The sequence below is a fragment of the Pseudomonas sp. JUb52 genome (assembly GCF_004341115.1).
In the GTDB taxonomy this organism is placed as follows: domain Bacteria; phylum Pseudomonadota; class Gammaproteobacteria; order Pseudomonadales; family Pseudomonadaceae; genus Chryseomonas; species Chryseomonas oryzihabitans.
This window is the reverse complement of record NZ_SLYS01000002.1, coordinates 225012-280808: the sequence shown is the minus strand read 5'-3', so window position 1 is coordinate 280808 and position 55797 is coordinate 225012. Positions and strand designations below refer to the sequence as shown.

The following is a 55797-nucleotide window of genomic DNA, read 5'->3' as shown; positions in this document are numbered from 1 at the left end:
TCCGCCGCGGCCGCTGCTGGGCCTGCCACGGGTGGTGTCCACCGCCGCCGACGCCCAGTGGCTGCTGGACGCGGTACCCAGCCCGGTCAACGGCCTGACCTTCTGTACCGGTTCCTATGGCGTGCGGGCCGACAACGACCTGGTGGCCATGGCCCGCCAATTCGCGCCGCGCATCCACTTCGTCCATCTGCGGGCGACCCGGCGCGAGGCGGATCCGCGCAGTTTCCACGAGGCCCATCACCTGGACGGCGACGTGGACATGGTCGGGGTGATCCGCGAACTGGTGCGCGAGGAGCGTCGCCGCGAACGCGAAGGCGGGGCGCGTCTGCCCATGCGCCCGGACCACGGTCACCAGCTGCTGGACGACCAGGGGCGGCGCACCAATCCGGGCTATTCGCTGATCGGCCGGCTCAAGGGCCTGGCGGAATTGCGCGGCGTGGAACAGGCCGTGCGGCGCCTGGAAGAGGCGCGCGGCTGATGCGGATCGGCAGCTATCAGAAATCCCCCGGGCGTGGTCCAGGCCAACCTCGAATGCTGACGTGGAGACCCCTATGGAATTGATCACCCGCAGCGGCGCCGCGGCCGCTGCCCGCGCCACCCTGCGGCTGCATCCGCAAGACGACGTGCTCATCGCCCGCCAGGCGCTGGTGCCCGGCCTGGAATTGCCGGAGGAGGGCGTGCAGGTCCGCGAACCGGTGCCCGCCGGTCACAAGGTCGCCGTACGCGCCCTGGCGGCAGGTGCGCCGGTACGCCGCTATGGCCAGATCATCGGCTTCGCCCGCGAGGCCATCGCCGCCGGCAGCCATGTGCACGTGCACAACCTGGCCATGGGCGACTTCACCCGCGAGCACGCCTTCGGCATCGAGGCCCGCGGCGCCCCGGCGCCCATCGAGCGCAGCTTTCTCGGCATCGTTCGCCCGGATGGCCGGGTGGCGACTCGCAACTACATCGGCATCCTCACCTCGGTGAATTGCTCGGCCACGGTGGCCCGGGCGGTGGCCGACCACTTCCGCCGTGATGTGCATCCCGCCGCGCTGGAGCCCTATCTCAACGTCGACGGCGTGGTCGCCCTGACCCATGGCGTCGGTTGCGGCATCGACACCCAGGGCGAGGGCATGGCAGTGTTGCGCCGCACCCTGGGCGGCTATGCCTCCCACCCCAACTTCGCTGCCGTGCTTTTCATCGGCCTGGGCTGCGAAGCCAACCAGATCCCCTCACTGCTGGCCGACCAGGGCCTCGCCGAGCATGCGGGACTGCAAACCCTCAATATCCAGGACAGCGGCGGCACCACCGCCACCGTGGCCCGCGGCATCGCCGCGGTGGAGGCGCTGCTGCCCGCAGCCAATGCGGTGCAGCGCGAACCGGTCAGTGCGCGGCATCTGATCCTGGGCCTGCAATGCGGTGGCTCGGACGGCTATTCCGGCATCAGCGCCAACCCGGCGCTGGGTCGGGCGGTGGACCTGCTGGTGGCCGCCGGGGGCACCGCCATCCTTTCGGAAACCCCGGAAATCTACGGCGCCGAACACCTGCTCACCCGGCGCGCCGCCAGCGCGGCGGTGGGCGAGCGCCTGGTGGAGCGCATCCGCTGGTGGGAAGACTACTGCGCCCGCTTCGGTGCCAGCCTGGACAACAACCCCTCGGCGGGCAACAAGGCCGGCGGCTTGACCACCATCCTGGAAAAATCCCTTGGCGCGGTGATCAAGGCCGGTTCCACCGATCTCATGGCGGTCTATGGCTACGCCGAGGCGGTGCGCAGCCGGGGCCTGGTGTTCATGGACACCCCCGGGTACGACCCGGTCTCGGCTACCGGCCAGGTGGCGGGGGGCGCCAATCTCATCGCCTTCACCACCGGCCGGGGTTCGGCCTATGGCTGCGCGCCGACGCCATCGCTCAAGATCGCCACCAACACGCGGCTGTGGGAGAGCCAGCGCGACGACATGGACGTGGATTGCGGCGGGCTGGTGGATGGCAGCGCTACCCTGGAAGAGCGCGGCGCCTTCATCTTCGAGCGGCTGCTGGCGCTGGCTTCGGGCGAGCGCAGCCGCAGCGAGCTGCATGGCTATGGGCAGAACGAATTCGTGCCCTGGCAACTGGGTGCCACGACCTGAGAAAAGCTCATTGGCGCGGGGTTCACGTCGATGTGACTCAGCTGTGGCCCATGGGCTGCACAGGTCAGTCAGGCAAGAGGCATGAAGGCGCCCCGGTCATGCTGGCCGGGGCGCCTGTCAGATCGTACGCCGCCAGGAGCCGTATCCCAGGTCAGGCGCAGGAGTGACTTCAGGCGGAGGCGTCGTCCGCGGGGGCGGCAACGGCATCGGCCGCTGCGGCCTCTGTGGGCGCGGCGGTTTCCGCCTTGGCCTTGGCCTGCTCACGGCGGGCCTGGGCGCGCTGGCGGCGTGCCTGCTGCTTGGCATAGACCGCCTGGGACGCGGTCACGGTGCCAGCCGGCTGGCCATCCAGATCCAGGCGCGGGGCGTTCTCGGTCATGGCCGCCCAGTAGCGGGTGCCGCGGCACCAGGTGGCGATCGACTGCTTGAGCTGATCACCGGTGATGCCCAGGCGTTCCAGGTGCTGCTCGGCGTCCTTCAGGATGCCTTCCTTGAGCGGCACCTTGGGTGCGGGATTGACCGGGAAGGCCAGGGGAAAGTGCTTTTGCAGACGGCGGATGCCTTCGACCACCGGATCCTGCTCGCGGGGCTTCTGCTCGCGGGGCTTGGCTTTCGGTGAAGGTCTCCGCGCCGGCCGCTCGTTGCTCTCGGTCTTTACCTGCGCTTTTTCGGCCCGCAGGCGGTCGCGTAGTTCAGCTAGTTGCTCAAAGCCCATCGTTCAGCTCACCGCTCCAAATAGAATTCACGTGCAAGGGTAACCCATGCCGGGCTTGGACCGCGCCGATCGCGGATTGGCACGCCCAAGGCTGGCGGCCCGTCATTCTAAAGGCTGGTTTGCCGCTCGTGCATCCTTGGAGGCGTCATTCCCGGCGGATGGTGTGTCCTGCTGGGCGTTTTCCAGGTCCTGTACGAGAGTCGCCGAGCGAAGGTGAGGCGAGTTGGAACGACCAAGGGAGTAACATCCCAAGCCCGCTCGAGGGGTGAACGCTCACCAAGCAAAAAGCAGAGGAAGCGCAGTGTACGTGCGGTAAAGGAGCATTTCGACCGGGCTGGCGATCCAGGGCTTTTTCAACGAAGCATCGCCAATGCGCAGGCACTCCTCGTACTGGACCTAGCCGCCTCCGGTCAGGCGCGACACCCATTGCGCCAGCCGCAGCTTGAACGGCGAATAGGGCGGCAGCAGCAGACGAACGGCCAGCAGCGGACCGGCGGCGAGCATGCTGCGCTCGTGGGAAAAGGTGCGAAAGCCGGCCTGGCCATGGGCGCTGCCGCTGCCGGAGTGATTGACGCCGCCAAAGGGCAGGTGCAGCTGGGTGTACTGCTGCATGCACAGATTGAGGCCGACGCTGCCGGAGCTGGTGCGGGCGACGACCCGCCGCTGCACCGCCCGATCGCGACTCCAGAGATAGAGCGCCAGCGGCTTGGGACCGGCGTCGATGCGCTGCAGCACCTCCTCCAGGTCGTCGTAGGCGATCACCGGCAGGAGCGGACCGAACAGCTCCTGGCTGTCCAGGGGGCTGTCGATGGCCGAGCAATCCAGCAGGGTCGGGGCGAGATAGCACCCGGCCGCGTCGTGCGCGCCGCCATGGATCAGCTGTGCACCGGCCGCCTGGGCCTGTTCCAGCAGCCCGATCAGCTGGCTGGCATGGCGTTGGTGAATGAGCCGGGCGTAGTCCGGGCTGGCCGCGGCATCGGTGCCGTAGCGCTGTACCAGCAGGACGCGACAGCGCGCCTTGAAGGCCGGCAGCAGGCGGCGGGCGACGAAGACATGGTCGGGCGCGACGCAGGACTGACCGGCATTGAGGAACTTACCCCAGAGCAGCAACTCGGCGGCGGCGTCCAGGTCGGCGCTGGCGTCGATGATCGCCGGCGACTTGCCACCCAGTTCCAGGGTCACCGAGGCCAGGTGCCGGGCGGCGGCCTGCATCACCAGGCGGCCCACGGCGGTGGAGCCGGTAAAGAAGAAGTGATCGAAGGGCAGCGCCAAGAGCGCCTGGGCGGTGCTGACGTCGCCTTCGCAAAAGGCCACAGTGTCCGGGGTGAAGGCCTCGGCCAGCAGTTCGCGCAGCACTGCGTTGACCGCCGGGGTGAACTCCGATGGCTTGAGCATCACGCTGTTGCCGGCCGCCAGCGCCGATACCAGGGGGCCGAGCAGGGTGGAGACCGGGTAGTTCCAAGGGCCGATGATCAGGCAGCGCCCGCGTGGCTGGCTGTGGATGTGCGCCGGGCAGCCGAGGGAGGTCAGGGTCGGGCGCACCCGCCGTGGCTTCATCCAGCGGCGCAGGTGGCGGCGCGCGTGCTGGATCTCTTCCAGCACCGGCATGATCTCCGACAGCTCCACCTCCACCTCGGGTTTGCCGAAGTCCTGGCGAAAGGCCGCATAGAGCGCCCCACGCCGCGCCACCAGGGCGCCATGCAGGCGCTGCAGCAGGCTCAGGCGCTCGGCGGCGCTGGAACCGCGCAGGGCCAGGGCGCGCGGTCCCTGGGCGGCGAACAGCCGCTGCAGGGTCTCGGGGTCGACCAGGGCGGGAGCGGGATCGGGGAGGGGCGCATTCATGGCAGCAGTCCGCAAGGGGGCAGGAAGGAGGCGACGCGGTGACGACGGCAGTATTCAGCCTGGGCGTTGCCAGCGCCAGCGTGGCAACGGCCGGGAGCCGGGGGCACTGAGGGCGAGCAGGGCCGCCAGCCCCAGGGCCAGCAGGGCGAGCAGGGCGCTGGTCAGGGCGGCGGGTCTGACCGCGGCGCCCTGCAACCAGAGCGACGCCAGCGCCGGGCCGGCGGCGCAGCCGAGCAATTGCAGGGAAGGCACCAGGGTGGCGACGCGGCCACTGGCGTCCAGCCGCAGCGCCAGACTGATCTGGAAGGGGGTGAGGGTCTGCCAGAGAAAGGTGAAGGTCAGGCACAGCAGCACGAAACTCAGGTGCGCCCCCGGCGCCAGGCCGTAGATCAGCGCGGCCAGGCTACCCAGCGCTAGGGTCGCCAGCGTCAGGGTGGTGGCGGCCGGCAGCCAGGCCACCAGGGCCGCGCCGGCCAGACCGCCGAGCAACTGGGCGGCGAAGCTGGCGGCGATCAGGGTCTGGGCCTCGCTGGCGTCCAGTCCGAGGGCTTCGCCATAGGGCTCCAGATAGGCCCAGAGCGCGCCAATCGCGGCCAGCTGGCAGCCGACGAAGGCCAGCAGCAGGGCCTGGGGCAGTTGCCAGCTATGGCGGACCGGCGCGCTGCCATGGACGTCCAGCGCCGCCAGCCGGCGTGGCAGGGCGGCGGTCAGCGGCAGGGCCAGGGCGGTGACGCCGGCCAGCAGCCGGAAGCCGCCGGCGCTGCCCAGGCGGGGTAGGATCCACAGCGCCAGCAGGGTGGCCAGCAGGCCCTGGCAAAAGGTCTGCAGCGCCATGAACAGGCCGGATAGCCGCTCGGCGGCGGGCTGACGCACGATCAGCGCCACCGCCGCCCAGAGCAGCAGGCCTTCGCCAAGGCCGGCGAGGGCGCGCAGGCCGAGCAGCGGCAGATCACCGCTGGCCTGGGCGCTGGCCAGATCGGCGGTGACCGCCAGCAGCGTCGCCGGCCACAGTACGGCCGGCAGCCCCAGCCGGGGACCCAACGCCTCGCCGGCGATGACCCCCAGACCCAGGGTGACGATCTCGCCCATGGCCACCAGGCCCAGGCCGTCGAGGCTGGCGCGACCGCTGGTGAACAGCTCGCCGAGCAGCAGCGGCTGCAGGCCGAGGATGAGCAGGGCCAGGGAGCCCAGCAGCAGCGCGGCTTGGACCTGGCGAGGCGGAGCGGGCGTGGTGACGGTCATGGGGTCTACCTTCGAAGAGTGGCTAGTAACCACGGCTTTCCGCCGGCAGCCGGCCCTGGCGGAAGGCCTCGGCGGCGGCGCGCTGGTCGCGCTGGAGCCGGCGGGTGGCGATCAGCACCACCCACCAGGGCAGGCAGGTGAGCGCCGCGCCGGTGGCCTGGGCCAGGGTGTAGGCCTTGGCGCATTTCTCGAACAGCTCGGCATTGAGCGCGGCGCGACTGGCGGTGGTCCCCAGGCACAGCGGCTGGCCGCCGAGCAGCTGGACGTTGCCCTGGTCCGTCAGGGCCTCCGCCAGGGCGTTGCCCCGGGTCACCGCAGGCGCCATCCGCCCCAGGTGCCGGGCCTGCTCGTCGAACAGTTGCGGCAGCTGGCCACCGAAGTCCGCCACATGCTGGCCATAGCGTCCGGCCCCCTGGATGATGGCGCCGACATCCGGTCGCGACCGGTAGACGAGCGCGTGATCCAGGGCGCCGCCGCTGCAGCGGGCCAGCTCGATCTCGAAGGGCGCGGCATTGCCCAGGGTGCCGTACCAGAGACTCGTTGCCCCCGGTATGCGCACCGACAGGGCCACGGCCGAGCGCTCGCCCTGGCGCGCCAGACGTTGCTGCAGATCCAGCCATTGCTGGCGCAGTTCGGCTTTCATGGGTGGCCTCATACCAGCTGGAAGACTCGGTCGAAACGCTCCAGGGCGTCGTCGATCACGGCGTCGGTGTCGGCCAGGCTGGTGTAGATGCGGCTGCCGGCCAGGGTGATGAGGCCATGGGCGGTATAGGCCGCGCCCATCTCTTCCATCATGTGCTTGCGCGCCTTGGCCTCGTTGCGCACTCGCAGCAGCTTGAGCGGATTGCCGGTGTCGAGCAGCAGCACGCCGGAGGTCTGCAGATGGACGATGGAGCCCAGGTTGTAGGCGACATAGGGCAGGTTGCGGCGCTGGATGATCTCCTCCAGCCCCTGGCGCAGTCGATCACCGGCGCGACCGGCCTGGCCGGCGGCGTCGAGCCGCTGGATCTCCTTGAGGGCGTAGTAGCCGGCCACGCAGCACAGCGGATTGGCCGACAGGGTGCCGCCGACGAAGGCGCGCTTCGATGAGGTGCCGATGCCGCCCACCAGCAGCTGCATGACCTCGGCCTTGCCACCCAGGGCCCCGGCCATGGGATAGCCGCCGGTCAGGCATTTGCCGAGCACGGTGAGGTCCGGCAGCACCTTAAAGTAGCCCTGAGCACCGCCCATGCCGGCGCGGAAACCGGTCACCACCTCGTCGAAGATCAGCAGGGCGCCGAAGTCGTCGCAGAGCTTGCGCACCTCGCGATTGAACTGCGGATGCACCGGGCGGGTACCGCTCTCCGGGCCGAAGGGCTCCACCAGCACCGCCGCGGTGCCGCCGCGCAGGCGATTGAGTTGCAGCCGCCGGCGCAGGGCATCGAGGTCGTTGGGCGGACTTTCCTGGGTGTGGGCGGTGGCGCCCCGGGGAATGCCGAGGGCCTCCATGCGCCCGGTGCCGGGCAGGCGCATGCCGTACACGAGTTGATCGCTCCAGCCGTGGTAGGCACCGCCGATCTTGATGAGCCAGCGGCGCCCGGTATAGGCCCGCGCCAGCCGCACCGCGGCCATGGCCGCCTCGGTGCCCGAGCCCAGCAGCCGTACTTGGTCGATGCCGGGCACGCTCTGGCACACCAGTTCGGCGAGCTTGACCTCGTATTCGTGCAGCAGGCCGGTGACCGGGCCGCACTCGGCGAGGATGCGCTGGACCTGCTCGCGCACCCCCGGATGATTGGAGCCGAGCAGGGTGGGGCCGCCGGCCTGGAGAAAGTCGATGTAGCGGTTGCCATCGACGTCGGTGAGGTGGGCGCCCTCCGCCTGGGCGACGGCCAGGGGAAAGGGATGATTGAACGCCAGGTTGTGCTGGATGCCCCCGGGAATGAAGCGCTTGGCTTCGTCCGCCAGTCGCCGCGAACCCTGGCAGCGCTCGTCGAAATAGCCCATGACCTTGGCCAGCGCCTCGCGGCGCAGCGGGCGCATGGGCTGTTTGACCAGGACGTCGAAACGGCGATAGAGCGTTTCGGTATCCGGCCAGGCGGAAATCGCCGGCGGCGTGGGCACCAGGGGCGGCGGGGTGGTAAGAGGCTGATTCATGGCGGACCTCAGGACGGGAGGGAGGCGGTGAGGGTAGTCAGCAGGCGCTGGCGCGCCAGGCTGTCGGCGGCGGAGACGCCGGGACGGTTGGCGATACGGCCGACCAGGTAGTGCTCGCAGAAGGCTTCCAGCTGCTCTAGCACCGCCAGGGTCTGGCGCGCGCTGGCGCCGTAGCAGAGCACCCCGTGGTTGCGCAGCAGGTAGGCCGGACTCTCGGCGCTCAGGGCGCGATCCAGGCGCTTGGCCAACCAGCCAGTGCCGGAGGGGGCATAGCCCACCAGCGGCAGGCGGCGGCCCAGTTCGGGCCAGCGCTCGGGATCGTCGACGGTCAGGGCCTCGCCCAGCAGGGTGCAGGCGCTGGCCAGCGGCTGATGGGTGTGCAGGCTGCAGCCCGCGGCCGGAAAGCGCCGCAGCACCCGGGCGTGCAACCCGGTTTCCACCGAGGGCGCGCGATCGCCTTCGAGCTGGTGCAGATCGGCCAGGCGCAGGATGCAGACGTCCTCGGGACCCATCTGGTAGTAGTCGAGGGCGGAAGGGGTCACCGCGATGCGTTCGGCGTCCAGGCGCAGGGCCAGATTGCCGCCGGTGGCGGCGAAGAAGCCGCGGCGTACCAGGTGCAGGCAGAGATCGACCACCTGTTCGCGCGCTTCGAGGGTATCGCTCATGGTCGGGCTCCCTGGTTGGGGTTGAGGCGGCGATAGAGCGGCGCCAGGCGCCGGCGGACTTCGAGAAAGGTGGCGTAGCTGTCGTCGTAGCGCGCCCGCGCCTGGGGGCAGGGCTGGTAGAGACGCGGCGGTCGCTGCAGCGCCGGCACGTCGCCGAAGGCCAGGGCGCCGATGCCGGCGGCGGCGATATAGGCCGAGCCCCGGGCATTGGCCTGGATGGGTGCGGCGGGCTGAGCGATCACCTGGCCGGTGACGTCGGCCATGATCTGGCACCAGAGATTGGACTGGGCGCCGCCGCCCACCGCCGTGATCCGCTCCGGTCGGCGGCCGAGGAAGCGGCCGAAGGGTTCCAGCATCCAGCGGGTGTTGAGCGCCACCCCTTCGAGAAAGGCGCGGATGATGTCTTCGCGGGTATGTTCCAGCGACAGGTTGATCAGGGCGGCGCGCAGGCTGGGATCGTCCACCGGGCTGCGCTCGCCATACAGCCAGGGGGTGTAGAGCAATCCGCGCGCGCCGGCCGGCACCCGGGCGGCGATACGGTCGAGCAAGGCATAGAGATCCGGATGCTGTTCGTCGCTGAGGAGTTCGTCCGGGTGGTAGAGCACCTTGTCGCGCAGGAAGGACAGGTTGGCGCCCGCCGCGGTCTGCAGCGCCATGGCCAGGTAGCGGCCCTTGACCGCACTGGGCACGGCGGCCATGTGGCGCAAGACATCGGACTTCTTGAAGGGCACATGGGCGCCCAGCCAGGAGGAGGTGCCGAGGTAGAGGTGCGGGGCGAAGTCTTCCACCGCCGAACCCACCGCCACCGCCGAGGTGTCCACCGAGCCGGCCACCACCGGGGTGCTGCGCGGCAGGCCGAGCTGGTCGGCCACCGCGCCGGTCAGGGTGCCGATCACCTCCGCCGAGTCCACCAGGTCGGGCAGCTTGTCGCGGTCGAAGCCCAGGGTACGGATCAGCCCTGCGTCGTATTTCACCTGGCGCGAATCCCGGTTGTCAGTGATCCAGGCGGTGCAGATGGAATCGGCGGTGGCGCAGCAGCGACCGGTCAGGCGCAGATTCATGAAGTCAAGGACATTGAGAAACTTCACCGTGCGCGCATAGCGCTCCGGCTGGTGGTCCTGCAGGTAGGCGATGTGCCCGGCGGAATCCTTGCCCGACAGTGAGGGCGCGCCGCCAGTGAGACGGATCCAGCGCCACAGCTTGAAGGGCGAGTACCCGGCCACCTTCAGCCGGCTGCCGCCGACCCGCCGCGCCACGGATTCGGCGCCGCGCATGTCCAGCCACAGCAGCGCCCGGCCCAGGGCCTGGCCCTGAGCATCCACGCATACCGTGCCCTCGGTCTGGGTCGAGCAGCACACCGCCACCACTCGCCGTCGCCGCGCCGGGTCTGCGGCCAGCAATTCGCCGGCGCCGCGCAGGAAGGCCTGCCACCAGTCTTCCGGTTCCTGTTCGGCGCTGTGACCTTCGACGTGCAAGGTGACGCCATGGAAGGTCCAGGCGACCACCTCGCCGCCGAGGGTGACCAGGGCGCTCTTGCAGCCGGAGGTGCCGAGGTCCACCACCAGCACCAGGCCGTCGAGAGCGGTGGCCTGGACCGGCGCGGGTGGCGTGGCGAAGACGTGAGGTTTCATGGGCGCCAGCTCAGAAGGGGCGGGCCACGGACAGCACCCAGCGGGCCTCGTCCGTCGCGCGCTGATGGTCGCCGTCTTCGGCGATGTAGAGTTCGCGCGCCCGGGTATGAGGGCTCAGGTAGTCCAGGCCGAAGTCGAAGCCCCAGTGGCGATGCACCAGGCCGACGCCGTAGTCGCTGAAGTTGGCCTCGGAGAAGTTGCGGATCTGCTGGTAGCCAGCGTGCAGCTTGAGGCTGGTGCGCGGCGTCAGCTCGTAGCGATAGTCCAGGTCGTAGAGCAGGCTGCCGCGGGAGTTGTGTTCGCCCTTGGCATAGCACTCCAGGCCCTTGGTGGGGTCGGGATTGAATTGCAGCTGGGCGCCGCAGACCCCGGCGGTGTTGGCGCCGCGGTAGTTTTCCGAGAGCACGTTGAGGATGCGCCCCTGCAGTGCCCCGTAGCCGATCTCCAGCACGGCGAACTGGCTGTTGTAGTCTGTGCTGCGAAAGCCATCGGGGGCGCCGGTCTCCGGATCGATGCGGCTGGGCGCCTTGAAATGGGCACCGGGAAAGAATTCCCCGGCCAGACCGACGCCGAAGTGCCAGGCCTCCGGATCGCCGAAGCGGTAGCCGCCGGCCAGCAGCACGTTGGCGCCATCGCCGTCGATGAATTGCTTCTTGCTCACGGTGCCGATTTCCGCCAGGCCGATCAGGCCGCTTTCGTGGGCGAATTCCACGGTGACCTTCGCCCCCGGCCGATTGAGCGAGTCCGAGATGCCGCGGTTGCGCACGTCCGAGAGCAGGCGCGGGGTGATGGTCAGGGCATAGCTGGCCAGGTCGTCGTCGGCCTGGACCGCGCCGCCGAGAACGCTCAGGCACAGCAGGGCCGCCGCCTGGGTGCGGTGAAGAGTCCGGTTCATGGGGTCGCTCCTTGCGGTGGCTTAGCTGCAGTGCGGGGTAGTGGGGAGGGCGCTCAGCGGGGTGAGCTGTTCGGTCTTGCCGAGCACCTCGGTGCCGACATAGGCGCGGATATTGAGGTCGTCCCCCTTGCGGCGGACGTAGCCCTTGTACTTCTTGCCATCGCGCGGATCGAAGACCCAGCCGTCGCGCCAGGTGCCGCCGTCGTCGCGAGTCATCTGGAAGACGCGCGTGCCGCAGGTGTCATGGGCATTGCCGGCGTCCTTGTCCCAGACGATGGTGCCGCACAGGGCCCTGGCGTTGTCGGCGCAGGGCGTGACCTTGACGGCGGCGCCCTGGTCGGCGGTCAGCCAGAGGCCCTGTACCGGTGCGGGATCGGCGGCCAGCGTCGGAGCAAGGGGGAGCGCCCAAAGGGCGACGGCGAGCGCGAGGGGTGTTTTCATGGCGGAGACTCCTGCTGTTTGTTGTGGTTGTGGCTGGAGGCAGTAAAGGGATCGCAGTTGCTGATATGATAGTCATCGCTACATGATAGTTATAACTATCATTTTACTGCCCATCAAGGTGTTTTTTCGTCTAGCCGAGAGCTTTTTCATGGTCGCCAAAGAGTCAGCTCCATCTTCCCGCGCCACGCCCAAGGCCCGCCCCAGCCAGCAGCGGGCAGCGGAAACCTACGAACGCATCCTGGCCGCGGCGGCGGAGGTGCTCTGTCAGGTCGGCATCGAGCGGCTGTCGACCAATCTGGTCTGCGACTGCGCGGGGCTGACCCCGCCGGCGCTCTACCGCTACTTCCCCAACAAGTACGCCCTGCTGGAGGAGCTGGGCCGGCGCCTGCTGGAAAAGCAGAATGCGCAGATAGACGGGCGGATCAATGCCGAGCTGCTGGCCGGTCCTTTGGAGCGGGTGGAAGACGTCTTGACCGGGCTTTTGCTGGATACCTACCGCGTCACCGCCGAGACCGCCGGTGGCATGTGGATCCTCAAGGCGCTGCGCGCGGTGCCCTCGCTGGAGCACGTGCGCCTGGATTCGCACCGCCGGGTGGCGGCGCAGCAGACGGCGTTGCTGGTGCTGCTGCTGCCCAACGTGCCACCGGCCGCCGTCGCCCAGGTCGCGCGGATCGTGGTCGAGCTGATCCACTCCACCGTAGAGCTGCTGTTCGACGAAGAACTGCCTGCGCAAAGCACCTGCCGCACCGTCGCCGCCATGCTCAGCGGGCACCTGGGGCGCCTGCGCGACGGCTGAGCCGTTCGCCAGCCGGGGCGAGCACCAGGTAAGGGACTCAGGTCAGAATCGGCACACATTCCGCCACTGCCGAGGTCTGTCATGGCTGACCTGGATATCGCCACCTTCATCACCGCCTGGCCCAGCCTGGGCCTGGAGCTCGCCCCGCCCTGGATGCTCACCGGTGCCTGCGAGGACCAGGTCAGGGTGCTGCTGGCGCGGCTCGGTCCCGGCTATCGCCGCCAGGGCGACAGCGCCATCCACGAGACCGCGGTGGTGGAAGCGGGTGCCGTGCTCAAGGGGCCGGTGATCATCGGCCCCGGGACCCTGGTGGCGGCGGGCGCCTATCTGCGTGGCGGTGTCCATCTGGGCGCCCACTGCGTGGTGGGCCCGGCCTGCGAGCTGAAAAGCAGCCTGCTGCTGGACGGCAGCAAGCTCGCCCACTTCAATTTCGTCGGGGATTCGCTGATCGGCAGCGGGGTGAATCTGGAGGCGGGTGCCATCGTCGCCAACTACCGCAACGAAAGCGACGGCGCGGTCATCCGCATCCGCCACGGAGAGCGGGTCATAGACACCGGGGTGGTCAAGTTCGGCGCCCTGATCGGCGACGGTTGCCGGCTGGGCGCCAATGCGGTCATCGCGCCTGGCGCCCTGCTGCCGCCGGGCACCCGGGTCGCGCGGCTGGGGCTGATCGACCAGGGCGTGCCGGACGCCACAGCGGGCGAGGCGCCATCTCAGCTGGCGAGATAGGTGGCGGTGGCTTCCAGCCGCGCATAGGCGAAGGCCAGCGCCGCCATCAGGGCGGCGTGTACCTGGGCCGCCGGCACCCGGACCCCGTTGAATTCCAGATCCAGGGTGGCGCAGGCGTCGTGGATCACGGTCACGGCGTAGCCCAGATCGGCCGCGGCGCGGACGCCGGCGTCGATGCACATATGACTCATGGCGCCCACCACCACCAACGACTCGATACCGCGCTCGTCCAGCAGTTGCTCGAGAGGGGTCTCGCGAAAGGCGTTGGGGTAGTGCTTCACCACCACCGGCTCGCCGGCCCGGGGCACGACGGCGGCCTGGATCTCGATGCCGTCGCTGCCGGGCACGAAGATCGGCGCCTCGGCGCTCAGCGATCGATGCTGCACATGGATCACCGGAATGCCCTGGTCTCGGGCGTGGGCGATGATCCGCGCGGCATTGGCGACTGCGGCCTCGATGCCACTGAGGGGCAGCTTGCCGCTGGGGAGGTATTCGTTCTGCAGATCGATGACGACGACGGCGTGCTTGCTCATGTCCAGCCTCTCGGAAGATGCTTCAGGTTTTGGGTCCGGCCATGATTGGCCAACCGCGCCTGCCGGCGAAGGGGCGTGACCGACAACTTCAGGGGCGCCAGCGACACATGCACGATCAACCGCCGATCGAACTCGGCCTGCTGCTCTATCCCGGCGTGCAACGGGCGACGGTGCACGGCCTCACCGATCTGTTCGAGATCGCCGGGCGTCTCACCGGGACCACGGAGGATGCCGAGCGCCCGCGGCTGCGCGTCAGCCACTGGCAGCTGGAGGAGGGCGAGACGCTGCCCAGGCGGGTCTACGACTCCTTGCCCGGGGCAGGCGGGGCGCCCCAGGTGCTGATCCTGCCGCCCAGCCTGGCGGAGCCGATTTCCCCGGCCGCCGCGACCCCCTATCGGGACTGGCTGCGCCACCAGCATGGCGAGGGCGTGCGCCTGGCCTCGATCTGCGCCGGCGCCTTCCTGCTGGCGGAAACCGGTCTGCTCGATGGCCGTACCGCCACCACCCACTGGCTGCATGTCGAGCGCTTCGCCGCCCGTTTCCCGGCCGTGAATCTGGACGCCGACCAGTTGCTCATCGATGGCGAAGACCTGGTCACCGCCGGTGGTCTCATGGCCTGGACCGATCTCGGTCTGCGCCTGGTCGATCGCTACCTGGGCGCCAAGCGCATGCTCGATACCGCGCGGACCCTGGTCATCGACCCGCCTGGCCGACAGCAGCGCTACTACAGCGCCTTTTCGCCGCGCCTGAGCCATGGTGACAGCGCCATCCTCGCCGTGCAGGAATGGCTGCAGGCGACCGGCGCCCAGGACATCGCCCTGGACACCCTGGCCCGCCGCGCCGGACTGGAACCGCGCACCTTTCTGCGCCGCTTTCGCCAGGCCACCGGCATGACCACCACCGCCTACGGCCAGCAACTGCGCGTCGGCCGCGCCCGGGAGTTGCTGCAGGCCAGCCGCCTGCCCCTCGAACGGGTCGCCTGGGAGGTCGGCTACAGCGATCCGGGTGCCTTCCGCAAGGTCTTCACCCGTGTCGTGGGGCTGAGTCCAGGGGACTACCGGCGACGATTCGGGGGTGCTGGATCCGGGCGGTGAAACCAGGGGGCATCACGCCACCGCGCCTGGCGTTCGCTGCAGGCGGCTCGTCTCGTTGGTTGAACCAAGCGCCCGGAAGTGCCCTCCACACCAGTAGAAACGCCAGCGAAGCGATCCCGCCGCCAAGGCCCTCGATCCCTTCGCTGCATGCTCGGCTCTTACCAGACCCCTGCAGGTATTCATGAACCAAGATCCAGACTTCAAGCTGCTGTTCGAAGCGCTTCCCCACCAGATCCTGGTGCTCACGCCCGGCCCCGACTTCATCATGGTGGCGGCCAACGAAGCGCGGCTGCGCGGCACCCAGACCCGGCGGGAAGACTGCATCGGCCGCTCGGTCTTCGACGTTTTCGGCAGCAATCCGGACGACCAGCTGGCGTTTGGGGCGGGGGTTCTGCGGGCATCGCTGGAGCGGGTCATGCGCAGCCGTGAGCCGGACCGCATGGCCATCACCCGGTACGACATTCCTCGTCCTGCCCGCGCGGGCGGGGGATTCGAAGAGCGCTACTGGAGTCCCCTGAACGTGCCGGTGCTGGATGAGCATGGCGAACTGCGCTACATCATCCATCAGACCGAAGACGTCACCGAGCAGGTGCTGGCGGAGCAGCGCTCCAGTTCCACCCTGCAGCACGCCGACGAACGCTTTCGTGCCGCCTTGCTGGCGTCGGAGGCGGGCATTTTCGACTGGTACCTCGATGACCGGCAGTTCTACTGCGATAACGTCCTGCAGCAGCTGTTCGGCTTGCCCGGCGTCCTGTCCGGTGCGCCCATCGAGGGCTTTCTCGAGCGGGTCCACGCCGCGGATCGCGCCGTGGTCCGGGCCGCGCTGAGCGAATGTCTGCAGGGCAAGGACTTCGCCGTGGAACTCCGGCTCAGCCGGGGCGCCGGAAACCAGTGGCTGCTGGGCAAGGGCCACGTCTTCAGGGATTCCGCCGGAAGGCCTTCCTACGTCACCGGCACCTGTGCGGACATCACCGCGCGCAAGCAGGCCGAGAAGGCCTTGTATGACCTCAACGAAACGCTCGAAGCCCGGGTCGCGGCGGAGGTGGCCGAGCGTTCCCGGGTGGAGGACACCCTGCACCAGGCGCAGAAGATGGAGGCGGTCGGCCAGCTCACCGGCGGCATCGCCCACGACTTCAACAACCTGCTGACCGGCGTCATCGGCAGCCTGGAGCTGATGCAGCGGCGCCGACGCAGTGGCGATGCGAGCGAGGACGAGCGCTACATCACCGCGGCGGTCACCTCGGCACAGCGAGCCGCGGCGCTCACGCAGCGGCTGCTGGCGTTTTCCCGCCGGCAGACCCTCGACCTCAAACCGCTCGAGGTCAATCCGCTGGTGGCGTCGCTGGAAGACCTGCTGCATCGCACCATCCGGGAAGACATCACCATCCACACGCACCTGGCCGCGGGTCTGTCGCTGGTGCGAATGGACGCCAACCAGCTGGAAAGCGCCATCATCAATCTGGCCATCAACGCCCGCGATGCCATGCCAGGCGGCGGGACCATTACCATTGCCACCGCCGCCGTGCAGCTCACCACGGAAGAGGGCGCTGCGCTGAACGTGGCGGAAGGCGACTACATCAGACTCACGGTGGCCGATACCGGGGTGGGGATGACGCCCGAGGTGCTGGCCAAGGTCTTCGAGCCTTTCTACACCACCAAGCCGATCGGTCAGGGGACGGGCCTCGGGCTCTCCATGGTGTATGGCTACATGCGCCAGGCCAGTGGCGCGGTACGCATTCTTTCCCGCCCGGGCGAGGGCACCCAGGTGCAGCTGTACATGCCGTGTCTGGGCGGCGAACTGGACATCCTGCCCATCGAAGAAAGCCGCAGCGCCCCCCTAGGCGTCGGCGAGGTGGTGCTGGTCGTCGAGGATGAAGCCGTGGTGCGGTCCCTGATCGTGGAAGTGCTGGGCGAACTCGGCTATCAGACCCTCGAAGCAGGGAATGCCCAGGAAGCCATGCCCTTCCTGGAAAACCCCCAGCGCATCGACCTGATGATTTCCGACGTCGGTCTGCCTGGCATGAACGGTCGCCAACTGGCGGACCTGGCCCAGGCCAATCGCCCGGAACTCAAGGTACTGCTGGCGACCGGCTACGCGGAAGGCTCGAACAGGGAGGGTTATCTCGCCGCCAATATGGAGATCATCACCAAGCCCTTCGCCATCGACGCCCTGGCCAACAAGATCAGTGGGATGCTGAATCCGGAGAATTGAGGGGATGATTTTTCTGCGGCAAGGCGGCAGTCCTGGCAGTTGATTGCCAGGGGGCCTCCACCCGCTAAAGTCCCGGCGGTATTGTTCTGGGACTGGGGCATCCGGATACGTTGTCCGCGCGTAATGCGCCTACACCAGTGGCTCCGCGATCCGCTCCAGCAATTCCGGTCCATCGTTTTTCACGCTGCCCACGGCCTTGCCGACCGGATACCAGTCGAAGGCCTCCACTGGCGTGCCTTCGACCTCGCCGATCTCGGCGGCGCGCTCCATGGACAGGTCGGGATCCAGCCATTCGCGGGCAACGGTCGGGGGCAGGACCAGGGGGCGGCGGTCATGGATATCGACCATGCCGGCATCGGAAGCGGCGGTGACGATGACGAAGCCATCATCCTCCTGGGGGGGCTGGTCGGCCGGGCGGAAGTGGCCAATGGCGGCGAAGAACAGCGGCTCGCCGGATTTCAGCCTGATGAAATAGGGCTGCTTGCGCTTCGGGTCCTCAGGATCCTTTTTCCATTCGTACCAGCCATCCGCGATCACCAGGGCGCGGCCCCGTTGCCAGAGGCCGCGAAACATCCGGCTGGTGGCCGCCGTTTCGACGCGGGCATTGATCACGGGCGGACGCCTGGCCTGGCGCGCCCAGGCGGGCTGGTAGCCCCAGAGCACCGGGTCCAGGTGCAGGCCATCCTCCTGCTGATTGAGCAGCAGCACCCGGGTGCCGGGTGCCACGTTGTAGCGGCCCAGGGCGCGCGGCTCCAGGCCGGTGCGGACGTCGGCCGCATTGGCGCCCAGGGCGTCCAGATAGTCGAGAGCGTAACGGTACTGGGCAAAGCGGCCACACATGGGCGCCTCCTGGGGCGAGGGATGAAGGCGAGTGGCGCCCTCGGCGCTGGCCTGGACGGTCCGCAAGCGGAAGTCCACTGCCCGCTGTTCGCCGAGGCAACCCGTCAGAGGCTTGGACAGTGACGTTTGGCTGAAGTACCCGCAGCGTCCGTGCCGGCCTCATCGTGAAAACGAGACAGGCGGTGGCTGATCAGGGCGAGGGCCCCTCTGCACAGATGGTGGCCAGGCGACGCCCGTAGTGAGGAAGGGCCACAGCGGTCCTGCTCGGGCGATCTTCGGGCAAGTGAGCCTGCAGGTAGGCGGAGAAAGGCTATCTCCACCCCTGGCTATCTCTGAAATTTCTTGCAAAACATTTGAACACCAGCCGGTCGTGCCTAGTCTGCCAGTAACAACAAACCTGGCGGATAAGACCCATGAAGTCCTGGCTCCTGACGAAACCCCGGTTATCCGGCTTGCTCATCCTGCTCCTCGGCATACTGCTGACCGCTGGCGGGGCCTGGCTGCTGCTGTTGGGCGGCAGTGTCTATTACCTGATCGCGGGCCTAGGCCTCTGCCTGACCGGCGGCTTGCTGATGAAGGGGCGCCGGCTGGCGCTGTGGGTGTACGGCCTCGTCTGGCTGGGCAGCGTGCTGTGGGCGCTGTGGGAGGTCGGCCCTGACGTCTGGAAGCTCGAACCCCGGCTGATGCTACCGACCCTGCTGGGGCTCTACCTGCTGTTGCCCTTCATCCGGCGGCGCCTGGACGGCAACCGCAGGGTTTCGGGGACAGGCTATGTGATCGTTCCCCTGGTCGCCGCGGCCCTGGTCGGCGGCCTGTTCTTCGCCCATCCCTATCCGCCAGACCAGGCGCTCGCGACCGTCGCGCCGGGAAGCCAGGTGACGACCAACGCTTCGGGGGTTGCCGAGGGCGACTGGAATTTCTATGGGCGCACCGCCGAAGGCGAGCGCTGGTCGCCGCTGGCGCAGATCACGCCTGACAATGTCAGCCAGTTGCAGGAAGCCTGGACCTACCGGACGGGCGATCTGCCCAGGGGTGACGAAAACAAGCATGGCTACGAATTCAACTTCGAGGCCACGCCGATCAAGGTTGGCGACACCCTCTACTTCTGCACCCCGCACCGGGAGGTCATCGCCCTCGATCCGGATACCGGCGAGCAGCGCTGGCGCTTCGACCCACGTGCCGATACCTCGAACAATGCCTACCTGGCCTGCCGCGGCGTGGCCTATTACAAGGCCCCGGAAGGAACGGCGACGGCCTGTCCGGAGCGCATCATCTCGTCGGTAGGGGATGCCCGCATCATGGCGCTCAATGCCCGTACCGGCGAGCTCTGCCAGGACTTCGGCACGGGCGGCTATGTCTCGCTGCGGCAGTACCTGGGCGAGGTGCCCAAGGGTTTTCACTTCGTGACCTCGCCACCGCTGGTGATCCACGATCGCGTGGTGCTCGGTGGCTGGATCTATGACGGCCAGAAGACCAACGAGCCCTCCGGCGCCGTGCGGGCCTTCAACCCCATCAATGGCGAGATCGTCTGGGCCTGGGATATCGGCCATCCGGACGATCCGGTGGTCCACCCGGCGCCAGACCAGACCTTCACCCGGGGCACGCCCAACGCCTGGGGCGTCTACACCGCCGATGTAGCGCGCGGGATCATCTACCTGCCCACCGGCAATGCGGTGCCCGACTACTACGGCGCCGAGCGCAGACCTTTCGACGAAAAGTATTCCAGCTCCCTGGTGGCGCTGGACGTGGACACGGGTGCGCCGCGCTGGAGTTTCCAGACCCTGCACCATGACCTCTGGGACATGGACGTACCCATAGGGCCATCGCTGGTGGACCTGCCGGACGGCAAGGGCAACAGCGTCCCCGCGCTGGTGCAGACCACCAAGCGCGGCGAACTCTTCATGCTCAATCGGGTGACCGGCGAACCCATCGCCCAGGTCGAGGAAAAACCGGCCCCCCAGGGCGGGCTGCCGGAGGAGCATGTCGCGCCGACCCAACCCTATTCGACCGGCATGCCCACCTTCGCGCCGCCGGAGATCAAGGAGTCCGACACCTGGGGCGTATCGCCCCTGGACCAGTTGCTGTGCCGGATCGAATTCCGCCAGATGAACTACAAGGGCGCCTTCACGCCCTTCGAGCTGGACAAGACGACCCTGGTGTATCCGGCGTTCGACGGGGTGATCGACTGGCATGGCGCCTCCATCGACCCGGAGCGCAAGCGCCTCTATGCCAACCTCAGCTACATCCCCTTCAAGGCCGAGGTCTATGCCCGAGCGGATGCCGAGCGCAAAGGGCTGGTGGAGCCCTGGGATGGCCAGGGCACACCGCCGCGGCCGAAGCAGTTCGCCATCAACCCGCAGTATGGCACCCCCTACGTGGTCAAGGTCGATCCCTGGCTCGGCCTGCTCGGCGCGCCCTGCAAGGCGCCGCCGTGGGGCCAGCTCGCCGCCGTCGACCTGAAATCCCGCAGCCTGGCCTGGCAATACGATGTGGGCACCACCCGGGACATGGGCCCGCTGGGTCTGCACATGGCGCCGCCTTTTCCCACGGGGATGTTCAATATCGGCGGGCAGATCAATACCCGCTCGGGGCTGATCTTCATGGGCGCCACGGCGGACAACTACCTGAGGGCCTTTTCCGCGGCGAGTGGCAAGGAGTTGTGGAAGACCCGCCTGCCCGCTGGTGGTCAGGCAACGCCCATGACCTACACCGGGCGGGATGGGCGCCAGTATGTGGTCATCGCCGCCGGCGGGCATGGCGGCCTGGGCACCAAGGCGGGGGATTACCTCAAGGCCTACGCCTTGCCTGGAAATGGCCACTAGCGCGGCGGTCATGCAGCACCATCCCCAGGACCATGGCCACGACGAAACCCTGGATCTTGGCGATGCCCAGCCCCAGGCCTGCCAGCGCGGGCCCGGGGCATAGGCCGGCCAGGCCCCAGCCGAGGCCGAAGAGCGCGGCGCCCAGCACGAGGCGACGATCGACGGGCGTGGTCGGTGGCAGGTGGAACTGGCTATCGAGCAGGGGGTGGGCTAGTCGACGCTGCAGCTGGACCGCCGGCACGGCCACCAGCAGGGCGCCGCCCAGGACGAACAGCAGGCTGGCGTCCCAGTGCCCGCTGGCGAGAGCGAGAAAGCCCAGGACCCGGGTGGGATCGAGCATGCCGGACAGGGCCAGGCCACTGCCGAAGAGCAGACCGGCGAGCAAAGCGATGACCAGCCGCCTGGAGGTCATCGCAGCAGCCCCACCAGCGTGGCAGTCGCCAGGCCCGAGGCCAGGAAGACCGCGGTCGCGGCCAGCGAGCGGCGCGAACCTCGGGCCACGCCGAGGATGCCATGACCCGAGGTGCAGCCCGAGCCCAGCCGGGTGCCGAAGCCCACCAGCAGTCCGGCCAGCAGCACTGTCGGCCAGGTCACGTTCACGGTCGGCTGAGGGAGGTCATGCAGACCGCGCATCAGCAGCGGACCCAGGACCAGGCCCAGCACGAAGACCAGACCGGTGCCCACCTGCTGTCCGCCGAGCAGCCGACCGAAGATCCCGCTGATGCCGGCGATCCGGCCGTTGACCAGCAACAGCAGACCGACCGCCACACCCAGCAGCAGTCCGCCCGCGAGGGCAGGTAGATAGGCGGCGAGCGTCATGCCGGCGTCGCCTGCGCTTGGCAGAAGATCTGGTAGAGCGCCTGCAACAGCTGGGCGGCCTTGTCTTCGGTGAGGCGGTAGAAGATCTGCCTGGCTTCGCGGCGAGTGGTGACCAGGCCGGCTTCGCGCAGCACGCCCAGTTGCTGGGACAGGGTCGGCTGATGGATATCCAGACGCGCTTCGAGTTCGCTGACCGCATACTCCCCCTCGGCCAGGGCGCAGGCCAGCAGCAGGCGGACCGGATGCGCCAGGGTCTTGAGCAGGGCCGCTACCTCCCGGGCGCGGGCCTGCATGTCCTGGGGAGAGAGGGCCGCGCCGGGGGTGGGTCGGGTAGGAGGAGTCGTCATAAACACGCCTGCACGGATTCAATATACATTTTTATATAATGTATATTGTCTTGCGGGCAAGCGTGATTTTCCAGCGGTACAGCTCCAGCGTGGTACCCGTCAGCCGATCAGCGACCGGGCGAAGTCGCGATAGCCGTGCAGCGGACGCCCGAGCATTTGCACAAGCCGCTCGCGGTCCCCAGGTTGCGGCAGCATGCCGTCGCTGACATAGCGCTCGGCCATGAGCCTCATCTCGTAGGCCATCCAGGCCGGCATGAAGCTCGCCATGTTCTGCTCGAAGCCGCGCGGATCGTCGCCGGCGTAATGGACGGGGCGACCCAGCAGCTCGCTCCAGATCGCTGCGGCGCCTGCGCCGGTGAGGGTGTCCGGGCCGACCAGGTTGAGCGTCTCGCTGGGCAGCCTGCCCGGCGCCTGATCGCGGCGGATGAGCTCGAGGGCGGCGACCTCGGCGATGTCCCGGGCGTCGACCATGGCCACGCCCTTGCTGCCGATGGGCATGGGATAGATCCCGTGCTGCAGGATGACGTCCTTGATCATGGCTTCGTTGTCGATGAAATAGGTGGGCCGCAGGATGGTGGCGCCGAAGCCCATGGCCGCGAGCATCCGTTCGCCACCGAACTTCACCGCGAAGTGCGGCACGTTGACCGCGCTGTCGGCGCCGAAGACCGAGAGGTAGACGACCCGCTCCACGCCGCTTTCCCGGGCGATGTTGAGGGTGATGAGCACCTGGGTGAATTCGTCGCCGGTCACGGCGTTGAGCAGGAAGAGGGTGGAAACGCCGCTGAAGGCGCGGCGCAGGGCGGCGAGATCCAGCAGATCTCCCTGCATGACCTCGACCGCGGCAGGAAAATCGGCGCTGGCCGGAGTGCGGGTCAGCACCCGCACCTTGGCTTCGCGCTGCACGAGTTGCTGGACGAGGTGGCGGCCTACGCGGCCGGTGGCGCCAGTGACGAGGATGGTCATGTCGGTAACTCCAGGTGGGTGATGGGTAGAGCCACCTTAAGTCGTCCCACCTCGAGCCAATAGCCGCTAGGATAGGGACGTACCGTTCCACAATCGAGACAGTCTCATGGACTTCGGTTTGCTCGTCGACTTTCAGCTCATCGCCACTCACGGCGGCATTGGCAAGGCCAGTCGCGCCAGCGGCCGACCCAAGGCCAGCCTGTCGCGACGACTGGCCGAACTGGAAGTCGTCCTGGGCGTCAGGCTGATCGAGCGCGGTGGGCGCAGCCTCGTCCTGACGCCGGCCGGTACCGACCTGGCGGCCCGGACCCTGGGGCCGCTGCGCGAATTGCAGGAGGCGCTGGCGGCGGTGCAGGAGGGAGTGGCGGTGCCGCGCGGGCGGTTGCGCATCGCGGCGCCGCTGCTGTTTTCCCAGGTGGCGCTGGGACGCCTGAGTGCGGATTTCCGGCGGCAGTATCCGGAGATCCTGATCGAGGCGGTGGCCGAGGATCGCCTGGCCGATCTGGTGGACGAGCACTTCGACCTGGCCATCCGCATCAATCCGGCGGCCGACAGCCGCCTGGTGGGGCGCTGCTTCGCCCGAGATCAAAGGGTGCTGGTGGCGGCCCCCGGCCTCGATCCTCCTCCGGGGTCCGCTGCCGAACCCGTACCGCTGCCGGCGGTGGTCATGCCCGGCCAGCGCGATGGGGAGATCTGGACGCTGGCGGAGGACGGGGCGGCTTTCCGGCCCCAGCCGGTGGTGCAGCTGACCTCGCTGCTGACCATCCGCGAGGCGGTCCTCGCCGGGGCGGGTGCGGCGCTGTTGCCCCTGTCGCTGGTGCAACGCGAGCTGGAGCAGGGCGCGCTAAGGCGCTGGGGCACCCTGGCCGGCGAGACCGAACTCTGGGTGCTGCACACCTCGCGGCGATTGCAGAGCCCCAAGGTCAGGGCCTTCGTCGACTTCCTCTGCGCGCGCTATCCGGACGGGAGCTTTCGGCTGGACTAGCGGGGTCCGCTGACCATCAGACGACAGCCTGCGTATCACCCACGGCCCTTTGTCCGGATAATGGCGGCCACTCTGTCTCCAAACCGGAATGCTGTGCATGGAAATCAAGGTCAATTTTCTCGACAACCTGAGGCTCGAGGCCAAGTTCGACGACTTCTCGGTGATCGCCGATCAGCCCATCCGCTACAAGGGTGACGGCTCGGCTCCGGGGCCCTTCGACTATTTCCTGGCGTCCTCGGCGCTCTGCGCGGCCTATTTCGTCAAGCTCTACTGCCAGACCCGCGACATCCCCACCGACAACATCCGCCTGGCGCAGAGCAACATCGTCGACCCGGAGAATCGCTACAAGCAGACCTTCAAGATCCAGGTGGAGCTGCCCGCCGACCTCTCCGACAAGGACCGCCAGGGGATCCTCAGATCCATCGATCGCTGCACGGTGAAGAAGGCGGTGCAGGCCGGCCCCGATTTCATCATCGAGGCGGTGGAAAGCCTCGACGCCGATGCCCAGGCCCTGCTGTTGCCCAGCGATACCGGCAGCCAGACCTACATCCCTGGCAAGGACCGGCCGCTGGAAGAGACCATCGCCAAGCTCTCCGGCATCCTCGCCGAGCTGGGCATGAAGGTGGAGATCGCCTCCTGGCGCAACATCGTGCCCAACGTCTGGTCGCTGCACCTGCGCGACGTGCAGTCGGCGCTGTGCTTCACCAATGGCAAGGGCGCGACCAAGGAAGCGGCCCTGGCCTCGGCGCTGGGCGAATTCATCGAGCGCCTCAACTGCAACTTCTTCTACAACGACCAGTATTGGGGCGAGGCTATCGGCCAGGCTGCCTTCGTCCACCATCCCGACGAGCGCTGGTTCCAGCCGGGGCCCAAGGATGCGCTGCCCCGGGAGATCCTCGACCGCCATTGCCGCAAGCTCTACGACCCGGAAGGCGAACTGCGCGCCTCGCACCTGCACGACACCAATTCCGGCAACGTGGCGCGCGGCATCTGCGCGTTGCCCTTCGTGCGCCAGTCCGACGGCGAGGTGGTGTACTTCCCCTCGAACCTGATCGAGAACCTCTACCTCAGCAACGGCATGAGCGCCGGCAACACCCTGGCCGAAGCCCAGGTGCAGTGCCTGTCGGAGATCTTCGAGCGGGCGGTGAAGCGCGAGATCCTCGAAGGCGAGCTGGCGTTGCCCGACGTACCCGAGGCGGTGCTGGCCCGCTATCCCGCCATCGTCGAGGGCATCCGCGGCCTGGAAGCCCAGGGCTTCCCGGTGCTGGTCAAGGACGCCTCCCTGGGTGGCGAATTCCCGGTAATGTGCGTGACCCTGATGAATCCGCGCACCGGTGGGGTGTTCGCCTCCTTCGGCGCCCATCCGCGCCTGGAGATCGCCCTGGAGCGCAGCCTCACCGAGCTGCTGCAGGGCCGCAGCTTCGAGGGCCTGAACGACCTGCCACAGCCGACCTTCGAGAGCCAGGCGTTGATGGAGCCGAACAACTTCGTCGAGCACTTCATCGATTCCAGCGGCCTGGTCTCCTGGCGCTTCTTCAGCGCCAAGGCCGACCATGAGTTCGTCGACTGGGACTTTTCCAGCGAGGGCGAAGACGCCACCGCCCAGGAGGCCGCCACCCTGTTCGGCATCCTCGCCGAGCGGGACCTGGAGGCCTACATGGCGGTGTACGAAGAGCTGGGCGCGCCGGCCTGTCGCATCCTGGTGCCCGGCTATTCGGAGATCTATCCGGTCGAGGACCTGATCTGGGACAACACCAACAAGGCCCTGCCGGTGCGCGAGGACATCCTCAACCTGCACCGCCTGGACGATGCGGCCCTGGAATCCCTGCTCGAACGCCTGGACGACACCCAGGTGGACGACTACACCCGTATCGCCACCCTGATCGGCGTGGAATTCGACGAGAACACCGTCTGGGGCCAGCTGACCCTGCTGGAACTCAAGCTGCTCATCCACCTGGCGCTGCAGCAATTCGAAGAGGCCAAGGAAGAGGTCGAGACCTTCCTCCAGTTCAACGACAACACCCTGGAGCGCGGCCTGTTCTACCAGGCGCTCAATGCGGTGCTGGAAGTGGAGATGGACGACGAACTAGAGCTGGCCGACTTCGAGGTCAACTTCCGGCGCATGTTCGGCAACGAACGGCTGGACGCCGCCCTGGGTTCGGTGTCGGGCGAGGTGCGCTTCCACGGCCTGACGCCCACCAGCCTCAAGCTGGAAGGTATCGACAAGCACCTGCGGCTGATCGACAGCTATCGCAAGCTGCACGCGGCACGGGCCCGGGCGGCCGGGATCGCGCTCTGAGGTAGCGCCCCGCCCGTAGCCGGGCGGGGCCTTCCCGGCGGTCAGCAGACCGCGATATGGGAATCCGCGCGCGGCTCGGTGCCGCCGCAGAGCACGCCGGTTTCCGGATCGCGGACGATGATCTGGCCGCGACCGAAGTCGGTGGAGTCGTGGGCGATCTCGATCTGGTGGCCGCGCCGCGCCAGACCACTGGCCAGGGCGCGGGAAGCCGCCTGTTCGATGCCGACCTTCATCTCCCCCAGCCACTGCCAGCGCGGCGCGTCCAGCGCCGCCTGGGGATTCAGGCCGAAGTCCACCAGGTTCATCACCATCTGCACATGCCCCTGGGGCTGCATGTAGCCCCCCATGACGCCAAAGGGCCCGATGGGCACGTCACCCTTGGTCAGGAAACCCGGGATGATGGTGTGGAAGGTCTGCTTGCCCGGCGCCAGCGCGTTGGAATGCGCGGCATCCAGGCTGAATTCCGAGCCGCGATTCTGCAAGCCGATGCCACTGTCGGGCAGCACCACGCCGGAGCCGAAGCCGTGGTAGGCGCTCTGGATGAAGGACACCATGTTGCCCTCGCCATCGGCGGTGGCGATGTAGACGGTGCCGCTGGCCTGGGGATCGCCGTGCAGCGGCGGCTGGGCTTGGTCGGTGATCTCGGCGCGACGGCGCTCGGCATAGGCGTCGTCCAGCAGGACGCTGGCGGCGACTCTCATGTGCTCGGGATCGGTGATGTAGTGCAGGCCGTCGGCATAGGCCTTCTTCATGGCCTCCAGCTGGCGGTGCCAGGTGAGCTGGCTGTCGCGCTGGTCGAAGTCATAGCCCTTGAGGATGTTCAGGGTCATGAGGGCGATCAGGCCCTGGCCGCTCGGCGGGATCTCCCACACCTGATAGCCGCGGTAGTCGATCTTGATCGGCTCCACCCAGCGCGGCTGGTAGCCGGCCAGGTCAGCCGCGCTCAGCTGGCCGCCGCTGGCGGCGGCATGCTCGGCCAGCCGCTGGGCGAGGGCGCCGCGGTAGAAACTCTCGCAGCGGGTCTGCGCCAATTCCTCCAGGGTGCGCGCCTGGGCCGGATTGCGAAACAGCTGGCCGGCGACGGGGGCCTTGCCGTCGATGAGAAAGGTATCGAACCAGGCCGCAAGCTCAGGCGCCTGGTCCCGGCTGGCCTGGTACTCGGCCTGGGCGATGCGCCACTGGTGGGCGACCACTGGCGAGACCGGGAAGCCATCGCGGGCCAGGGCGATGGCGGGCTCGAACAGGGTGGCGAAGGGCAGCTTGCCGAAACGCCGCGACAGCTCGGCCCAGGCCGCCGGGCAGCCCGGCACCGTGACCGGCAGCCAGCCGTGCACCGGCATACGTTCGAGGCCGGCGGCCTTGACCGTGGCGATGTCCAGGCTGGCCGGGGCATGACCGCTGGCATCCAGGCCGTGCAGCCTGTCCTTGACCCAGACCAGGGCGAAGGCGTCGCCGCCGATGGCATTGCCGGTGGGTTCCACCACGGTCAGGGCCGCGGCGGTGGCGATGGCCGCGTCGATGGCGTTGCCGCCCTGGCGCAGCATGGCGATGCCGGCCTCGGCGGCGAGCGGCTGGGAGGTGGCGACCATGCCATTGCGGGCGAAGACGCTCTGGCGTTGCGAGGCGTAAGGGTAGTCGTGGGCGGAGAAATTCAGCATGGCAGGCTCTTCGAGGTCATTGTCCGGTCTTGATGCGGGTCCACTCGCGGGTCATCAGCCGCTGGATCTGCGGGGGCAGATCGGCGGAGACGTAGAGGCGCTCGGCGATGGCCGCGCTCGGGTAGATGCCCGGGTTGTCGCGCACCTTGGCATCGAGCAGGGCGGTGGCGTCGCGGTTGGGATTGGCGTAGCCGACGTAGTCGCTGACCGGGGCGATCACCTCGGGGCGTAGCAGGTAGTCGATCAGCGCGAGGGCGCCCTGGGGATTCTTGGCGTCCTTGGGGATGGCCAGCATGTCGAACCAGAGGTTGGCGCCTTCCCTGGGAATCACGTAGCGCACGTCGCTGGCCTTGCCCGCTTCCCTGGCGCGGCTCTGGGCCTGCATGACATCGCCAGAATAGCCCATGGCCACGCAGACGTCGCCGTTGGCCAGGTCGGTGATGTACTTGCTGGAGCTGAAATAGGTCACCGAGGGCTTGAGCTGCTGCAGCAGCGCCGAGGCCTTGCGGTAGTCCTCGGGCTTCTGGCTGTTGGGGTCCAGGCCCAGGTAGTGCAGGGTCTGGGCGAAGACCTTTTGCGGCGCATCGAGCAGCGCCACCCCGCAGTCCTTGAGCCTGGCCAGATTCTCCGGCTTGAACAGCAGGTCCCAGGAATCCACCGGGGCGGCATCGCCCAGGGCGGCGCGGACCTTGGCGGCGTTGTAGCCGATGCCCACGGTGCCCCAGAGATAGGGCACGGCGTAGCGGTTGCCGGGATCGGCCGCTTCCAGGCGCTGCATGAGCCGTGGATCCAAATGCTGCCAATTAGGCAGTCGGCTGCGATCCAGCGGCTGGTAGGCGCCTGCCTTGATCTGCTTGGTGAGGAACTGGTTGGACGGCACCACCAGGTCATAGCCGGAATGGCCCGACAGTAACTTGGCTTCGAGCATCTCGTTGGTGTCGAAGACGTCGTAGCGCACCTGGACGCCGCTGGCCTGGGTGAACTGCTTGAGGGTGTCCGGACCTATGTAGTCCGACCAGTTGTAGAAGCGCACCTCGGACTCGGCGGCCTGGGCCAGGGGCGCCAGGCAGAGGGCGAGGGCGGCCAGCAGGGGACGAACGGCCATGGGGATCTCCGGTCTAGAGCACGCGACTGAGAAATTCGCGGGTGCGCGGATGGGTGGGATTGCCGAACACCTGGGCGGGCGGGCCTTCCTCGATCAATTCGCCCTGGTGCAGCACCACCACGCGATCGGCCACCTCGCGGGCGAAGCCCATCTCGTGGGTCACCACCACCATGGTCATGCCGTCCTCGGCCAGCTCCTTCATCACCTGCAGCACCTCGCCGACGGTTTCCGGGTCGAGGGCGCTGGTGGGTTCGTCGAACAGCATGGCCTGGGGCTTCATGGCCAGGGCGCGGGCGATGGCGACACGCTGCTGCTGGCCGCCGGAGAGTTGCGCCGGATAGTGGTCGGCCTTGTCGGACAGCCGTACCCGGGCGAGCAGGGCGCGCGCCTGCTCCACGGCGGCGGCGCGCGCCACGCCCAGCACCTGGATGGGCGCCTCGATGATGTTTTCCAGCACCGTCATGTGTGGGAACAGATTGAACCTCTGGAACACCATGCCGATGTCGCGGCGGCGACGGGCGATGTTGCGCTCGGAGTCCCTGACTCTCGATCCATCGGGACGCTCGCGAAAGCCCATCAGCTCGCCGTTGACGCGGATGGTGCCGCCCTGGATGTCCTCCAGGTGGTTGAGGCAGCGGATGAAGGTGGTCTTGCCCGAGCCGGAGGCGCCGATCAGCACCACCACCTCGCCACGGCGCACTTCCAGGCTCACGCCCTTGAGGATCTCCAGCTCGCCGAAGGCCTTGTGCACCTCCAGCGCCTGGATCACGGATTCTTGCGTGGTCGTCATGGCTAGCGTCCCCGTAGCTTGAAGCCCTGCAGGCTGAACAGCCGGCCGGTGGCGGTGGGTCGGTGACCGTCGGCCTTGCCGAAGCGCCGCTCAAGCCAGGCCTGGAAGAAGCCCCAGAGGGTGGTCAGGACCAGGAAGTAGATGGCCACCACCAGGTACAGCTCGAAGACGCGGAAGGTCGCCGAGGTGATCATCTGGGTGCTGAGCAGCAGCTCCTGCACCCCGATGACGCTGACCAGGGTGGTGTTCTTGAGCATCACGTTGAACTCGTTGCCGAGCGGCGGAATGATCACCCGCAGCGCCTGGGGCAGCACGATGCGGCGCATCAGCTTGGCCGGCGTCATGCCCAGGGAGCGCGCCGCCTCGTACTGGCCGCGATCCACCGCACCGATGCCGGCGCGGATGATCTCGGCCATGTAGGCGCCTTCGTTGAGGCCCAGGGCGATGATGGCCGCCTGGATGTTGCCCGGGATCACCAGGAAGCCCAGGTCCAGGTCCTCGAAGCGAAAGATGCCGCCGGCCGCCAGGGCCGTGTAGAGGAAGACGATCTGCACCAGCAGCGGCGTGCCGCGCATCAGCCAGACATAGAAGCGCACCGGGTATTGCAGCGCCCGGTAGCGCGACAGCCGTGCCAGCGCCGCCAGCAGGCCGAGCGCGCAGCCCAGCAGCATGGCGCCGATGGCGATGACGCAGGTCAGCCCGAGGCCGTAGAGGTAGACGTCGCTCGGGTGCAGCAGGTACTGCCAGAACACATCCCAGCTGAAGTTCATCGTGGCCGTCCCTTAATCGAGCTTGTCGCCTTCCAGGTGCCACTTGGCCATGAGGGTGGCGTAGCTGCCATCGGCCTTCATGTCGGCGAGGATCTGGGTGAGGGCGCTGCTGAGCTGGCTGTCGTCCTTGCGCACGCCGATCCCGGTGAGGATGCGGGCGAAGGCCGGCACGCCGGTCTCGAACTGCCCGGGCGCCACGCCCTGGTAGTAGGCGGCGGTTTCCACCGTGGTGCCGTAGGCGTCGGTCTGGCCCAGGCGCAGGGCCTGGAAGGCGTCGGTGTCGCTGTTGTAGGCCACCAGCTTCATGGGCGCCTTGCCGGCCTTCTTCAGTTCTTCGTTGTGGGCGTCGAGCAGGGTGCGGATGGTGGAGCCATTGAGCACCGCCACCTTCCTGCCGGCGAGGTCGTCCAGGGTATGGATGCCCGCCTTGTTGCCGGCCGGTACCACCACCGCCTGGCTGGAATACATGTAGTTGACGATGTCGATCACCTGACGGCGCTCGGGCTTGTCGAACAGCTGATCGATCAGCAGATCGCACTGGCCGGCCAGCAGCGCGGGGATCAGGCCGGAGAAGGGCACCACGCGCCAGTCGACCTTCTTGTCGCCGAGACGCCTGGCGATCTCGGCGCCCAGGTCGACGGTAAGGCCCTTGGGCTTCTGGGCTTCGTCGAAGAAGCCGATCGGCGGGGTATCGAGGGCGCCGCAATAGGTGATCTTGGACGCCTTGGCCAGGCGCTCGGGGATCTGGGGTGCGGCCTGGGTGAAGCCGGCAGCGAGGGTCAGGGCGAGCAGACTGCAGGAAAGCCGGTGGCGGGTCATGGTCTTCTCCGGAAGGACGGGGGTGGGCAGGGCGGATGGCTCAGCGCGGGAGCGCACTTCGGGTCTGGTCGCCCGATCGTTCGATAAAGGTCAGCAGGTCGGGCACCGTGCCCTCGATGTGCTCGCGCAACACCCGCTCGGCCTCGGCGGCATCGCCGGCGCGCAGGGCGGCGAGGATGGGCGTGTGCTCGTCGCGGGCCGACTGGGGCCGGTCGGCGTGCAGCCAGAGCTGCATGTGCGGCTCGATCAGGGCATAGAGGCCGTTGATCTGGCGCAGCAGCCGCGGCCGGCCGGCCAGGCTGCACAGGTATTCGTGGAAGGCGCGGTGCTGGGCGACCCAGGCGCCGGGCTCCTGCTCGTCGTCCAGGTCTTCCAGCAGGCGCTCCAGGCGCGTCATCTCGCGGGGGCCGACATGGGGCGTGGCCAGGCGGATGGCCAGGCCTTCGAGGGCGCTGCGCATCTCGAACACCTCGCGCATGTCGTCCAGGTCCAGGCCGCTGACCACCGCGCCGCGATGCGGCCGGAGGATCACCAGGCCTTCGGCGGCGAGGCGCTGGAAGGCGCTGCGCACCGGCATGCGACTCATGCCCAGGGTGGTGGCGATGTCCTCGGCGATCAGCCGTTCGCCATTGCGGTAGCGCCCGGCGCAGATGGCCTGCAGCAGATGGCGATAGGCCTCTTCTTCGGCGCTCAGGGCAGTGGAGCGGGACAGGGCGGAGAGCGGCATGGACTGGCTTCCTGGATTTTTGTATCCAATCTGCCAAGGCAAGGCCCATGCCAGGGAACGCAGGGCCTGCCAGCGCTGGGACGCGAGGCAGAGCGGTCCGACGCTAACGTTACCTTTTGCACCAGCCTGGGTCGCAGGTGCGGCCTCCTTGCTACCCCAGGCCCCGAAACGGGGCGGCGTCAGTCCAGCAACTGGCCATCGGCGGCGAAGAAGGGGTAGGGCCCGGGATAGTTGCCCAGCGGCAGATAGTGGGTCACCAGGGCTTCGTCCGCCCAGCGATGCAGCAGCAGGCCCGGCGGCTCCAGGCGGAAGCGCGACGGCGCCGCCGCGCGCAGGTCCAGATCGACCTGGTGCGACACGCCCGGGCAGACGCAGGCCAGGGTGCCGCCGAAGCGGCGCTGGATCAGCCGGTGCAGATGCCCGCAGAGCAGCCGCTCCACCTGGGGATGACGGCGGATCACCGCTTCCAGTTCGGCGCCGCCGGCCAGCCCGATGCGATCCATATGGCCGATGCCGACCGGGAACGGCGGGTGATGCAGCAGCACCAGGGTCGGCTGTTCGGGTGCCTGGCCGAGCTGGTCGTCGAGCCAGGCCAGTTGCCTGGCGTCGAGACGCCCGCCGTGTTCGCCGGGGATGTGGGTATCCAGGCCGATCAGCCGCAGTGGGCCGCAGTCCTGCTGCCAGTCCAGGGTGCCCTGCGCCGGCAGATAGGGGTGATCGGCGAAGGCGGCGCGCAGGGCGGCGCGGTCGTCGTGATTGCCGGGGATGACGAAGAAGGGCATGGCCAGTTCGGCCAGCGCCTCGCGCAGGGTGGCGTATTCCTCGGGGGTGCCGAAGTCCACCAGGTCGCCGGTGATGACCAGGGCGTCCGGGCGCGGTTGCAAGGCGTTGAGGCGGTCCACCGCCAGGCGCAGGGCGCCGAGGGTATCGACCACCCCGTAGGACAGCCGGCCGCCGGCCTTGATGTGCAGGTCGCTGAGCTGGGCCAGCAGGAAGGGCGCGTGCATGGGGTCTCCTAAGAAGCCAGGGTGAAGAGGGCGTCGGGGCGCACGTTCAGGTGCAGCAGGTCGCCCGGTTGCGCCTGCAGGGGCTGGGCGGTGTCCACCAGCAGCGGCTGGCCGGTGCCCACCTCCACCAGCAGCCGCGAATGGGCGCCCTGGAAGAACTGCCCGACCAGGATCCCGGTCAGGTGCGCGGGCGTCGGGCTCGGCTCCAGGTGTTCCGGACGACAGAACAGGGTGCTGGCGGCGCCGGTCCAGGGCAGCCGCCCGCCGGCGACCGCCACTTCGGCGCCGCTCTGGCCGCGGACCTCGAAGCAATTGAGCTGGCCGACGAAACCGGCGACGAAGCGACTGGCCGGGCGCTGGTAGATCTGCGTCGGGGTGCCGATCTGGGCGATGCGGCCTTCGCCCATCACCACGATGCGATCGCCCAGGGCCAGGGCTTCCTGCTGGTCATGGGTGACGTAGACGGCGGTGGTGCCGAGTTCGCGCAGCAGCGCGCCGATGTCGGCCCGCAACTGCTCGCGCAACTGGGCGTCCAGCGCCGCCAGGGGTTCGTCGAACAGCAGCACCCGGGGACGCGGTGCCAGCGCCCGGGCCAGGGCCACGCGCTGGCGCTGGCCGCCGGACAGCTGCTGGATGCGGCGGTCGGCCAGGGCTTCGAGGTGCATCATGACCAGCAGCTCGGCGACCCGGGTATCCCGCTCGGCGCGCGGCAGGCCACGAATCTTCAGGCCGTAAGCGATGTTGCCGGCCACGTCCAGGTTGGGAAACAGGGCATAGTTCTGGAACACCATGCCGACGTCGCGCCGTTCGATGGGCAGGCCGGTGACGTCGCGGTCGTCGAACAGTACCTGGCCACCGGCATCGGGCTGCTCCAGGCCGGCGATCAGCCGCAGGGTGGTGGTCTTGCCGCAGCCGGACGGGCCGAGGAACACCAGGGTCTCGCCCGGGTGGATGTCGAGGTCCAGGGGCTGCAGCACCTGGCGGCCTCCGGCAAAGGTCTTGGCGCAGTGGCGCAGGCGAACGGCGGTACCTTGGGTCATCGCAGGGCTCCACGGGAGAGGCGGGCGCTGAGAGTCTGGAGGGCGACCAGCAGCGGCACGATCAGCAAGAGGAAGATCAGGGTGTATGCGGAACCCACCTCCAGCCGCGCCGAGGCGTAGCTGTCGGCCAGGCCCACCGGCAGGGTCTTGGTCAGGGGCGTGTGCAGCATCCAGGTGAGGTTGAATTCACCCAGCGACAGGGTGATCACCATGAGGCTGCCGGCGAGGATGCCGGCGCGGGCATTGGGCACCACCACGCCGAAGAAGCGTCGCCAGGGACCGGCGCCGAGACTGGCGGCGGCTTCTTCCAGCAGCGGCAGCTGGCTGCGTCTGAGCACCGCCATCACCGGGCGGATCAGGAAGGGCAGGGTGAACAGCAGGTGACCCACCAGGATGATCGCCGAGCTGCGGCGAAAGCCGCCAAGGTGGCCGTAGGTCAGCAGCAGCGCCAGCGCCGAGGCGAAGCCGGGCATGGCCACCGGCAACACCAGCAACTCCTCGAAGGCGCGGGCGAAGCGGTTGTCCAGGCGCACCAGGGCATAGGCCGCCGGGACGCCGAGCACCACCGCGAGGACCGCCGTGCCCAGCGCCAGTTGCAGCGACAGCCAGACGGTGGGGGCGTAGGCCTGCCAGACCTGGATCACCCAGTCGAGGGTGAGGCCGCTGGCGAGGCCCTGGAAGTAGTTGCGAGTGAGGCCGGCCAGCAGCGAGAGCAGCACCGGCACCAGCAGGAAGGCCGCCACCAGCAGGGTGAACAGCAGTTGCAGCCAGAAGCGCAGGGGTCGATTCATCGCAGGTCTCCCTGGGCGCCGCCGAGGCGCCTAGCCAGCAGCAGGACCAGCCAGGTAACGAGGCCGAGCACCACCGAGAGCGCCGCGGCGACGCCGAAATTGGCGAAGTTGGTGAAGGTGTCGTAGATGGCGATGGGCGTCACCGCCAGCCGCGTGCCCAGGGTGAAGGCGGTGCCGAAGGCGCCCATGGCGGTGGCGAAGCACAGCGCGCCGCTGGACAGCAGCGCCGGGGTCAGGCCGGGGATCAGCACATCGCGCACCACGGCGAAGAGTCCGGCCCCCAGGGAGCGGGCGGCTTCTTCAAGGCTGGTGTCGAGGGTCTCGCAGGCCGCCATCACCGTGAGGATCACCCGCGGGATGGAGAAATAGAGATAGCCGAGAAACAGCCCGAACAGCGAATAGGCGAACACCCAGGGTTCATCGAACAGGCTGCGGCCGAGACCGGCGAACAGGCCCTGGCGACCACCCAGCAGGATGATCAGGAAGCCCACCACCACGCCCGGAAAGGCCAGCGGAAAGGTCAGCAGGGCCACCAGCAGGCTGCGGCCGACGAAGGCGTGGCGCGCCAGGAAGCAACCGGCGATGCCGGCCACCAGCAGGGTGGCCAGCGTGGTGACGGCGGCCAGGACCACCGTCTGGGCGAGTCCGGACAGATAGCCAGCGCTGGTCAGCACCTGCCAGTAGCCGGAGCTGCCGGCGGCGTCCGGGCGGGCGCCGAGCACCAGCAGCTGCGCCAGCGGCAGCAGCCAGAAGGCCAGCAGGAAGGCGCTCGCCGGTGCCAGGGCGACGAGCACCGGCCAGGGCAGCCGACGCGGCACCCGGCGGCGCCCGAGGGAAACGGCGAGGCCCTGCATCTCAGCGCACCTCGGCCTGGTAACGCTTGGCGAAGGCTTCCTGGACCGCCGCCATGTGACCGTAGTCGACGGTACCGGCGCGGGCATAGTCGGCGGCGGGCAGGAAGCGCGCCTTCACCTCGGCCGGCAGCGGCACGTCCCGCACCGGCCGCAGATAGGCCTGGGCCCAGAGCGCCTGACCCTTGTCCGACAGCACGTAGTCCAGCACCTTCTCGCCATTGGCGCGATGCGGCGCGCCCTTCACCAGGCTCATGGTGTAGGGCACGGTCAGGCTGCCTTCCTGGGGGATGACGAAGGCCACCGGGGCGTTGTCCTTGTAGCGGGCGCGGTAGGCGTTGAAGTCGTAGTCGACCAGGATCGGAATCTCGCCGGAGAGCAGGCGGGCATAGGCGGTCTGCTTTGGCACGATGGGATCGTTGGCGGCCAGCTTCTTGAAGAAGGCCATGGCCGGGCCGAAGTCGTCGAGGTTGCCGCCCAGGGCCTGGTTCAGCGCCACCGCGGTGACGTAGCCGACGAAGGCGCTGGACGGATCCAGGTAGCCCACCAGGCCGCGGTACTCTGGCTTGAGCAGGTCGGCCCAGCGCTGCGGCACCGGCTTGCCGCCCAGGGCCTGGGTGTTGACCATGAAACCGAGGGTGCCGGAATGGATGGCGGTCCATTCACCCTTGGGGTCCTTGAGGCCGGCCGGGACCTGGTCCCAGTGCTTGGGCTGGTAGGGCTGCAGCACCCCGGCCTTGTCGGCCTGGATGCCGAAGGTCACCCCGTAGTAGACGACGTCGGCCACCGGGGCTTCGCGTTCGGCCACCAGCTGGGCCAGCGACTGGCCGGAATTCTTGTTGTCCTGGGGGACCTTGATGCCGGTGTCGGCGGCGATGGCCTTGAGCTGGGCGCCCCAGTCGGCCCACTCCAGCGGGCAGTTGTAGCAGATGGCGGTTTCGGCGGCCTGGGCGCTGGCCAGGCCACAGGCCAGGACCATGCCGGCCAGGAGGCGACGCACGGGGAAGAGGGATTTCATCGGTAGGGCTCCTTCAAGGGGCCGGCACTGGTGCCGGGACGGACGAGGCAGGGCAGACACTGCTGGTGGGTGGCACTGCCGGCGATCAGCGCCAGCAATTCGGTGACGAGCACGGCGCCCAGGCTCTGCAAGGGCTGCATGACGCTGCACAGGCTGGGCTCGAGGCGGGCGCCCATGGCGATGCCGTCGAAGCCCACCACCGAGAGGTCGGCGGGCACGGGCACCCCGTGGCGCTGCAGTTCGGCGATGACGCTGATGGCCAGCAGATCGTTGGTGCAGAGCAGGGCGGTCGGGGCGTAGCGCTCCAGCAGCGGCGCCAGCTCCGCCCAGTCGGCGTCGGTGTGGCTGGCCAGTTCCAGGCGCGGCAGCGTCGGCAGGCCGCCGGCGGCCATGGCCTGGCAATAGCCGGCGAACCGGCGCTCGCTGCGATCCGATTGCTGGGCCGGTCCCGAGACCAGGGCGATGCGGCGGTGTCCCAGGCCGAGCAGGTGCTCGGTGGCCATGGCCATGCCCTGGCGGTTGTCCACCGCCACCGCCGCATAGGGGTGCTGGGGTTCGTGATAGGCCAGGATGAAAGGCGTCTGCTCCTGGCTCAGCTCGGCCAGCACCTCGCTGCGGTCGGCATCGGCCACTGTCAGTACCAGGCCGGCGACGCGCTGGCGCAGCAGTTCCTCCACCACCGCCGCCTCGCGCTCGGGCTGGTAGTCGGTGGTGGCGATAACCAGCGAATAGCCCTGGCTGCGCGCGGTGCGCTCCATGGCGTGCAACTGTTCGGCGAACACCGGGTTGAGCAGGCTGGGCACCACCACGCCGATCAGCCGGGTGCTCTGCTGGCGCAGCTGGCGACCCAGCAGGTTGGGGCGGAAATTGAGCCTGCGCGCGGCGTCCAGCACCCGCTGCCGGGTGCTCTCACGCACCTGCTCGGGGGTGGCGAAGGCGCGGGCCGCGGTGGCCCGGGAGACTCCCGCCTGTTGCGCTACCTGTTTCAGATCGGTCATGCCGGCCTCGTTTGAGATCGATCTCATTGGGCGCAGACAATGCCGGCGGCAGATGTCGGGACGATGACAGCGAGATGAAGCTTCTGCTCTGGCACCGGGCTCCGGTAGGTCCTCCGGCGCGCAGGGCAGCAGGCGAGGGCGGGATATACCTTGGTATAGCCAAACGTCCATCGTTTCGATGGCTGGGATGGGGTGGCGCGCCTAGATTAGCCCGGTGTCCGAACCCTGCGCGGCAGGGCCGGCCGCTCTCCCAAGGCCCCCTTCAAAGAGGTACGCCATGAAGACCCTTCCTGGCCTCTACACCCCCGCCGTGGCGCCGCGCTCGCTGCGGCAACGTCCCACCTCCCTGTGGGCCGATGCCCTTTGCCTCACCCTCGGGCTGATCGCCCTGGCGCTGATCTGGCATGGCGTTGCCGAGATGCGCGCGCCCCTGGCCGTGCTCGACGCGGATCCCATGACCCTCGACCTGGCGCGGCTGCCCGAGTACGCCCTGCGTACCACCCTGCGCATGTTCATCGCCCTGGGCGCCTCGCTGCTGTTCACCTTCGTCTTCGCCACCCTGGCGGCCAAGAGTCGCAAGGCGGAGCTGCTGATCCTGCCGGCCATCGACATCCTGCAATCGGTGCCCATCCTCGGCTTCCTGACCTTTACCGTGAGTTTCTTCCTGGGGCTCTTTCCCGGTCGCCAGCTGGGCGCCGAGTGCGCGGCCATCTTCGCCATCTTCACCAGCCAGGCCTGGAACATGGCGTTCGGCTTCTACCAGTCGCTGCGCACCGTGCCCGAGGACCTGCAGCAGGTGAGTCGCCAGTTCGGGCTGTCGCCCTGGCGCCGGTTCTTCCGCCTCGAGCTGCCGTTCGCCATCCCCGGCCTGGTGTGGAACACCATGATGTCCATGTCCGGCGGCTGGTTCTTCGTGGTGGCCTCGGAAGCCATCACCGTGGGCGACAACACTATCAACCTGCCCGGCATCGGCTCCTGGCTGGCGCTGGCCATCGCCCGGCAGGACATCGCCGCCATCGGCTGGGCGGTGCTGGCCATGGGCCTGGTAATCCTGGTCTACGACCAGCTGTTCTTCCGCCCGGTGGTGGCCTGGGCCGATCGCTTCCGCGTCGAGCAGACCGCCAGCCAGCAGGTGCCGCGCTCCTGGGTCTACGACCTGGTCCGGCGCGCGCGCCTGGGGCGCATGCTGGGTGGCTTCGGCAGCTTCTGCACCCAGCTCGCCACCCTGCGGATCCGCCGCGCCTGGCCGCACTGGCACCTGGCGCCGCAGGGCCGTGCCTGGCTGCAGCGCGGGCTGGACGTGCTCTGGTACGGCGCGCTGCTGGTGGTGCTGCCCTATGGCGTCTATGCGCTGTACCGCTTCATCGCCGCCGACGTCTACTGGGTGGAAGCGGTCGCGGTACTCGGCCTGGGCCTGCTGACCATGGCCCGGGTGCTGCTGCTGATCGCCGTCGCCAGCCTGATCTGGGTGCCCATCGGCGTCTGGATCGGCCTGCGCCCGGGCTGGTCGCAGCGCCTGCAGGCGGTGGCCCAGTTCCTCGCCGCCTTTCCGGCCAACGTGCTGTTCCCGGTGGCGGTGGTGGGCATCGTCAGCTTCCACCTCAATCCGGACATCTGGCTGTCGCCGCTGATGGTGCTGGGCACCCAGTGGTACATCCTGTTCAACGTCATCGCCGGCGCCAGCGTGCTGCCCAACGACCTGCGCGAAGCGGCCCGGCTGTTCGGCCTCAAGCGCTGGCAGTGGTGGCGGCAGCTGGCCCTGCCGGCGATCTTTCCCTACTACGTCACCGGCGCCCTGACCGCCGCGGGCGGCTCCTGGAACGCCAGCATCGTCGCCGAGGTGGTTAGCTGGGGCAATGAACGCCTGCAGGCCCATGGCCTGGGCGCCTACATCGCGCAGATGACCACCGCTGGCGACTTCCCCCGGGTCGCCCTGGGCATCGTGGTGATGTCGATCTTCGTACTCGGTTTCAACCGGCTGCTCTGGCGGCCCCTGTATGCCTACGCCGAACGGCGTCTGCGGCTCGACTAAGAGGAGAACCGCCATGAACCTGACCGCGCTGAATGCCCGTCCCCTGATCGACGTCCAGAACGTCCGCCAGCTCTATGGCAACGCCGGCGGCCCGGCCCGGGTCGTGCTGGACGACGTCTCCCTGACCCTGCACGAAAACGAGATCGTCGGCCTGCTGGGGCGCTCCGGCTCCGGCAAGTCGACCCTGCTCAGGTCCATCGCCGGGCTGCTCACCCCCAGCGGCGGCAGCGTCGATTTCCCGCCCAAGGACGACGGCCAGCGCGCCCGGGTCAGCATGGTGTTCCAGAGCTTCGCGCTGTTTCCCTGGCTGACCGTGCTGCAGAACGTCGAGATCGGCCTGGAGGCCCTGCACGTGCCGCTGGACGAGCGCCGTCGCCGCGCCCTGGCCGCCATCGACCTGATCGGCCTGGACGGCTTCGAGAGCGCCTATCCCAAGGAGCTCTCCGGCGGCATGCGCCAGCGCGTCGGCCTGGCCCGTGCCCTGGTGGTGCACCCGGACGTGCTGCTGATGGACGAACCCTTCTCGGCGCTGGACGTGCTCACCGCCGAGACCCTGCGCACCGACCTGCTCGACCTCTGGGTCGAGGGGCGCATGCCGATCCGTTCCATCCTGATGGTCACCCACAACATCGCCGAGGCGGTGCTGCTCTGCGATCGGGTGCTGATCTTTTCCAGCAATCCCGGGCGCGTCGCCAGCGAGATCCGCATCGACCTGCCGCAGCCGCGCAATCGCCACGATCCGGCCTTTCGCGAACTGGTGGAGGAGATCTATGTGCGCATGACCGGCGAGACCACGCCGGCGCCCCACGACGCAGGGGTGCCCGGCAATGGCCTGGGCATGCGGCTGCCGACGGTATCGACCAACGCCCTGGCCGGCTTGCTGGAGGCGGTCCAGGCCGCGCCCTACGACGGTCGCGCCGACCTGCCGGAACTGGCCGGCGGGCTGGGCTATGCGCTGGACGAGCTGTTTCCCCTGGCCGAGGTGCTGCAACTGCTGCGCCTGGCGGTCCTCGAAGGCGGCGACCTGCGCCTGCTGCCGGCCGGGCGCGCCTATGTCGAGGCGGGGGTGGACGTGCGCAAGCAGCTGTTCGCCCGCCAGTTGCTCAACTTCGTGCCGCTGGTGGCCCATATCCGCCGGGTGCTGGACGATCGCCAGGGCCACACGGCGCCGGCGCGGCGCTTCCGCGACGAACTGGAGGACTTCATGGACGAGGCCGACGCCGCGCGCACCCTCGGCAGCGCCATCCAGTGGGGGCGCTACGGTGAGCTCTTCGCCTATGATCAGGCGGCCGATATGTTCAGCCTGGAAAATCCGGGCTAAGAGCGACTACGAACGAGAAACTGGCCATGGATCGACGACCCTTCGCCACCACCACCCACTGGCTGCGGCTAGGGGGCCTCTGCGCCCTGGCGCTGGGCATTGCCCTGCTGGACACCTTCACCGACCGGGAGATCGCCATCGGCGTCTTCCAGGTGGTGGTGGTGCTCCTGGCGGCCGGCTTTCTGTCCGCGCGCGGGGTCACGGTCACCGCCCTGGGCTGCACGCTGCTGGTGCTCTGCAGCTATGTCGCCACCCGCAGTGGCGACCGCGAGGCAGGGCTGGTCAACTGCATCATCAGCCTGCTGGCCATCGTCGCGGTCGCCGCCCTGTCGCTGCGCCTGGAGGCCGCCAAGCGCGCCGCCGATGCGGCCCGGACACGCCTGGTCCAGGCCGGGCGCCTGAGCCAGCTGGGTGAGCTGGCCGCGTCCATCGCCCACGAGGTGAATCAGCCGCTCACCGCCATCGCCGCCAGTGGCAACGCCTGCCAGCGCTGGTTGAGCAATCAGCCGCCGCAGGTGGAGCGCGCCGTGCAGGCCGCGCAACGGGTCATCGACGACGCCCACCGCGCCAGCGCGGTGATCGCCCGGGTGCGTAGCCTGGTGCGCCAGGCGCAGGTGGCCAAGGATTGGCTCAACGTCGCCGATACCGTGGAGAAGGTGCTGGATTTCGTCCGCGCCGAATTGAACCAGCGCCAGGTCGCCGTGGAGGTGCGCCTGCAGGAGGGCCTGCCGCCGCTGCTGGCCGACGAAAGCCAGCTGCAGCAGGTCATCCTCAATCTGCTGCTCAATGCCCTGGACGCCCTCGAAGGGATACCGCCCGAGCAGCGGCGGGTGGTCATCCAGGTGGGGCAGGACACCGCCGGCGCCATCCGCCTCGGCGTGGAAGACAGCGGGCGTGGCTTGACGCCGATGGCGCGCGAGCAGATGTTCGAGGCCTTCTACACCACCAAGGCGCAGGGCATGGGCCTGGGCCTGGCGCTGAGTCGCTCCATCGTCGAAGCCCATGGCGGGCGGATCTGGGCCACCTCGCTGCCGGACGGCGGCACGGGGGTCTACTGCAGCCTGCCCAAGGATCCGCAGCCATGACCTCAGCAAGCACCACCGAGCAAAGCCCGCCCGCCCTGGTCCACCTGGTGGACGACGACGCCTCGGTGCGCGCCGCCGTGGAAGACCTGCTGGCGTCCGTGGGGCTCGATACCCGCAGCTATGTCTCGGCCGCCGACTTTCTCGAGCGGGCCCGGCTAGACGCACCGGGCTGCCTGGTGCTGGACGTGCGCATGCCCGGCATGAACGGCCTGGATCTACAGCAGGAGCTGCAGCGGCGTGGCCTGGCGCTGCCGATCATCTTCATCACCGGCCATGGCGACATCCCCATGTCGGTCAGGGCGATGAAGCAGGGCGCCCTGGAATTCCTCACCAAGCCGTTTCGCGACCAGGACCTGCTCGATGCCATCGACCAGGCACTGCGCAAGGCGCAGGAGGCCCATGCCCAGCGCCGCCAGTTGCAGGAGCTGCAGACCCGCCTCGACACCCTCAACGACGGCGAGCGGGCGGTGCTGGCGCGGGTGGTGACCGGGTTGCTCAACAAGCAGATCGCCGCCCAGCTGGGGGTCAGCGAGATCACCGTCAAGGTGCGTCGCGCCGCGCTCATGCGCAAGCTGCAGGCCGGTTCCCTGGCGGAACTGGTCAAGATGGTGGAGCGGCTGGAGGCGTCGCGCGGCTAGGCCTTTCCTGCCAGGCGTGCGGCCGCTGGACAGGCTCCGCAGCCTGGTTGTCGCGCCAATCACTTGCGCGCTAAAGAAAGGTAATAGTCAGTCGATATGGGCTTTAGAGGATCGCCTTTCGCCGATCCAAGGAGCCCGTCTTGAACCTTCGTCAGCTACGCATCGCCCCCCGCGCCATCCTCTGCTTCGGTGCGGTCACCCTGTTCGTGATGCTGCTCGGGGCCTTCGCCCTGGTCCAGCTCAAGGCCCTGCGCGCCACCGAGCAGGCGATGGAGGCCGAGTGGCTGGCGAGCGTCCAGACCACCGATGACATCCAGATCGCCTTGATGCACACCCGGCTGGAGAGCATTCGGCTGCTGGCCACTGAGGACAGCGCCGCCATGGCCATGGCAACGCGGAAGATCCAGCAGAATCGCGATCTGATGAATGCGCGCACGGCCTATTACCGCGACCATCTGATCTCCACCGCTGAAGAGCGCGCCAATTTCGACCAGGCCGCGCTGCAGATGAAAGGCTACCTGGACGGGCTGGATCGCGTCGTCACCCTGGCCGCCAGCGACCGCGCCGAGGCGCTCAAGCTGGCCAATGGCGAGCAGCGCCAACGCGCCGAAGGCTATCAGGAACAGCTGACGCGCCTGCGCGAATTCAACAGCGAAGGCGCCCGTCACGCGGGGGAGGCGGCCACTGGCATCTATGACCGCAGCGTCAGCATCGTGGTCGGCATCATGCTGCTGGCGGTGCTGGTGACCCTGCTGCTGGCCTGGCGCCTGACCCGCAGCCTGGCCCAGCCGATCGGCGACTCCCTGGCCGTGGCCAACGCCATCGCCGAGGGCGAGCTGACCGGCAGGATAGATCCGACCGGCAAGGACGAAGCCGCCGGCCTGATGCGCGCCCTGGCGCAGATGCAGGACAACCTCAAGGATACCCTCCACGGTATTTCCAACTCGTCCAGCCGTCTGAGCGAGACCGCCCGGACCATGGATACCGTCACCGACCAAGCCAGTCGCGCCCTGGCAAGTCAGAACGCCGAGATCGATCAGGCCGCCACGGCGGTCACCGAGATGAGTGCCGCGGTGGAAGAGGTGGCGCGCAACGCGGCCTCCACGTCCCAGGCCGCGCGGGAATCCAGTGCGGCGGCGGAAAACGGCAACACCAAGGTCGGCCAGGCCCTCGACGCCATGCAGCGCCTCACCCAGCAGGTGCAGTCGACCTCGGTCCAGGTTGAAGGCCTGGCCGGGCAAGCCCAGGACATCAGCCAGGTGCTCAGTGTGATCGGCTCCATCGCCGAGCAGACCAACCTGCTGGCGCTCAACGCCGCCATTGAGGCCGCCCGCGCGGGCGAGCAGGGTCGCGGTTTCGCCGTGGTCGCCGACGAGGTCCGCGCCCTGGCGCATCGCACCCAGACCTCGACCCGCGAGATCGAGCAGATGATCCAGGCGATCCAGAAGGGCTCGGCTGAAGCCGTGGATTCCATGCAGCTCAGCACCAGCCAGGCCCAGGCCACCTATGTGGTGGCCCAGGAAGCCGGTGCGGCGCTGAGCGACATCCTCCAGGCCGTACGGCTGATCGACGAGCGCAATCTGCAGATCGCCACCGCCTCCGAGGAGCAGGCCCACGTCTCCCGCGAGGTGGACCGCAACCTCATCAGCATCCGCGATCTGTCGGTGCAGACCAGCGATGGCAACCGCGAAACCGTGGGCGCCAGCGAGCAGCTGTCGGAACTGGCCGGTGAACTGCAAACGCTGGTGCGTCGCTTCAAACTGGCCTGAAGGGCAGGGCGCGTTGATGGCGGTCGCGCGCCCGCTCTTTTCATATCCGGTTACCTTTGGCCACCCTATTTCGCCGGCTCATCGGCGCGAGCCCGCCGGGCGCTTCCCCGAGTAGTGGCTTTTTGGTATCAATAGTTATTGTAATACCTATTTAATTCCGTCCATCGACACTCTCGCAGAGAAACCATGGCGCTGCCCCAATACAGCCTCAAAGTACCTGTCTCCCAATTGCAGCTGGGCATGTACGTCTGCGAACTGGATCGACCTTGGGAAGGCACGCCCTTCCTGTTCCAGGGCTTTCCCATCCAGAACGCGCACGACCTGCGCACCCTGCAGGAGACCTGCGATTTCGTCTGGGTGGATCGCCGCCAGAGCCATACGGTGACGCCGCTGTCCGCCAGCCTGTCGGCAGGCGCCCAGGCCAAGACCTATGCCGTCGACTACCGGGATGAGGTCAAGACCACCGAACCGGTGTGGCGCGAAGCCCGCGCCGTGTCGATGCGCATGCTCGACGCCGTCAAGTTCGGCAAGGAACTCGACGTCGGCGAAGTGCGCCGCGCGGTCGGCGAGTGCGTCGAGAGCGTGCTCAAGCACCCTGCGGCCACCCTCTGGCTGGCGCGCATCAAGCAGCGCGACCACTACACCGCCGAGCACTGCCTGCGCGTCTCGCTCTATGCCATCGCCCTGGGCAAGGCGCTGGGCCTGCTGCCTCTCGAACTGGAAGAACTCGGGGTGTGCGGCATGCTGCACGACGTCGGCAAGATCAAGGTGCCCGACGAGATCCTCAACAAGCCAGGCCGCCTGACCGACGAAGAATTTCGCCTCATGCAGGCCCATACCACCTACGGCTATCAGTTGCTGATGGCCAACAGCGAGGTGCCGCCGGCCGCCGTCGACGTCGCCCATACCCACCACGAGCGCATGGATGGCAAGGGCTACCCTCGCCAACTGCCGGCGCACCGCATCCCCTTCAAGGCCAGGATCATCGCCGTGGTGGACGCCTACGACGCCATCACCAGCGATCGCCCCTACAGCGAGGGCCGCTCCAGCCTGGAAGCCCTGCGCGTCCTCTTCGAAGCCCGGGGCACGCAATTCGACGAAGTCGTCGTCCTGGCCTTCATCCAGCTGATCGGCGTCTATCCGCCGGGCGAGATCGTCGAGCTGAGCACCGGCGAGGTGGGCATCATCATCGGCTTCGACGCCGGCAGCAAACTGAAGCCACGCGTGCTGATCGTGCTGGACGCCAGCAAGCAGCCGCGCCCGGAGCGGGTGCTCGACCTGGCGCGCAATCCGCTCGATGAGCAGGGCCGCCTGGTCAGCGTCCGCGAAGTGAAACCCTCGGGTGCCTATGGTATCGACATCGACGCCTACCGCGCCAAGGGACTGGTGGTGCCGGGCTGAACGGGGGAGGGGTCGCCGTCAGGGGCCGACCGTCAGAGGGTCTTCAGACCCGTCGGCGTCTCCAGGTAGGCCAGCAAGCCGGGTCTCTCCCCAGGCAGCACCGCGACGGGTCCGGAAAAGCCGATCGCCTCCAGCTGCTGCCCGAGCACCGCGGCATCGGGATGCCTGAGTTCCAGGCGCTGCAGGCGGCAGCCCTGATCGATCAGCCCAGCCGCCGGGTGCCGGGCGTCGCCCCAGTCGATCAGGCTGGGCAGGACCCCGCCCAGCGGCAGCTGCCCATCGGCATGGATCGAGATCTGCCAGGCCAGCGCGCCGCGACTCATCGACTCGATGCGGCCAAAGGGCCGCGTGAGGTGCGCATCCGCCTGCGCCAAGCCCTGGGTCCCGGCCACCCAGTGTGCCAGGCGGGGCGCGGCATCAGGTGCCAGCTCATCCAGCCCGAACCAGCGCGGTCTGGTCGGCGGCGGCGCCTCCGGGTCCGGGGCTATGACTTCCAGATAGCCGTCCCCCAGCCCGAGCAGCAGGTTGTGGGTACCCATGCGCGCATGTTGGCCGCCGGGCTGCAGCGCCACGCCGAGGCGCTCTTCGACATACCGGGCGCCCGCGGCTAGGGTCGGGGCCACGATGACCAGGTGGTCCAGGCGGGAAAGTCTCATGGGGACGGCTCCTGAGCGGCGAAGGTTTGCTGGTGGACACTCAGCTTAGCGCCCGCGACCGGGCTCGGCGCCTCAAGGCGTCCGGGCAGGCGCATCGGAACGTTGTCGGCGTCACCATCTTGAGCACGAGAAAACATCCTGAACGACGCTACATATCCGAGAGCGTCCCGTGCTTTGACCTTTCGTGCGCAGGCACCTAGGGTCAGGCAGGGCGCATTCGTCTGACGATTGTGCTCGATCGGAATACCAATTCAGGCAATGGGAGTGTCAGATGTCTTTTGCTCGTTCGGCCTTGGCCAACCGCTTTTCCGCTCTAGTGCTTACCGCCGCGACCGCCACCCTGGCGCTGCCCCTGGCCGCCGCGCCGGGGGTCGAGGGTTCCCTGTCCGCCGTGCAGGGTGATGCCCGCGTCGCCAAGGCGCTGGAAGCGCTGCGCGCCGACGATGGCCGCACCTTCACGGAACAAAAGCACATCGCCCAAATTCCCGCGCCGCCGTTCAAGGAAAAGGTGCGCGCCGAGTACTACCTCAAGCGCTTCCAGGAGCTGGGTCTCAAGGACGCCAGCATCGCCCCGGAAGGCTATGTGATCGCCACCCGCAAGGGCAGTGGCCAGGGGCCGCAGCTGGTGGTGTCGGCGCACCTGGACACGGTGTTTCCCGAGGGCACCGACCTGACCCTCAAGGAAAAGGATGGCAAGACCTACGGCCCCGGCATCGGCGATGACGCCCGGGGCCTGGCGGCGCTGCTGTCGGTGATCGACGCCCTCAACAAGAGCGGCATCGAGACGGTGGGCGACCTGGTCTTCGTCGGCACCGTGGGCGAGGAAGAGCTGGGCAACCTGCGCGGGGTGAAGGCGCTGTTCAAGGATCGCCAGGGCATCGACGGCTTCATCTCGGTGGACGGCATCGACGTGCGTCGCATCGTCAATCGCGGTACCGGCAGCCACAGATACGAGATGACCTTCAAGGGACCGGGTGGCCACAGCTTCGCCGAATTCGGTCGACCCAGCGCCATCCACGCCATGGGCCGCGCCATCGCCAAGATCGCCGAGGTCCGTCCGCCCAAGGAGCCCAAGACCACCTTTACCGTCGGCACGGTGCAGGGCGGCACCTCGGTCAACGCCATCGCCGGCGAGGCGCGCCTGACCCTGGACATGAGATCCAACGAAGAGGCCGCGCTGCTGGCCGAAGAGAAGGAGATCCTGGCCCTGGTGGAGGACGCGGTGAAGGAAGAGAACCAGCGCTGGGAGACCGACCAGATCTCGGTGGACATCAAGCTGATCGGCGATCGTCCGGCCGGGGGCACGGCAGAGGATTCGCCCATGGTGCAGACGGCGCAGCGCTCCATTGCGGCGGTCACGGGCGGCGCCAAGGTCACCCTCAGTGGCGGCAGCACCGACTCCAACACCGCCATGTCGCTGGGCATTCCGGCCATGACCATCAGCGGTGGCGGGGAGGGCGGTAGTGCCCACTCGCTGGCGGAATGGTACAAGCCGGTGGACGCCTACCAGGGCCCGCAGAACGTGCTGCTGACCAGCCTGACCCTGGTCGGCGTCAAGGGCGTCAGCGAGCCGGTGCTGCAGGCCAAAGTCAAGTAGCCCACGGCCAGCCCTGGCACCGCTCCGCACGGGAGCGGTGCCAGGGCTGGCGGCCTCATTCGCTCACCGGCTTCAGTCGCAGACAGGCCAGGGAGCTGACCAGGATCGCCAGGCCGGACAGCGTATACAGCAGGGTCGAAGGCACCAGCGGAATGAGCACGCCGGCCAGCAGCGGCCCCACGCTGGCACCCACGTCGCGCCACATGGCGTTGGAGGCCAGCGCCGGCAACCGGGCCTGACCGGGATGGCGGGTGGCGACCAGGGTCACCACCAGGGGGATCTGCAGGGCGCGCAGGATCAGCACTCCGCCGGCGCCGAGGATCAGCCAGTGAAAGCCGAAGGCGATCAGGAACAGCGCGGTCAGCGTCGAGCAGACCACCAGCATGGGCGCCGCGCCATAGCGATCCGCCGCCCGCCCACCGAGCGGGCTGAGCAGCATGTCGGACAGATAACGCAGCGCCATCAGCAGTCCGGCCACCAGCACCGCATTGCCGCCCAGCACCGCCTGGGAAAAGGCCGACAGACCAAAGATGAACAGGCCGTCCAAGGTCACCCCTTCGATAAAGGACCAGGTGACGATGCGATCCGGCCAGCGCAGGCGCCGTCCGGGCGCCGGCAATTCGTGCCCGGCGCGGGGCAGCGCCAGGGCCAGCAGCAGGCCGATCAGGCAGAGTCCGCTGCTCAGCAGCAGCACGGCGCGCGGGCCGTATTGCAGGGTCAGCCAGGCGCCCACGGACAGGGCCAGCATGGGGCCGATGGCAATCAGCGCCCGCGAGGTGCCGGTGCGTCGGGCGGCGCCGGCCGGGTCGGCGGTGGCCAGCACCTGGGTGGACAGGTTGAAGGTGGCGAAGCTCAGGCCCCAGGCCAGGCGCAGCCCCAGCAGTGCCCAGAAGCCGGAGAGATGGGCGTTGCCCAGGGCGCAGAGGGCGGCCACCGCGGAGGCCACGACCAGACTGCGGCGATCGCCAAAGCGGGCATAGAGCTGCACCACATAGCCATAGCCGACGATGCGGATCAGCCGGTTGGCGGCCAGCAGGATGCCGGCCTCGATCAGGCTGATGCCAAAGACCGGGGCGTACATGGGCAGCACGAGATAGAGCAGCACGTCGCTGGGCAGGCAGTAGGCGAGGACGATGGCCGCGCGCCGGGAGGCCTGGTCGACGGACCGGGAAGAGGTCATGCGCAAGAGATTCCTGTGGGCGAGGTGACGTCCAGCCCGGCGGTCGGCGGCTGGACAGCGGATTGCAGTGACGGCTCGGCCCTACAGGCGCCAGGCAGAGGCCGTGGCTGCAACGAGACTGTCATTATCTCTTCTTTTGCAAGAGGTGTCCGCCAGGCGAAACGGCTGAACTAACCGCGGGCGCGCGCAATCCTTTTCAGTGCGTCTTGCGCCGCGCAGTGGCTGCCCGGCCCTGCCACGTCCCGTCATGAAAAGGAGTCGTCAGTGACCGTAGCTGCCCATCATTACCACCCTGTCCGGCCCGGCCCGCTTCACGCGCTGCTGCTGGCCGGCTCCGTCCCGCTGTTCATCGGCGGCCTGCTCAGCGATATCGCCTACTACCAGACCCAGCAGATCCAGTGGGCCAACTTCGCCGCCTGGCTGATCGCCGGCGCGCTGTTGCTGTCCGGGCTGGCCCTGCTGTTCGCCCTCGGCAATCTGTTCGGCGCGCGCTTCCGTGGGCGACGGCCGGCGGCCTATTTCCTCCTGCTGCTGCTGGCCTGGGTGCTGGGGCTGGTCAATGCCTTCGAGCACGCCAAGGACGCCTGGGCGGTGATGCCTGCCGGACTGATCCTCTCGGTGATCGTATCGGTGCTGAGCCTGGTGGCGGCCTGGATCGCGCTCTCCAACCTGCGTTCGGAGGTGGTCCGATGAGCACTCCAAGAGCCTTGAGCGTTCTCGGTCTGGCCATGCTGCTGGCCGCCTGCGGCAACGAGGGTGGCGCCGACACCCAGGCCCGCGGTCCCGATCCCAAGCTGCCCGAACCCCAGCGCGGCCTGCTGCCGAGCATGAAGATCGCCGAGCCGGCGCCCTGGGGCGATCGCGTACCCACGGTGCCCCAGGGCTACACCATCACCGCCATCGCCACCGATCTGCGCATTCCGCGGCAGATGCTGGTGTTGCCCAACGGCGACATCCTGGTGGCCGAGGGCCGTGGCGGCAATGCGCCCAAGCTCAAGCCCAAGGACGTCATCGCCGGCTACATCAAGGCCCAGGGCAACACCCAGGTGAAGGGCGGCAATCGCCTGACCCTACTGCGCGACGCCGACGGCGACGGCAAGTACGAACTCAAGACGGTGTTCGCCGAGAATCTCAACGCGCCCTATGGCCTGGCGTTGGCCAACGGCCGGATCTACGTGGCCAACCAGGACGCCCTGGTCAGCTTCCCCTACCAGGACGGACAGACCCAGGCCAGCGGCGCGCCGGACAAGCTGGTCGACCTACCAGCGGCGATCAATCACCACTGGACCAAGTCCCTCGCCGCCAGCGCCGATGGTCGTTACCTCTATGTGGGGATCGGCTCCAACAGCAACGTCGGCGAGCGCGGCATGGACGTCGAGGTGGATCGCGCGGTGATCTGGCAGATCGATGCCCAGAGCGGTGCGCACAAGAACTATGCCACCGGGGTGCGCAATCCCACCGCCCTGGCCATACAGCCCGACAGCGGCCAGCTCTGGGCAGTGGCCAACGAGCGCGACGAGATCGGCCCGGACCTGGTACCGGACTACCTGACCTCCATCCGCGAAGGCGGTTTCTATGGCTGGCCCTACAGCTACTGGGGGCAGAACGTCGACACCCGCGCCCAGCCGCAGGATCCGGCCAAGGTGGCCGCCGCCATCAAGCCCGACTACAGCCTGGGCTCCCACGTCGCCGCCCTGGGCGTGACCTTTTCCACCGCGGCGGTGGGCGGGCAATTCACCGATGGCGTCTTCGTCGGCGAGCACGGCAGCTGGAACCGCGACAAGCCGGTGGGCTACCGCGTGGTCTTCGTACCCTTCCAGCAGGGCCGTCCGGCCGGCGAACCCATCGACTTCGCTACCGGGTTCTTCGGCGACGACGGCAAGACCCGCGGCCGCCCGGTCGGAGTGGCGGTGGATCAGCGCGGTGGCGTCCTCATCGCCGACGACCTGGCCAACACCGTCTGGCGCGTGACGCGTACCCAGTAAGGTGCGAGATGGATCGGCTTGCCGCGCAGTCGGGCGGCAAGCCGATCAATGCATGCGGTGCTGCAGATCGCCGAGCACCACCAGGCTGCCCACCACCATCAGCACCAGGATCAGGCTGGTGAACAAGAGCAGATAGAGGTCGTGGCGGTGCGAGCGGCCCAGGCTGATATGCAGGAAGCAGCGCAGGTGCACCAGGATCTGCAGCAGACCCAGGCCGAAGATGACCCCCAGGGTGGTGCCGCGCGGCCAGCTCGGGAAGAGCACCAGGCCGATGGGGATCAGGCTCAGCGTCACCGCCAGCAGCAGGCCGACCACGTAGCTCGTCAGCTCCCGACGATAGTCATCTCTCTTCATGGCAGTAGCCCCTGCAGGTAGACCACCGAGAGGATGGCTACCCAGACGATATCGAGAAAATGCCAGAAGAGGCCCAGCCGCATCAGCCGGGTCTTCACCGGCGTATCCAGGCCGAACACCCTGAGTTGCACCAGCATCACCACCAGCCACAGACAGCCACTGGCGACGTGCACCCCGTGCATGCCCACCAGGGCGAAGAAGGCCGAGAGAAAGGCGCTGCGCTGGGGCAGGGCGACCTTGTCCGCCATGCCGAGGAAGTCGTGCACCTCCAGGCCCAGAAAGACCAGGCCCAGGGCCAGGGTCACCAGCAGCCAGGTCACCAGCGGCCGCAGGCGGCCCTCGTGGTATTTCATGGCCAGGGACGCCAGGCCATAGGTGAAGCTGCTGGCCAGCAGCACCAGGGTCTGCAGGGTGACACTGCCGATCTCGAAGACGTTCCGGGCGACCGGGCCCCCGGCGGTGGCGTGCTGCAGCGTCGCGTAAATGGCGAACAGCAGCGCGAACACCAGGGCGTCGCTCATCAGGAAGATCCAGAACCCGAACAGCGAATACTCGGCCTCGGCGTGGGTGGCGTGATCGGTGGCGCCGACATTGAGGCCGGCGTGATTCATGTCGCGCGGACTCATGGGCCCATCTCCGCCAGGCCACGGTTGCCCGGCCCGGTTTCCTCGTCGCGGTTGACCGCTCGCGTCGCGGCGACGAGATCCAGCCAGGCCTCGTGCTCGCGCCGGATGTCTGCAGCGGAAATCAGCCGCTCGGTATCGCGCTGGAAGCTGCGGGCGATCACCGCACCCCAGGCCACCCCCAGGCCGAGCACGGCCAGCCAGCCGATGTGCCAGACCAGCCCGAAGGCGCAGGCAAAGCCTGCGGCCCCGACGATGGCAGGCACCGCGCTGTTCTTTGGCAGTTCGATGTCGGCATAGGTGCGCGGCCGGTCATAGGCCAGGCCGTGCTCCTTGAGCCAGGTAAAGGGATCGCGGTCGTTGATCGGCAGCGGCACGGCGAAGTTGTATTCCGGCGGCGGCGCGGCCACGGCCCATTCCAGGGTGCGGCCATTCCAGGGATCGCCCACCGGCACCCGGGCACTGTCGCGGTGGCGGATGCTCACCACCAACTGGATCACCAGGCTGGCCAGGGCGGCGAGCAGGATCACCGCACCCAGCTCGGCGACCCACAGCAGCGGGGCGAAATCGGGATTGTGGATCGCCTGGCTGCGCCGCGGCAGGCCGGAGACGCCCAGCACGTACAGCGGCATGAAGGCGAGCAGGAAGCCCAGGCCGAAATTCAGGGCGGCGATGCGGCCCCAGCGCTCGTCGAGGCGAAAGCCGAAGGCCTTGGGAAACCAGAAGTGATAGCCGGCCAGCATGCCGAACAGCATCCCGGGGATCAGCATGTTGTGGAAGTGAGCGACCAGGTAGACGGTGTTGTGCACCTGATAGTCCACCGGCGGTGTGGCCAGGGTGATGCCGGTAAGGCCGCCGATGACAAACAACATGATGAACATCACCGCATAGATCAGCGGCGTGGTCAGGCGGATGCGCCCGCGGAACATGGTCGCCATCCAGTCGTAGATCTTCACCCCGGTGGGGATGCCGATGAGCATGGTGGCGATGCCGAAGGCGGCATTGATCTTCGGGCTCTGGCCCATGGTGAAGAAGTGGTGCAGCCAGACGGTAAAGGACAGCACCGCGATCACCAGGGTGGCCCAGACCAGCGAGTGATAGCCATAGAGCCGCTTGGTGGAGAAGGTGGCGAAGACCTCGGAGAACACCCCGAAGGCCGGCAGGATCAGGATGTACACCTCCGGATGGCCAAACAGCCAGAAGAGGTTGATGTAGTTCATCAGGTTGCCGCCCTGGGTGTTGGTGAAGAAATGGAAGTCCAGGTAGCGGTCCAGGGCCAGCAGCAGGGTGGCCACGGTCAGCGGCGGCATGGCGAAGATCATCAGGATGCTGGTGCACAGCGCCGTCCAGCTGAACAGCGTCATATGGAACAGGCGCATGCCCGGCGTCCGCTCCTTGTAGAGGGTGACGGCAAAATTGAGGCCGGTCAGGGTGCTGCCGATGGAGCTGAGGGTCAGCGCCCAGATCCAGTAGTCGGGGCCGACGCCGGGCTGGTATTCGGCGCCGGTATAGGGCGGATAGCCGCTCCAGCCACCGGTCGAGAAGCGACCCAGCACCAGCGAGACCATCACCAGGGCTGCACCGGCCACGGTCAGCCAGAGGCTGATGGCGTTGAGCAGCGGAAAGCGCACGTCGCGGGCACCGATCTGCAGCGGCATGACGAAGTTGATCAGCCCGGTAAGGAAGGGCATGGCGACGAAGAACACCATGATGGTGCCGTGGGTGCTGAACAGCTGGCCGAAGTGCTCCGGTGGCAGATAGCCCGGGGCATCGATGGCCAGGGCCTGCTGGGTGCGCATCATCACGCCTTCCACCACGCCGCGGCTGAACATCACCAGGGCCAGCACCACATACATGACGCCGATGCGCTTGTGGTCCAGGCTGGTGAACCACTCCTGCCAGAGATAGCGCCACTTGCCGAGCCAGGTGATCACCCCGGCGGTGGCCAGGGCGCCAAGGATCACCACGCTGGCGCCGCAGGTGGCGACCAGGCTGTAGAAGGGCAGGGCGTCGTAGCCCAGGCGACCGAACAGCAGGTGCCAGAGGGCCGAGGAATCAGTCATGGGTGGCTCCCTGGAAGGTGGCACAGGCGGGTACCGGATCCTGGCGATAGCGCGCCAGCACCCAGGCGAAGAGGGCGGGTTGGGTCAGGCGCCACTCGGCGGCTTGCTCCAGGGTGCCGGGGCGGGACAGCACCTGGTAATGGGCGCAATCCAGCGCCTCGCGGGTCTGGCTGACGCCCTGGGTCCAGCTGTCGAAGTCCTGCGCATCCAGCACTCGGATCGGGAAATGCTGATCCTGGAAGCCTTCGCCGCTGTACTGGGCATTGCGGCCCTCGAACTGGCCAGGCGCGGGAATCTGCAGGTAGCGCTGGGTCTGCATGCCGGCCATGGCGTAGATCTGGCCGCCGAGGCGCGGCAACAGCAGGGATTGCATCACCGTATCGCTGGTAAGTCTGAGCTGCACCGGGCGTCCGGCTGGCAGGACCAGTTCATTGACCGTGGCGATGCCCTGTTCGGGATAGAGAAACAGCCACTTCCAGTCCAGGCCGATCACCTGGACCTCCAGCGGGGCCTGGCTGGGCGTCGGCGAGCGATAGGGATCGAGGCTGTGGGTGCGGGTCCAGACCAGCACCGCCAGGACCGCGACGATCAGCGCCGGCACACCCCAGGCGAAGACGTCCAGCAGCCAGGAGAATTCCCAGCGCGGCCGGTAGGCGGCGCGCGTGTTGCCGTGGCGATAGCGCCAGACGATCAGCGGGGTGAGCAGGATCACCGGCAGGACCACCACCAGGGCCAGGCCGATGATCCACAGCAGCAGGTCGCGTTCGCCACTGGCGGCGAGACCGGCCGGGGCGAGAAAGCCGTGCTGCAGCGGCGAACAGCCAGTGAGCGAAGCGGCCAGCAGCAGGCCAGCCAGGGACCCGACCGCCAGGCGGCGCCTCGAGGTGCTCCCCGGGCAGGGAGAAGAAGGACGCGACTTTCGCGCAAGGGACATGAGCGGACTCGACCGTAACCAGTTGTTGCAGCCAACAGACCGCCCGAGCAGGCGAGCCGTTCACTGGATACTGGCGCTTGGCCGCTCCCGCCCGGGGCGCGACCGCGTGCGAGGTGCGAGCTAGGGCTGTTCGGTCTTCCACTGGCCGAGCAGGATGGCGACGAATTTTTCCGCGGCGGGCGACAGCGAGGCGCCGCGACGCGAGACCAGGCCCAGCGTCCGGGTCACCTCTGGATCGCTGAGGGGCACGCTGACCAGGGTCGGGTGGTCGGCATCCGGCATGGCCAGACTGGGCATGGCCGAGACGCCGAGGCCGGCTTCCACCATGCCCAGGGAGGTGGACAGGTGCTGCACCTCATAGAACCACTTGGGGCGGATGCCGCGGGCGGAGAGGGCATGGTCGAGTAGCACCCGGTTGCCGCTCAGACGTCCCACGCCGATCAGCCGGTGCTCGACCAGCTCGGCCCAGCTGAT

General features: G+C 68.2%; 52 protein-coding genes (2 of these 52 running past the window's edge). 18 read left to right on the top strand and 34 right to left on the bottom strand.

Features of this window, described 5'->3' with window-relative positions:
• Both uxuA and EC839_RS04470 read left to right on the top strand, forming a co-directional pair.
• Window positions 1-478, top strand: partial view of a mannonate dehydratase gene (gene uxuA / locus EC839_RS04475; RefSeq protein WP_132832252.1) — the end only. It extends 707 nt beyond the left edge of the window; only the last 478 of its 1185 coding nucleotides appear in the window; its start codon lies off the left edge, out of view; its stop codon occupies window positions 476-478.
• Between the two features lie 73 nt (window positions 479-551).
• Complete coding sequence (locus tag EC839_RS04470) at window positions 552-2108, top strand: UxaA family hydrolase (RefSeq protein WP_132832251.1); 1557 nt, start codon at window positions 552-554, stop codon at window positions 2106-2108.
• 169 nt (window positions 2109-2277) lie between these two features.
• Here the strand turns inward: EC839_RS04470 and EC839_RS04465 are convergent, their stop codons facing one another.
• The 9 genes from EC839_RS04465 to EC839_RS04425 all read right to left on the bottom strand — a co-directional run bounded on the left by EC839_RS04465 (window position 2278) and on the right by EC839_RS04425 (window position 11672).
• Window positions 2278-2823, bottom strand: a complete 546-nt coding sequence (locus EC839_RS04465) for a ProQ/FinO family protein (RefSeq protein WP_132832250.1) — start codon at window positions 2821-2823, stop codon at window positions 2278-2280.
• A gap of 396 nt (window positions 2824-3219) precedes the next feature.
• A complete protein-coding gene (locus EC839_RS04460) occupies window positions 3220-4665 on the bottom strand; it encodes an aldehyde dehydrogenase family protein (protein ID WP_132832249.1) in 1446 nt (481 codons plus the stop codon).
• Window positions 4666-4719: 54 nt separating this feature from the next.
• The gene (locus tag EC839_RS04455; RefSeq protein ID WP_132832248.1) at window positions 4720-5907 is read right to left on the bottom strand and encodes a hypothetical protein; all 1188 of its coding nucleotides are present in this window, start codon (window positions 5905-5907) and stop codon (window positions 4720-4722) included.
• Between the two features lie 22 nt (window positions 5908-5929).
• A complete protein-coding gene (locus EC839_RS04450; RefSeq protein WP_132832247.1) occupies window positions 5930-6550 on the bottom strand; it encodes a hypothetical protein in 621 nt (206 codons plus the stop codon).
• 8 nt (window positions 6551-6558) lie between these two features.
• Window positions 6559-8040, bottom strand: coding sequence for an aspartate aminotransferase family protein (locus EC839_RS04445; protein WP_132832246.1), 1482 nt, complete (start codon window positions 8038-8040; stop codon window positions 6559-6561).
• Window positions 8041-8048: 8 nt separating this feature from the next.
• Window positions 8049-8705, bottom strand: a complete 657-nt coding sequence (locus EC839_RS04440) for a class II aldolase/adducin family protein (protein ID WP_132832245.1) — start codon at window positions 8703-8705, stop codon at window positions 8049-8051.
• Entirely contained in the window at window positions 8702-10336 is a 1635-nt protein-coding gene (locus tag EC839_RS04435) for an FGGY-family carbohydrate kinase (protein WP_132832244.1), read from the bottom strand. The genes EC839_RS04440 and EC839_RS04435 overlap by 4 nt, the downstream gene beginning before the upstream one ends.
• Before the next feature lie 10 nt (window positions 10337-10346).
• Complete coding sequence (locus EC839_RS04430) at window positions 10347-11231, bottom strand: TorF family putative porin (protein ID WP_132832243.1); 885 nt, start codon at window positions 11229-11231, stop codon at window positions 10347-10349.
• Between the two features lie 21 nt (window positions 11232-11252).
• Entirely contained in the window at window positions 11253-11672 is a 420-nt protein-coding gene (locus EC839_RS04425; protein ID WP_132832242.1) for a DUF2147 domain-containing protein, read from the bottom strand.
• Between the two features lie 148 nt (window positions 11673-11820).
• Between EC839_RS04425 and EC839_RS04420 the strand changes: the two genes are divergently transcribed.
• A complete protein-coding gene (locus EC839_RS04420; protein WP_132832241.1) occupies window positions 11821-12468 on the top strand; it encodes a TetR/AcrR family transcriptional regulator in 648 nt (215 codons plus the stop codon).
• An 81-nt stretch (window positions 12469-12549) separates the two neighbouring features.
• Complete coding sequence (locus EC839_RS04415) at window positions 12550-13197, top strand: DapH/DapD/GlmU-related protein (protein WP_132832240.1); 648 nt, start codon at window positions 12550-12552, stop codon at window positions 13195-13197.
• On the opposite strand, the gene EC839_RS04410 is transcribed toward EC839_RS04415, so the two are convergent.
• Window positions 13182-13730 carry a cysteine hydrolase family protein gene (locus EC839_RS04410; RefSeq protein ID WP_132832239.1) on the bottom strand — a complete coding sequence of 183 codons (549 nt, stop codon included), beginning with the start codon at window positions 13728-13730 and terminating at the stop codon, window positions 13182-13184. The genes EC839_RS04415 and EC839_RS04410 overlap by 16 nt on opposite strands.
• Window positions 13731-13837: 107 nt before the next feature.
• Here EC839_RS04410 and EC839_RS04405 point away from each other — a divergent pair, with 107 nt between their 5' ends.
• Together EC839_RS04405 and EC839_RS04400 are read left to right on the top strand one after the other, a co-directional pair.
• Complete coding sequence (locus tag EC839_RS04405) at window positions 13838-14824, top strand: GlxA family transcriptional regulator (protein WP_132832238.1); 987 nt, start codon at window positions 13838-13840, stop codon at window positions 14822-14824.
• 181 nt (window positions 14825-15005) lie between these two features.
• Window positions 15006-17036 (top strand): PAS domain-containing sensor histidine kinase, encoded by a 2031-nt coding sequence (locus EC839_RS04400; RefSeq protein ID WP_132832237.1) that lies wholly within the window; start codon window positions 15006-15008, stop codon window positions 17034-17036.
• 129 nt (window positions 17037-17165) lie between these two features.
• Here EC839_RS04400 and EC839_RS04395 read toward each other — a convergent pair whose 3' ends face one another.
• Window positions 17166-17876: an SOS response-associated peptidase family protein gene (locus EC839_RS04395; RefSeq protein WP_132832236.1), complete on the bottom strand. Its 711-nt coding sequence runs from the start codon at window positions 17874-17876 to the stop codon at window positions 17166-17168.
• A gap of 413 nt (window positions 17877-18289) precedes the next feature.
• Between EC839_RS04395 and EC839_RS04390 the strand changes: the two genes are divergently transcribed.
• Window positions 18290-20698, top strand: coding sequence for a membrane-bound PQQ-dependent dehydrogenase, glucose/quinate/shikimate family (locus EC839_RS04390; protein WP_132832235.1), 2409 nt, complete (start codon window positions 18290-18292; stop codon window positions 20696-20698).
• Here EC839_RS04390 and EC839_RS04385 read toward each other — a convergent pair.
• The 4 genes from EC839_RS04385 to EC839_RS04370 form a co-directional block, all read right to left on the bottom strand.
• The gene (locus EC839_RS04385) at window positions 20664-21110 is read right to left on the bottom strand and encodes a YeeE/YedE family protein (protein ID WP_132832234.1); all 447 of its coding nucleotides are present in this window, start codon (window positions 21108-21110) and stop codon (window positions 20664-20666) included. The two genes, EC839_RS04390 and EC839_RS04385, sit on opposite strands and share 35 nt — an antisense overlap.
• Complete coding sequence (locus EC839_RS04380) at window positions 21107-21517, bottom strand: YeeE/YedE family protein (RefSeq protein WP_132832233.1); 411 nt, start codon at window positions 21515-21517, stop codon at window positions 21107-21109. Before EC839_RS04380 ends, EC839_RS04385 begins: the two co-directional genes overlap by 4 nt.
• Window positions 21514-21864: a sulfite-sensing transcriptional repressor BigR gene (bigR, locus tag EC839_RS04375; RefSeq protein ID WP_132832232.1), complete on the bottom strand. Its 351-nt coding sequence runs from the start codon at window positions 21862-21864 to the stop codon at window positions 21514-21516. Before bigR ends, EC839_RS04380 begins: the two co-directional genes overlap by 4 nt.
• A gap of 99 nt (window positions 21865-21963) precedes the next feature.
• Entirely contained in the window at window positions 21964-22827 is an 864-nt protein-coding gene (locus EC839_RS04370) for an SDR family oxidoreductase (protein ID WP_132832231.1), read from the bottom strand.
• Window positions 22828-22933: 106 nt separating this feature from the next.
• Here EC839_RS04370 and EC839_RS04365 point away from each other — a divergent pair, with 106 nt between their 5' ends.
• Both EC839_RS04365 and EC839_RS04360 read left to right on the top strand, forming a co-directional pair.
• Window positions 22934-23812: a LysR family transcriptional regulator gene (locus EC839_RS04365; protein ID WP_132832230.1), complete on the top strand. Its 879-nt coding sequence runs from the start codon at window positions 22934-22936 to the stop codon at window positions 23810-23812.
• Window positions 23813-23909: 97 nt separating this feature from the next.
• Entirely contained in the window at window positions 23910-26111 is a 2202-nt protein-coding gene (locus EC839_RS04360) for an OsmC domain/YcaO domain-containing protein (RefSeq protein ID WP_132832229.1), read from the top strand.
• 41 nt (window positions 26112-26152) lie between these two features.
• On the opposite strand, the gene EC839_RS04355 is transcribed toward EC839_RS04360, so the two are convergent.
• From EC839_RS04355 to EC839_RS04300, 12 genes are all read right to left on the bottom strand, one after another.
• Complete coding sequence (locus tag EC839_RS04355) at window positions 26153-27769, bottom strand: gamma-glutamyltransferase family protein (RefSeq protein ID WP_132832228.1); 1617 nt, start codon at window positions 27767-27769, stop codon at window positions 26153-26155.
• Between the two features lie 16 nt (window positions 27770-27785).
• Window positions 27786-28874, bottom strand: coding sequence for a polyamine ABC transporter substrate-binding protein (locus EC839_RS04350; RefSeq protein WP_132832227.1), 1089 nt, complete (start codon window positions 28872-28874; stop codon window positions 27786-27788).
• Window positions 28875-28887: 13 nt separating this feature from the next.
• Window positions 28888-29664 carry an amino acid ABC transporter ATP-binding protein gene (locus EC839_RS04345; RefSeq protein ID WP_132832226.1) on the bottom strand — a complete coding sequence of 259 codons (777 nt, stop codon included), beginning with the start codon at window positions 29662-29664 and terminating at the stop codon, window positions 28888-28890.
• 2 nt (window positions 29665-29666) lie between these two features.
• Window positions 29667-30434 carry an amino acid ABC transporter permease gene (locus tag EC839_RS04340; RefSeq protein ID WP_132832225.1) on the bottom strand — a complete coding sequence of 256 codons (768 nt, stop codon included), beginning with the start codon at window positions 30432-30434 and terminating at the stop codon, window positions 29667-29669.
• Between the two features lie 12 nt (window positions 30435-30446).
• The gene (locus EC839_RS04335) at window positions 30447-31253 is read right to left on the bottom strand and encodes an ABC transporter substrate-binding protein (RefSeq protein WP_132832224.1); all 807 of its coding nucleotides are present in this window, start codon (window positions 31251-31253) and stop codon (window positions 30447-30449) included.
• A gap of 40 nt (window positions 31254-31293) precedes the next feature.
• Window positions 31294-31980 carry a GntR family transcriptional regulator gene (locus EC839_RS04330; protein ID WP_132832223.1) on the bottom strand — a complete coding sequence of 229 codons (687 nt, stop codon included), beginning with the start codon at window positions 31978-31980 and terminating at the stop codon, window positions 31294-31296.
• Between the two features lie 179 nt (window positions 31981-32159).
• Complete coding sequence (locus EC839_RS04325; protein ID WP_132832222.1) at window positions 32160-32987, bottom strand: phosphodiesterase; 828 nt, start codon at window positions 32985-32987, stop codon at window positions 32160-32162.
• 8 nt (window positions 32988-32995) lie between these two features.
• Window positions 32996-34027, bottom strand: coding sequence for an ABC transporter ATP-binding protein (locus EC839_RS04320; protein ID WP_132832221.1), 1032 nt, complete (start codon window positions 34025-34027; stop codon window positions 32996-32998).
• A complete protein-coding gene (locus EC839_RS04315) occupies window positions 34024-34818 on the bottom strand; it encodes an ABC transporter permease (protein WP_132832220.1) in 795 nt (264 codons plus the stop codon). The genes EC839_RS04320 and EC839_RS04315 overlap by 4 nt, the downstream gene beginning before the upstream one ends.
• Window positions 34815-35672, bottom strand: coding sequence for an ABC transporter permease (locus tag EC839_RS04310; protein ID WP_132832219.1), 858 nt, complete (start codon window positions 35670-35672; stop codon window positions 34815-34817). Before EC839_RS04310 ends, EC839_RS04315 begins: the two co-directional genes overlap by 4 nt.
• Window position 35673: 1 nt before the next feature.
• The gene (locus EC839_RS04305) at window positions 35674-36648 is read right to left on the bottom strand and encodes an ABC transporter substrate-binding protein (protein WP_177416685.1); all 975 of its coding nucleotides are present in this window, start codon (window positions 36646-36648) and stop codon (window positions 35674-35676) included.
• 35 nt (window positions 36649-36683) lie between these two features.
• Window positions 36684-37685 carry a substrate-binding domain-containing protein gene (locus tag EC839_RS04300; RefSeq protein ID WP_132832217.1) on the bottom strand — a complete coding sequence of 334 codons (1002 nt, stop codon included), beginning with the start codon at window positions 37683-37685 and terminating at the stop codon, window positions 36684-36686.
• A gap of 277 nt (window positions 37686-37962) precedes the next feature.
• Between EC839_RS04300 and EC839_RS04295 the strand changes: the two genes are divergently transcribed.
• The 6 genes from EC839_RS04295 to EC839_RS04270 all read left to right on the top strand — a co-directional run bounded on the left by EC839_RS04295 (window position 37963) and on the right by EC839_RS04270 (window position 45931).
• Complete coding sequence (locus EC839_RS04295; protein WP_007158598.1) at window positions 37963-39717, top strand: ABC transporter permease subunit; 1755 nt, start codon at window positions 37963-37965, stop codon at window positions 39715-39717.
• 13 nt (window positions 39718-39730) lie between these two features.
• The gene (locus tag EC839_RS04290) at window positions 39731-41038 is read left to right on the top strand and encodes an AAA-associated domain-containing protein (RefSeq protein ID WP_007158597.1); all 1308 of its coding nucleotides are present in this window, start codon (window positions 39731-39733) and stop codon (window positions 41036-41038) included.
• A 26-nt stretch (window positions 41039-41064) separates the two neighbouring features.
• Window positions 41065-42123, top strand: a complete 1059-nt coding sequence (locus tag EC839_RS04285; RefSeq protein ID WP_132832216.1) for a sensor histidine kinase — start codon at window positions 41065-41067, stop codon at window positions 42121-42123.
• Window positions 42120-42761: a response regulator transcription factor gene (locus EC839_RS04280; protein ID WP_007158595.1), complete on the top strand. Its 642-nt coding sequence runs from the start codon at window positions 42120-42122 to the stop codon at window positions 42759-42761. Before EC839_RS04285 ends, EC839_RS04280 begins: the two co-directional genes overlap by 4 nt.
• Window positions 42762-42901: 140 nt before the next feature.
• A complete protein-coding gene (locus EC839_RS04275) occupies window positions 42902-44530 on the top strand; it encodes a methyl-accepting chemotaxis protein (protein ID WP_007158594.1) in 1629 nt (542 codons plus the stop codon).
• A 186-nt stretch (window positions 44531-44716) separates the two neighbouring features.
• The gene (locus EC839_RS04270) at window positions 44717-45931 is read left to right on the top strand and encodes an HD-GYP domain-containing protein (RefSeq protein WP_132832215.1); all 1215 of its coding nucleotides are present in this window, start codon (window positions 44717-44719) and stop codon (window positions 45929-45931) included.
• A 32-nt stretch (window positions 45932-45963) separates the two neighbouring features.
• On the opposite strand, the gene EC839_RS04265 is transcribed toward EC839_RS04270, so the two are convergent.
• Window positions 45964-46587: a VOC family protein gene (locus EC839_RS04265; RefSeq protein WP_007158592.1), complete on the bottom strand. Its 624-nt coding sequence runs from the start codon at window positions 46585-46587 to the stop codon at window positions 45964-45966.
• A 271-nt stretch (window positions 46588-46858) separates the two neighbouring features.
• Between EC839_RS04265 and EC839_RS04260 the strand changes: the two genes are divergently transcribed.
• Window positions 46859-48184, top strand: a complete 1326-nt coding sequence (locus tag EC839_RS04260) for a M20/M25/M40 family metallo-hydrolase (RefSeq protein WP_007158591.1) — start codon at window positions 46859-46861, stop codon at window positions 48182-48184.
• 55 nt (window positions 48185-48239) lie between these two features.
• Here the strand turns inward: EC839_RS04260 and EC839_RS04255 are convergent, their stop codons facing one another.
• Window positions 48240-49364 (bottom strand): MFS transporter, encoded by a 1125-nt coding sequence (locus EC839_RS04255; RefSeq protein WP_007158590.1) that lies wholly within the window; start codon window positions 49362-49364, stop codon window positions 48240-48242.
• Between the two features lie 264 nt (window positions 49365-49628).
• Here EC839_RS04255 and EC839_RS04250 point away from each other — a divergent pair, with 264 nt between their 5' ends.
• Together EC839_RS04250 and EC839_RS04245 are read left to right on the top strand one after the other, a co-directional pair.
• Complete coding sequence (locus tag EC839_RS04250; RefSeq protein WP_007158589.1) at window positions 49629-50057, top strand: DUF2231 domain-containing protein; 429 nt, start codon at window positions 49629-49631, stop codon at window positions 50055-50057.
• Window positions 50054-51349, top strand: a complete 1296-nt coding sequence (locus tag EC839_RS04245) for a sorbosone dehydrogenase family protein (protein WP_007158588.1) — start codon at window positions 50054-50056, stop codon at window positions 51347-51349. Before EC839_RS04250 ends, EC839_RS04245 begins: the two co-directional genes overlap by 4 nt.
• Window positions 51350-51394: 45 nt before the next feature.
• Here the strand turns inward: EC839_RS04245 and EC839_RS04240 are convergent, their stop codons facing one another.
• The 5 genes from EC839_RS04240 to EC839_RS04220 all read right to left on the bottom strand — a co-directional run.
• On the bottom strand, window positions 51395-51703 hold the full coding sequence (locus EC839_RS04240; RefSeq protein WP_007158587.1) for a cytochrome o ubiquinol/quinol oxidase subunit IV: 309 nt from the start codon (window positions 51701-51703) through the stop codon (window positions 51395-51397).
• Window positions 51700-52329 (bottom strand): cytochrome c oxidase subunit 3, encoded by a 630-nt coding sequence (locus EC839_RS04235; protein WP_007158586.1) that lies wholly within the window; start codon window positions 52327-52329, stop codon window positions 51700-51702. Before EC839_RS04235 ends, EC839_RS04240 begins: the two co-directional genes overlap by 4 nt.
• Complete coding sequence (locus EC839_RS04230; RefSeq protein WP_371099738.1) at window positions 52326-54359, bottom strand: cbb3-type cytochrome c oxidase subunit I; 2034 nt, start codon at window positions 54357-54359, stop codon at window positions 52326-52328. The genes EC839_RS04235 and EC839_RS04230 overlap by 4 nt, the downstream gene beginning before the upstream one ends.
• 22 nt (window positions 54360-54381) lie before the next feature.
• Window positions 54382-55323, bottom strand: coding sequence for a hypothetical protein (locus tag EC839_RS04225; protein ID WP_007158584.1), 942 nt, complete (start codon window positions 55321-55323; stop codon window positions 54382-54384).
• Window positions 55324-55443: 120 nt separating this feature from the next.
• A protein-coding gene (locus EC839_RS04220) for a LysR family transcriptional regulator (RefSeq protein WP_007158583.1) crosses the window boundary here: on the bottom strand, window positions 55444-55797 show its final stretch. The gene runs 546 nt beyond the window's last position; only the last 354 of its 900 coding nucleotides appear in the window; its start codon lies off the right edge, out of view — the gene reads right to left on this strand; its stop codon occupies window positions 55444-55446.

What these genes read in the sequence shown, in the direction of transcription:
- EC839_RS04270 (WP_132832215.1), top strand. Translation starts at nt 44,717, where the DNA reads ATGGCGCTGCCCCAATACAGCCTCAAAGTACCTGTCTCCCAATTGCAG.
- EC839_RS04260 (WP_007158591.1), top strand. Translation starts at nt 46,859, where the DNA reads ATGTCTTTTGCTCGTTCGGCCTTGGCCAACCGCTTTTCCGCTCTAGTG.
- EC839_RS04345 (WP_132832226.1), bottom strand. Translation starts at nt 29,664, where the DNA reads ATGACGACCACGCAAGAATCCGTGATCCAGGCGCTGGAGGTGCACAAG.
- EC839_RS04420 (WP_132832241.1), top strand. Translation starts at nt 11,821, where the DNA reads ATGGTCGCCAAAGAGTCAGCTCCATCTTCCCGCGCCACGCCCAAGGCC.
- EC839_RS04400 (WP_132832237.1), top strand. Translation starts at nt 15,006, where the DNA reads ATGAACCAAGATCCAGACTTCAAGCTGCTGTTCGAAGCGCTTCCCCAC.
- EC839_RS04380 (WP_132832233.1), bottom strand. Translation starts at nt 21,517, where the DNA reads ATGACGCTCGCCGCCTATCTACCTGCCCTCGCGGGCGGACTGCTGCTG.
- EC839_RS04225 (WP_007158584.1), bottom strand. Translation starts at nt 55,323, where the DNA reads ATGTCCCTTGCGCGAAAGTCGCGTCCTTCTTCTCCCTGCCCGGGGAGC.
- EC839_RS04300 (WP_132832217.1), bottom strand. Translation starts at nt 37,685, where the DNA reads ATGACCGATCTGAAACAGGTAGCGCAACAGGCGGGAGTCTCCCGGGCC.
- EC839_RS04350 (WP_132832227.1), bottom strand. Translation starts at nt 28,874, where the DNA reads ATGGCCGTTCGTCCCCTGCTGGCCGCCCTCGCCCTCTGCCTGGCGCCC.
- EC839_RS04395 (WP_132832236.1), bottom strand. Translation starts at nt 17,876, where the DNA reads ATGTGTGGCCGCTTTGCCCAGTACCGTTACGCTCTCGACTATCTGGAC.
- EC839_RS04255 (WP_007158590.1), bottom strand. Translation starts at nt 49,364, where the DNA reads ATGACCTCTTCCCGGTCCGTCGACCAGGCCTCCCGGCGCGCGGCCATC.
- EC839_RS04440 (WP_132832245.1), bottom strand. Translation starts at nt 8,705, where the DNA reads ATGAGCGATACCCTCGAAGCGCGCGAACAGGTGGTCGATCTCTGCCTG.
- EC839_RS04460 (WP_132832249.1), bottom strand. Translation starts at nt 4,665, where the DNA reads ATGAATGCGCCCCTCCCCGATCCCGCTCCCGCCCTGGTCGACCCCGAG.
- EC839_RS04235 (WP_007158586.1), bottom strand. Translation starts at nt 52,329, where the DNA reads ATGAGTCCGCGCGACATGAATCACGCCGGCCTCAATGTCGGCGCCACC.
- EC839_RS04340 (WP_132832225.1), bottom strand. Translation starts at nt 30,434, where the DNA reads ATGAACTTCAGCTGGGATGTGTTCTGGCAGTACCTGCTGCACCCGAGC.
- EC839_RS04320 (WP_132832221.1), bottom strand. Translation starts at nt 34,027, where the DNA reads ATGACCCAAGGTACCGCCGTTCGCCTGCGCCACTGCGCCAAGACCTTT.
- EC839_RS04245 (WP_007158588.1), top strand. Translation starts at nt 50,054, where the DNA reads ATGAGCACTCCAAGAGCCTTGAGCGTTCTCGGTCTGGCCATGCTGCTG.
- EC839_RS04280 (WP_007158595.1), top strand. Translation starts at nt 42,120, where the DNA reads ATGACCTCAGCAAGCACCACCGAGCAAAGCCCGCCCGCCCTGGTCCAC.
- EC839_RS04390 (WP_132832235.1), top strand. Translation starts at nt 18,290, where the DNA reads ATGAAGTCCTGGCTCCTGACGAAACCCCGGTTATCCGGCTTGCTCATC.
- EC839_RS04310 (WP_132832219.1), bottom strand. Translation starts at nt 35,672, where the DNA reads ATGCAGGGCCTCGCCGTTTCCCTCGGGCGCCGCCGGGTGCCGCGTCGG.
- bigR (WP_132832232.1), bottom strand. Translation starts at nt 21,864, where the DNA reads ATGACGACTCCTCCTACCCGACCCACCCCCGGCGCGGCCCTCTCTCCC.
- EC839_RS04335 (WP_132832224.1), bottom strand. Translation starts at nt 31,253, where the DNA reads ATGACCCGCCACCGGCTTTCCTGCAGTCTGCTCGCCCTGACCCTCGCT.
- EC839_RS04415 (WP_132832240.1), top strand. Translation starts at nt 12,550, where the DNA reads ATGGCTGACCTGGATATCGCCACCTTCATCACCGCCTGGCCCAGCCTG.
- EC839_RS04425 (WP_132832242.1), bottom strand. Translation starts at nt 11,672, where the DNA reads ATGAAAACACCCCTCGCGCTCGCCGTCGCCCTTTGGGCGCTCCCCCTT.
- EC839_RS04470 (WP_132832251.1), top strand. Translation starts at nt 552, where the DNA reads ATGGAATTGATCACCCGCAGCGGCGCCGCGGCCGCTGCCCGCGCCACC.
- EC839_RS04305 (WP_177416685.1), bottom strand. Translation starts at nt 36,648, where the DNA reads ATGGTCCTGGCCTGTGGCCTGGCCAGCGCCCAGGCCGCCGAAACCGCC.
- EC839_RS04325 (WP_132832222.1), bottom strand. Translation starts at nt 32,987, where the DNA reads ATGCACGCGCCCTTCCTGCTGGCCCAGCTCAGCGACCTGCACATCAAG.
- EC839_RS04450 (WP_132832247.1), bottom strand. Translation starts at nt 6,550, where the DNA reads ATGAAAGCCGAACTGCGCCAGCAATGGCTGGATCTGCAGCAACGTCTG.
- EC839_RS04435 (WP_132832244.1), bottom strand. Translation starts at nt 10,336, where the DNA reads ATGAAACCTCACGTCTTCGCCACGCCACCCGCGCCGGTCCAGGCCACC.
- EC839_RS04240 (WP_007158587.1), bottom strand. Translation starts at nt 51,703, where the DNA reads ATGAAGAGAGATGACTATCGTCGGGAGCTGACGAGCTACGTGGTCGGC.
- EC839_RS04455 (WP_132832248.1), bottom strand. Translation starts at nt 5,907, where the DNA reads ATGACCGTCACCACGCCCGCTCCGCCTCGCCAGGTCCAAGCCGCGCTG.
- EC839_RS04285 (WP_132832216.1), top strand. Translation starts at nt 41,065, where the DNA reads ATGGATCGACGACCCTTCGCCACCACCACCCACTGGCTGCGGCTAGGG.
- EC839_RS04265 (WP_007158592.1), bottom strand. Translation starts at nt 46,587, where the DNA reads ATGAGACTTTCCCGCCTGGACCACCTGGTCATCGTGGCCCCGACCCTA.
- EC839_RS04445 (WP_132832246.1), bottom strand. Translation starts at nt 8,040, where the DNA reads ATGAATCAGCCTCTTACCACCCCGCCGCCCCTGGTGCCCACGCCGCCG.
- EC839_RS04330 (WP_132832223.1), bottom strand. Translation starts at nt 31,980, where the DNA reads ATGCCGCTCTCCGCCCTGTCCCGCTCCACTGCCCTGAGCGCCGAAGAA.
- EC839_RS04315 (WP_132832220.1), bottom strand. Translation starts at nt 34,818, where the DNA reads ATGAATCGACCCCTGCGCTTCTGGCTGCAACTGCTGTTCACCCTGCTG.
- EC839_RS04465 (WP_132832250.1), bottom strand. Translation starts at nt 2,823, where the DNA reads ATGGGCTTTGAGCAACTAGCTGAACTACGCGACCGCCTGCGGGCCGAA.
- EC839_RS04405 (WP_132832238.1), top strand. Translation starts at nt 13,838, where the DNA reads ATGCACGATCAACCGCCGATCGAACTCGGCCTGCTGCTCTATCCCGGC.
- EC839_RS04430 (WP_132832243.1), bottom strand. Translation starts at nt 11,231, where the DNA reads ATGAACCGGACTCTTCACCGCACCCAGGCGGCGGCCCTGCTGTGCCTG.
- EC839_RS04360 (WP_132832229.1), top strand. Translation starts at nt 23,910, where the DNA reads ATGGAAATCAAGGTCAATTTTCTCGACAACCTGAGGCTCGAGGCCAAG.
- EC839_RS04385 (WP_132832234.1), bottom strand. Translation starts at nt 21,110, where the DNA reads ATGACCTCCAGGCGGCTGGTCATCGCTTTGCTCGCCGGTCTGCTCTTC.
- EC839_RS04370 (WP_132832231.1), bottom strand. Translation starts at nt 22,827, where the DNA reads ATGACCATCCTCGTCACTGGCGCCACCGGCCGCGTAGGCCGCCACCTC.
- EC839_RS04355 (WP_132832228.1), bottom strand. Translation starts at nt 27,769, where the DNA reads ATGCTGAATTTCTCCGCCCACGACTACCCTTACGCCTCGCAACGCCAG.
- EC839_RS04410 (WP_132832239.1), bottom strand. Translation starts at nt 13,730, where the DNA reads ATGAGCAAGCACGCCGTCGTCGTCATCGATCTGCAGAACGAATACCTC.
- EC839_RS04290 (WP_007158597.1), top strand. Translation starts at nt 39,731, where the DNA reads ATGAACCTGACCGCGCTGAATGCCCGTCCCCTGATCGACGTCCAGAAC.
- EC839_RS04365 (WP_132832230.1), top strand. Translation starts at nt 22,934, where the DNA reads ATGGACTTCGGTTTGCTCGTCGACTTTCAGCTCATCGCCACTCACGGC.
- EC839_RS04295 (WP_007158598.1), top strand. Translation starts at nt 37,963, where the DNA reads ATGAAGACCCTTCCTGGCCTCTACACCCCCGCCGTGGCGCCGCGCTCG.